The organism is Massilia aerilata (genome assembly GCF_042656905.1).
In the GTDB taxonomy this organism is placed as follows: domain Bacteria; phylum Pseudomonadota; class Gammaproteobacteria; order Burkholderiales; family Burkholderiaceae_D; genus Telluria; species Telluria aerilata.
This window is the reverse complement of the sequence record NZ_JBHSMZ010000007.1, coordinates 55120-97778: the sequence shown is the minus strand read 5'-3', so window position 1 is coordinate 97778 and position 42659 is coordinate 55120. Positions and strand designations below refer to the sequence as shown.

At 67.3% G+C, this 42659-nt stretch carries 29 protein-coding genes, 3 tRNA genes and 1 pseudogene; 8 read left to right on the top strand and 25 right to left on the bottom strand.

Going from position 1 to position 42659, the window contains the following annotated elements; all coding sequences use genetic code 11:
- From ACFPO9_RS12585 to ACFPO9_RS12570, 4 genes and pseudogenes are all read right to left on the bottom strand, one after another.
- Window positions 1-67 (bottom strand): annotated as a pseudogene (locus ACFPO9_RS12585) (GTP-binding protein); the annotation flags it as partial.
- An 84-nt stretch (window positions 68-151) separates the two neighbouring features.
- Window positions 152-226: transfer RNA gene (locus ACFPO9_RS12580), tRNA-Thr, on the bottom strand.
- Between the two features lie 11 nt (window positions 227-237).
- Window positions 238-311, bottom strand: a tRNA-Gly gene (locus tag ACFPO9_RS12575).
- A 54-nt stretch (window positions 312-365) separates the two neighbouring features.
- A tRNA-Tyr gene (locus ACFPO9_RS12570) sits at window positions 366-450 on the bottom strand.
- A gap of 206 nt (window positions 451-656) precedes the next feature.
- On the opposite strand from ACFPO9_RS12570, the gene ACFPO9_RS12565 reads away from it, so the two are divergent.
- Window positions 657-3917: an EAL domain-containing protein gene (locus ACFPO9_RS12565; protein ID WP_379771230.1), complete on the top strand. Its 3261-nt coding sequence runs from the start codon at window positions 657-659 to the stop codon at window positions 3915-3917.
- On the opposite strand, the gene ACFPO9_RS12560 is transcribed toward ACFPO9_RS12565, so the two are convergent.
- The 4 genes from ACFPO9_RS12560 to ACFPO9_RS12545 form a co-directional block, all read right to left on the bottom strand.
- Window positions 3883-5472: an HDOD domain-containing protein gene (locus ACFPO9_RS12560; protein ID WP_379771228.1), complete on the bottom strand. Its 1590-nt coding sequence runs from the start codon at window positions 5470-5472 to the stop codon at window positions 3883-3885. The two genes, ACFPO9_RS12565 and ACFPO9_RS12560, sit on opposite strands and share 35 nt — an antisense overlap.
- Entirely contained in the window at window positions 5469-7094 is a 1626-nt protein-coding gene (locus tag ACFPO9_RS12555) for a tetratricopeptide repeat protein (RefSeq protein ID WP_379771227.1), read from the bottom strand. The genes ACFPO9_RS12560 and ACFPO9_RS12555 overlap by 4 nt, the downstream gene beginning before the upstream one ends.
- A 172-nt stretch (window positions 7095-7266) precedes the next feature.
- Window positions 7267-8235 (bottom strand): J domain-containing protein, encoded by a 969-nt coding sequence (locus tag ACFPO9_RS12550; protein WP_379771225.1) that lies wholly within the window; start codon window positions 8233-8235, stop codon window positions 7267-7269.
- Between the two features lie 65 nt (window positions 8236-8300).
- Window positions 8301-9449 (bottom strand): class I SAM-dependent methyltransferase, encoded by a 1149-nt coding sequence (locus ACFPO9_RS12545; RefSeq protein ID WP_379771223.1) that lies wholly within the window; start codon window positions 9447-9449, stop codon window positions 8301-8303.
- Window positions 9450-9479: 30 nt separating this feature from the next.
- On the opposite strand from ACFPO9_RS12545, the gene ACFPO9_RS12540 reads away from it, so the two are divergent.
- Genes ACFPO9_RS12540 through ACFPO9_RS12525 form a run of 4 tightly spaced genes read left to right on the top strand, consistent with a single transcriptional unit; the run spans window position 9480 to window position 12097 of the window.
- On the top strand, window positions 9480-10277 hold the full coding sequence (locus tag ACFPO9_RS12540; RefSeq protein WP_379771221.1) for an SDR family oxidoreductase: 798 nt from the start codon (window positions 9480-9482) through the stop codon (window positions 10275-10277).
- 11 nt (window positions 10278-10288) lie between these two features.
- A complete protein-coding gene (locus ACFPO9_RS12535) occupies window positions 10289-10687 on the top strand; it encodes a dihydroneopterin aldolase (RefSeq protein WP_379771218.1) in 399 nt (132 codons plus the stop codon).
- Window positions 10684-11589: a tRNA 2-thiocytidine(32) synthetase TtcA gene (gene ttcA, locus ACFPO9_RS12530; protein ID WP_379771216.1), complete on the top strand. Its 906-nt coding sequence runs from the start codon at window positions 10684-10686 to the stop codon at window positions 11587-11589. Before ACFPO9_RS12535 ends, ttcA begins: the two co-directional genes overlap by 4 nt.
- A gap of 13 nt (window positions 11590-11602) precedes the next feature.
- Window positions 11603-12097: a SixA phosphatase family protein gene (locus ACFPO9_RS12525; RefSeq protein ID WP_379771214.1), complete on the top strand. Its 495-nt coding sequence runs from the start codon at window positions 11603-11605 to the stop codon at window positions 12095-12097.
- Here the strand turns inward: ACFPO9_RS12525 and ACFPO9_RS12520 are convergent.
- The 4 genes from ACFPO9_RS12520 to ACFPO9_RS12505 all read right to left on the bottom strand — a co-directional run bounded on the left by ACFPO9_RS12520 (window position 12075) and on the right by ACFPO9_RS12505 (window position 13747).
- Window positions 12075-12413, bottom strand: a complete 339-nt coding sequence (locus tag ACFPO9_RS12520; RefSeq protein WP_379771212.1) for a hypothetical protein — start codon at window positions 12411-12413, stop codon at window positions 12075-12077. The genes ACFPO9_RS12525 and ACFPO9_RS12520 overlap by 23 nt on opposite strands.
- 135 nt (window positions 12414-12548) lie before the next feature.
- Complete coding sequence (locus ACFPO9_RS12515) at window positions 12549-12953, bottom strand: VOC family protein (protein ID WP_379771210.1); 405 nt, start codon at window positions 12951-12953, stop codon at window positions 12549-12551.
- Window positions 12950-13270 carry a hypothetical protein gene (locus tag ACFPO9_RS12510; protein ID WP_379771209.1) on the bottom strand — a complete coding sequence of 107 codons (321 nt, stop codon included), beginning with the start codon at window positions 13268-13270 and terminating at the stop codon, window positions 12950-12952. The genes ACFPO9_RS12515 and ACFPO9_RS12510 overlap by 4 nt, the downstream gene beginning before the upstream one ends.
- A gap of 15 nt (window positions 13271-13285) precedes the next feature.
- A complete protein-coding gene (locus ACFPO9_RS12505; protein ID WP_379771207.1) occupies window positions 13286-13747 on the bottom strand; it encodes a YciI family protein in 462 nt (153 codons plus the stop codon).
- Window positions 13748-13893: 146 nt separating this feature from the next.
- On the opposite strand from ACFPO9_RS12505, the gene ACFPO9_RS12500 reads away from it, so the two are divergent.
- Entirely contained in the window at window positions 13894-15180 is a 1287-nt protein-coding gene (locus ACFPO9_RS12500) for a sugar MFS transporter (RefSeq protein ID WP_379771205.1), read from the top strand.
- Here the strand turns inward: ACFPO9_RS12500 and ACFPO9_RS12495 are convergent, their stop codons facing one another.
- The 12 genes from ACFPO9_RS12495 to ACFPO9_RS12440 form a co-directional block, all read right to left on the bottom strand.
- A complete protein-coding gene (locus ACFPO9_RS12495; RefSeq protein WP_379771203.1) occupies window positions 15181-16074 on the bottom strand; it encodes a glycosyltransferase family protein in 894 nt (297 codons plus the stop codon).
- 84 nt (window positions 16075-16158) lie between these two features.
- On the bottom strand, window positions 16159-17919 hold the full coding sequence (locus tag ACFPO9_RS12490; RefSeq protein WP_379771200.1) for a M14 family metallopeptidase: 1761 nt from the start codon (window positions 17917-17919) through the stop codon (window positions 16159-16161).
- 151 nt (window positions 17920-18070) lie between these two features.
- Window positions 18071-19639 carry a S41 family peptidase gene (locus tag ACFPO9_RS12485; protein ID WP_379771198.1) on the bottom strand — a complete coding sequence of 523 codons (1569 nt, stop codon included), beginning with the start codon at window positions 19637-19639 and terminating at the stop codon, window positions 18071-18073.
- A 78-nt stretch (window positions 19640-19717) separates the two neighbouring features.
- Complete coding sequence (locus ACFPO9_RS12480) at window positions 19718-20704, bottom strand: questin oxidase family protein (RefSeq protein ID WP_379771196.1); 987 nt, start codon at window positions 20702-20704, stop codon at window positions 19718-19720.
- Between the two features lie 5 nt (window positions 20705-20709).
- Window positions 20710-22125 (bottom strand): GH1 family beta-glucosidase, encoded by a 1416-nt coding sequence (locus tag ACFPO9_RS12475; protein WP_379771194.1) that lies wholly within the window; start codon window positions 22123-22125, stop codon window positions 20710-20712.
- 6 nt (window positions 22126-22131) lie between these two features.
- Window positions 22132-25299 carry a discoidin domain-containing protein gene (locus ACFPO9_RS12470; RefSeq protein WP_379771191.1) on the bottom strand — a complete coding sequence of 1056 codons (3168 nt, stop codon included), beginning with the start codon at window positions 25297-25299 and terminating at the stop codon, window positions 22132-22134.
- Window positions 25299-26129 (bottom strand): carbohydrate ABC transporter permease, encoded by an 831-nt coding sequence (locus tag ACFPO9_RS12465; protein ID WP_379771189.1) that lies wholly within the window; start codon window positions 26127-26129, stop codon window positions 25299-25301. Before ACFPO9_RS12465 ends, ACFPO9_RS12470 begins: the two co-directional genes overlap by 1 nt.
- The gene (locus ACFPO9_RS12460) at window positions 26126-27004 is read right to left on the bottom strand and encodes a carbohydrate ABC transporter permease (protein ID WP_379771186.1); all 879 of its coding nucleotides are present in this window, start codon (window positions 27002-27004) and stop codon (window positions 26126-26128) included. The genes ACFPO9_RS12465 and ACFPO9_RS12460 overlap by 4 nt, the downstream gene beginning before the upstream one ends.
- Complete coding sequence (locus ACFPO9_RS12455) at window positions 27001-28293, bottom strand: sugar ABC transporter substrate-binding protein (RefSeq protein ID WP_379771184.1); 1293 nt, start codon at window positions 28291-28293, stop codon at window positions 27001-27003. The genes ACFPO9_RS12460 and ACFPO9_RS12455 overlap by 4 nt, the downstream gene beginning before the upstream one ends.
- Entirely contained in the window at window positions 28290-29729 is a 1440-nt protein-coding gene (locus ACFPO9_RS12450) for a glucoamylase family protein (protein ID WP_379771181.1), read from the bottom strand. The genes ACFPO9_RS12455 and ACFPO9_RS12450 overlap by 4 nt, the downstream gene beginning before the upstream one ends.
- Window positions 29730-29806: 77 nt before the next feature.
- The gene (locus ACFPO9_RS12445) at window positions 29807-32674 is read right to left on the bottom strand and encodes a TonB-dependent receptor (RefSeq protein WP_379771178.1); all 2868 of its coding nucleotides are present in this window, start codon (window positions 32672-32674) and stop codon (window positions 29807-29809) included.
- A gap of 48 nt (window positions 32675-32722) precedes the next feature.
- Window positions 32723-33733 carry a LacI family DNA-binding transcriptional regulator gene (locus ACFPO9_RS12440; RefSeq protein ID WP_379771175.1) on the bottom strand — a complete coding sequence of 337 codons (1011 nt, stop codon included), beginning with the start codon at window positions 33731-33733 and terminating at the stop codon, window positions 32723-32725.
- A 191-nt stretch (window positions 33734-33924) separates the two neighbouring features.
- Between ACFPO9_RS12440 and ACFPO9_RS12435 the strand changes: the two genes are divergently transcribed.
- Window positions 33925-37725, top strand: coding sequence for a GH36-type glycosyl hydrolase domain-containing protein (locus tag ACFPO9_RS12435; protein WP_379771173.1), 3801 nt, complete (start codon window positions 33925-33927; stop codon window positions 37723-37725).
- Between the two features lie 13 nt (window positions 37726-37738).
- Complete coding sequence (locus ACFPO9_RS12430; protein WP_379771171.1) at window positions 37739-38824, top strand: ABC transporter ATP-binding protein; 1086 nt, start codon at window positions 37739-37741, stop codon at window positions 38822-38824.
- A gap of 118 nt (window positions 38825-38942) precedes the next feature.
- Here the strand turns inward: ACFPO9_RS12430 and ACFPO9_RS12425 are convergent, their stop codons facing one another.
- Window positions 38943-42500, bottom strand: coding sequence for an indolepyruvate ferredoxin oxidoreductase family protein (locus ACFPO9_RS12425; RefSeq protein WP_379771168.1), 3558 nt, complete (start codon window positions 42498-42500; stop codon window positions 38943-38945).
- Window positions 42501-42659 lie beyond the last annotated feature (159 nt).

Here is a 42659-nt window from a genome sequence, read left to right as displayed (position 1 = left end):
GGTCAACGTGACCAATGGTGCCGACGTTGACGTGCGGCTTGGTCCGTTCGAATTTACCTTTTGCCATTCTTGACTCCTAAGATCCTAACGATTTTTTGAAAATACCAGGCACGCCTGACGGTCGGGTACTGCTGACTGCCGTTTTGAATTCTGGTGCCCTTGACGTGGATTGAACACGTGGCCTCTCCCTTACCAAGGGAGTGCTCTACCACTGAGCTACAAGGGCTGATTTGAAACTGGAGCGGGTGAAGGGAATCGAACCCTCGTCATAAGCTTGGAAGGCTTCAGCTCTACCATTGAGCTACACCCGCACGAGGTACTTCTCAACTCAACTGCTTTCGATTCACAACACGATCAACGCTTTTTGGTGGTGGGGGCTGGATTCGAACCAGCGTACTCAGAGAGGGCAGATTTACAGTCTGCTGCCTTTAACCACTCGGCCACCCCACCGCGAAGAACCGCAGAGTATGAAGCACGGACAAACTTCTGTCAACTACCGTTTCATCAGAACTGATCTGACTCACATAGTGTCGTTGCTTCGGGGCGTGATTGTAGCGACCCGACCGCAACTCCGCAAGGGCTGTTTGTAGAAAGTTCATCTCAAGCGCCCCGTATCGACGGAAGCCGCTAGACTGCTCCCAAACACGGGGTCGAGCATGGTCCGCATTCCACCGCGCGGTACGGCACGTTGGCACTGGTCGCAGCTGCTGCTGGCGAGTCTGTTCGTCGTCGGCATTTATGTGGCCATGCACTTCATCAGCGACGCCCTCGACCTGCCTCCCGGCTATGCCACCCCGGTCTTCCTGCCGGCCGGCGCCGGCTTCGCGCTGGCGGTCACGACCGGCTGGCGCATCCTCCCCGCGATCGCCCTCGGCTCCGCGCTGCTGCACCTGCCCGGCGCCTGGCTCGGCCCCGACGCCACCCCCTCCGCGGGCGCCGTGATCCTGGCCGTCACCACCGCCGGCTCGGTGCTCCAGGCCTGGCTCGGCGCCAGGTGGTTCCGGCGCCTGGCGCGGTCGGCGCTGGATTCGGCGCGCGACGTCGGCCGCTTCCTGCTGCTGGCGCCCCTGATGTCCCTGATCAACGCCAGCATGAGCGTGTCCACCCTGTACTGGCTGGGCCTGGTGCCGCAAGTGGAAGTGTGGCCCAACTGGGTCAACTGGTGGGCCGGCGACACCATCGGCGTGCTGCTGGCGGCGCCGCTGGTATGGATCATCTGCGGACGCCCGCGCCCGCTGTGGCGCAGCCGCGCCCTGCCGGTCGCCCTGCCCCTGATGCTGGCGGCGGCCGCCGTGGTGGCGGTCTACGAACAGGCCGTCAAGTGGGAAACCGAACAGCACCTGCAGCCCTACCGGCTCAAGGCCCAGCAGGTGGCGGACAACCTGCAGGCCGAGCTGAACGAGCACGAACGCTTCGTCGGCACCTTTGCCAGCAGCCTGGGCGCGGAAGACAAATACATGCCGCGCGACAAGTTCCTGCGCATCGCCAGGGGCTATGTCGATGGCCGGCGCGACATTGTCGGGCTCAACTGGATGGTGCCGGTGAGCGGCGCCGAGCGCAGCGCCTTCGAGGCCTGGGTACGCGCCGAGGTCGACAAGGACTTCGCCGGCGTGCGCGAACTGGGTCCCGACCGCAAGGCGCGGCCGGCCGCCGAGCGCGCGCTCTACCTGCCGATGCTCTATACCTGGCCGCCCGCCAACAGCTTCATGCGCGGCATCGACTTCATGACGGCGCCGGGGCGGGCCGAGACCACCCGGCGCGCATGGCTCAGCACCCGGGCGGTGGCCTCGCCGCCGCTGCAGCTGGTCACGACCGGCAACACCGGGATCTTGCTGCTGCATACGGCCGGCGAGCCCGGCCGGGCGCCGGCCGGCATGCTGGCCCTGGTGCTGGACGCGCATGCCTTCGTCGAGCAGGCCGTCAGACGGAGCGGCTTCGGCGGCTTTGCCTACAGCCTGGCCGACGTCAGCGACGGCAAGCCGCATGCGCTGGTGGGCGACTTCCTGCGCCCCGGCCAGCGCGCCGATTACCGGGTAGGACTGTCCTACGGCGGGCGCGCCTATGCGCTGCGGTTTTCGCCGACGCCCGCCTACATGGAACAGCAGCGCGGCCTGGTCAGCTGGACCGTGCTGACGTCCGGCCTGCTGCTGACCGCGCTGCTGGGCGCCCTGATGCTGCTGACCAGCGGCGAACGCGCCGCGGTCGAAGCCAAGGTGGCCGACCGCACCGCGCGCCTGCGCGACCGCGAGGCGCGCCTGCAGGCCATCCTCGACAATGCGGGCGACGCCATCGTCACCGTCGACGCCGGCGGCGTGGTGGTGTCGGCCAACCCGGCCACGGCGGCGCTGTTCGGCTACCCGCTGCCCCACCTGCAGGGCCTGGACTTCACCACCCTGGTGCCGGGCGCCGCCGGCGAAGACGGCGCCGGGCTGCTGCGGCGCCTGGACGGCGCGCCGTCCGACGAACGCGAGCTGAACGGCATCGACGCGCGCAGCGAACCCTTCCCGCTGGCGGTGTCGGTCTCGCAGGTCAAGCTGCCGGGCGAGCGGATGTATGTCTGCATCCTGCGCGACCTGACCGAGCAGCACCGCTCGCAGGCCGACATCCACCGCCTGGCCCACCACGACCCGCTCACCGGCCTCGAGAACCGCGCCGCGCTCGGCATGCGGCTGGCGCAGCAGCTGGCCCTGGCGCGCCGCGCGAACGCGCCGCTGGCGGTGCTGTTCATCGACCTCGACCACTTCAAGAAGATCAACGATTCGCTCGGCCACCAGGCCGGCGACCAGCTGCTGGTGGGCGCCAGCGCGCGCATGAAGGACCTGCTGCGCGACGCCGACACCCTGGCGCGCCTGGGTGGCGACGAATTCATCATCGTGCTGGCCGGCCCGCTCACGCCGGACAGCGTGACGGCGGTGGCGGTGCGCCTGGTCGAATCGCTGCAGCAGCCGTATTACCTGGGCGGCATCACCGCGCACAGCGGCGCCAGCGTGGGCGTGGCCCTGTTCCCGGACGACGGCGAGGATGCCGACACCCTGGTGCGCCACGCCGACATGGCGATGTACGCCGCCAAGCGCGAAGGCCGCGGCAATTTCCAGTTCTTCTCGCCGGCCATGAACGCCGCCACCCACGAGCACCTGATGCTGGAAAACCGGATGTGGGCGGCGCTCGAGCAGGGCGGCTTCGAAGTCCATCTGCAGGCCCAGGTCGAACTCGACACCGGGCGCGTGATCGGCGCCGAGGCGCTGCTGCGCTGGCACGATCCGGAACTGGGCGACATCGAGCCGAGCCGCTTCATTCCGATTGCCGAGGAATCGGGCCTGATCCTGCCGCTCGGCGACTGGGTGCTGGCGCGCGCCATGGCCCTGCTGGCGGAATGGCAGCACGAGGGACTCGGTGGATTGCGCCTGGCGGTCAACCTGTCGGCGCGCCAGTTCGGCGGCGGCGCCCTGCTCGCCCGCCTCGACCAGCTGCTGGACCAGCACCCGATCGACCCCTCGCTGCTGGAACTGGAGATCACGGAGACGGCCGCCATGCGCGACCCCGAAAACACCCGCGCCCTGCTGCGCCAGCTGCGCGCGCGCGGCTTCAAGCTGGCGATCGACGACTTCGGCACCGGCTATTCCTCGCTGGCCTACCTCAAATTGTTTGCGATCGACCGCATCAAGATCGACCGCGGCTTCGTCAAGGACATCGAGCACGACCCGAACGACGCCGCGATCGTCGGCGCGACCATCGGGCTGGCGCATTCGCTCGGTTTATCGGTGGTGGCGGAAGGGGTCGAGACCCAGTACCAGCGGAGCTTCCTGCGCGACAAGCACAGCGACGAAGCCCAGGGCTATCTGTTCGGGCGGCCGATGCCGGCGCGCGAGTTCGGCGACTTCGTCAGGGCGCAAGCGCAGCCAGTACCTGGCTCTTGAGCGCCTTGATCAGCGAAGTCTCGTCCGGCGGCACGCCTTCCGGCGCGGTCTGGATGCGGTCGGCATAGAACAGGCCGAGCTGGGCCTGGCCCACCACCAGCGGCAGCACGATGAAACTCTTCGCGTCCGGCAGCAGCTGGCGGTGCCAGGCTGGGAGCAGGTCGCGGATCTTCGGGCTGGCGGCGTCCGAGATCATCAGGTCGGCATTGTTCGCCATCGCCAGGAAGAACAGGTCGCGCCGGTCCGCCGTTGCGGCGGCGTTGTTGCCCGCCGCGGCAGGGAAGGTGAAGCCGGCCTGGGTCGCCGCCTTGTCCGCGCCGAAGGAGACACGGGCGCGGTACTGGCCGCTTTTGACATCCTTCAGGACCATGGTGGCGAAGCGGAAGCCCATCGCCGTGTGGAGCGTTTCGAGCACGGCCAGCACCACGTCGTTGACCTTGTGGCCGCCGGCGGCGCGCATCTGCGTCACGTCCTGCACGCCGGCCAGCAGCAGCTCGCGCGCATTCTTCGGCTTGCCGCTCGGGTAGTTGCCCTGCTCTTCCTCGCCCGCGCCCAGGGTCGCCAGCAGCAGCACGTTGGGCAGGCCGTCGCCGTCGCTTTCCTGCGGGCGCGGCACCGGCTCCAGGTTCATGCTCTGCAGCAGGCCGGTCATCTCCTGCGCCACCGCCGCGAACAACTCGTCCAGCTGCTTGCCGTCGATGTTCAGGGCATGGCCGTAACGCGCCAGCAGGGCCTGCGCCTCCGGGTTGCCGGCCGGGTCGCCGTCCTTCGCCAGCAGGCTCGCCACGTCGAGGCTGAAGGATGCCACCTGGCGCATCCATTCACCGCGGTTGAGCGCCACCTTCAGCGTGCCTTCCGGCAGCGGGCGCTGGGCGCGCATGATCACGTCCGGGATCTTCCATTCGCCCAGCACGGCCTCGGACAGCGCGTCGTAGCTGCAGCCGATGATCATCTGCGCCGCCTGCGCGAGCTTGTGCTTTCCCGAACCGGCCAGGGCCTTGATCTCGCGATAGCGCTCGTGCTCGTGGGAGGCCACCAGCAGCGGGCCCAGGTTCTTGAACAGCGCCCCGATCGAAGCTTCCTCGGCGCCCTGGTAAAAGCTGTGGCGGGCCATCTCGCGCCCGACCAGGCTGGCGCACAGCGAGGCTTCCAGCTCGACCCGCACGCTCCACGCATGCTCGCTGCTGGCCAGCGCATCCACCAGCAGCATCGCCAGCGCGGTGGTCTTGACGTTGTCGAAGCCGAGCAGGGAGATCGCCCGTGAAATCGTGGTGACGGCGGTGCCGGATGCGGTGCGGTACTTGACGGTGTTCGCCAGGCGCAGGATGCGCTGGGTGAGGGCGACGTCGGACAGCACGTAATAGGCCAGCGCATGGGTGCCTTCATCGTCCGAGGACGCCATCTGCACCACCCGCGCGACCGAACTGCCGAGCGCGAACATGTCTTCCTCGCCGCCGACTTTTTTTAACAGCGCGGCGCGGACTCGGCGGTGGTCCGGCACACCGGCATCGGGAATATCGTCCGTCGCCAAAGGCGAAAGGGGTACAGCGTTCATTTGCGTCGTGGCGCCTTGTTGTATTTCTTCAGCACCTGCTGGTGCAGGCCGGCCAGCGCCGGCAGCTTGGGGTTGACCGGATCGAGGCGGCGCACGCCGGCGATATAGGCGATGGCCTGCTGGCCCATTCTCTCGTCCCAGCCGCCATTGTCCAGGCACTTCAGGACCGCCAGCGCCGCGTTGAACACCACCTGCGGGTTGTCGGGCAGCTTGGCCACCGCTTCCTGCATCAGCGCCACCGCGCCCTTGAAGTCGCCCTCTTTCGCCCTGGCGGCGCCGCTGGCCACCAGGTCCACCACCTGCTGGCGGCTTTCCCTGGCCAGCTGCTGGGCCAGGTCGCCATGGCCGGTCTTTTCGAACACCGCCATCGCGCGGCCCATCGCGGCGCCGTTCTGGGCGTTGCGCATCACCTCGCGCATCACCTCGGCGGCGCCCTCTTCCATGTTGTTCTCGATCGCCACCCGCGCCAGCTCCAGCTTCAGGTCGGGCGCCACCCCCGGCGCATCCTTGCTGGCGGCCAGCGCCGCGATCAGGGATTCGTTCAGGCGCGCTTCGTTGCCGGTGTATTCGTGCACCATGCTGGAAGCGATCGCGCTGCACAGCGCCGCGCCCTTCTGGAAGGCCATCGACTTGTCGAGGTCGCGGATCACGGCCGCCGCCTGCACCGGGTCGCCCTTGCGCACCAGGGTCTGTACCAGGCGCACGTGGTCCTGCGGATCCTTGAATTCCGAGTACTTGGCCTTGCTGACCACCTGCTTCAGCACCTTTTCCGCCGTGTCGTGGTCGCCGGCCTCGAGCGCGGTCTCGCCCAGCTTGCGCAAGCGCCGCACCGCGTGCGGCGACACCGCCACCGCCTCGCCCAGCACCGCCTGGGCACGGTCCAGCGCGCCTGCCGCCTCGTGGGTGCGGGCCAGCCAGTCATAGGCGTCGACGAAGTTCTTGTTGCTGTCGACCAGGTCCTCGAGCAGCTCCTGCGCCTCACTGAAGCGCTCGCGCAGGAACAGGGTCTTGGCCAGGCCCAGGCGCGCCCAGGCAATCGCCTTGGCCTCGATCAGGCGCCGGTAGATCGGCTCGGCCTGCTCGGGTTGCCCCAGGAACACGTGCAGCTCGGCGCGCAGGCGCAGGAAATCGATCGCGTGGCGCGGATACTTTTCCTCGCCTTCGAGGCAGAGGTCGATGGCCTCGCGCTGGTTGCCCGACTCCATCAGCTCGTACACGGGCAGGAACACACTGCGTTTGTCCAGCGCGCGGGCGATGCGCTCGAGCAGGCGGTCGGCGGTGAAGGGTTTCAGGATGTAATCGGTGGGGCCGAGCTCGGCGGCACTGACGACCTTGCCGTAGTCGCCCTCGGCCGTCACCATGAAGAACATGGTCGCCAGCGGCATCAGCTTGTGGTGGCGCACGTCCTCCAGAAGCTGCTGGCCGTCCTGGCCGCCTTCCAGCGCGTATTCGCACAGCACCAGGTCGTAGTGCTTGAGGCCCAGGTGCTTGACCGCCTGGTTGGAGCTGCCGGCATGGTCAACCTTGCTCAAGCCGCACATTGTCAGCATGTTATGGATCGTCGCCCGCATCCCGGCATGCGGCTCGATGATCAGGGCATTGAGCCCGTCTAGTTCGTTCATATCCCGGTGTTTTCCGATCTGCCTTCGTTGGGCGTGGGCTCGCGGACTGCATGGGCCCGCGGGGCTGTCCGAGTATATTACGTCCAGGGAACAAAATACTTAAATCCGCACCAGAGACGGCGCATGAACTGTCTCAGAAAACCACACTTTATCAAGGTGGCAAGGGATGGGATTACTGCGCCGCGGCCTGGCGCACGGGGCGGCGGCCGCCGCCGGCACACTCGGCACGGGTGCCGCCGACCACGATGTTCTGGTAGCGCACCTCGTATTTGCCGGCCGAGAGCTTGTCGACCAGGAACCTGGCGCGCCCCAGTACATAGGCGTGGCGCACGTTCGAGCGGCGATCCAGGTCGTAGACCTTGACCAGCACCGGCGAGGGATTGTTGCTGTTGTCGACCAGGATCTGCATTTCCTCGCCCTGGTTGCCGACCGGGAAGCTGTCGATGTAGCCGGACTGGGCCGGCCATGGGTCGCCGTTCGGCGAGACCTGGCTCTGCAGGTCGGTATCGCAGTCGGGCGCGCGCGCCGGCACCACCAGCTGGGTCACGGCCAGGGCCTTGATGTCGGGCGGGGCGTCGCTCTGGCCGGCCGGACGGGCCCAGCCGTCGTTGCTGGTGTCGGCGCCGAGCGGATCGGGCGGGGAATTCGGGGTCGCGCCATTGCCGGCGCCGCTGCTCGTGGCGGGCGTCTTGCCGGCCCAGGCCAGCGCGGCCGGCAGCACCTTGGGCGGATCGACCAGCAGGATGGTCAGCACCACGCCGCCGGCAAAGAAGGCCAGCATCCCGCCCCACCAGCGCGGCGCCAGCAGGAAGCGCCAGCGCGACGGCGCCTCGACCTGGCGCGGCTCCCATTGGGCCTCGCCGCGCGGGCGCTGGCCCTCCTCGCCATGGCTGCCTTCCAGCCACTCGACTTCCCACTCTTCGGAGGCGATCCAGTCGTCGTGCTCCTTGCGGCGCAGCGGATCGGAGAGGATGTTGTAGGCGGTATTGACGATCGCCATGATGCGGGCGGCGCGTTCGTCGCCCGGATTCTTGTCGGGATGATACTTCTGGCTCAGCGCCTTGTAGGCCGCACGAATGACTTCCTGAGGCGCGTGACGCGACACCTTCAGATTGTCATAGTGTGTGTGGATTTTGGCCATAAGGTCGGAGCATAGTGACGGTACAGCATAGCCGGGTTTATATCCGGCGCGCAAGTTGTCAGATTTTAAAGCCGGTGGCTACGGTCCGCACGCACAATTGCAGGGTCGGCCTCCACACCTTTCCCGACCAGCAGGACCTTGAAGAGTTCCCCCATTTCGGCCGGCGACACCAATTTTTGAACAGCCTTTGATTGCGGCAGGTAGCGCAGCGCGTCCTCGGGGTCGGTGCGCAGCAGCAGTTCGCCGATGCCGGCCGCCAGCAGGAAGGAGGCCTGGCTCATATACGCGAGCACGTCCAGGCCGGCGTCCTGCGCGGCCAGCGCCATGGCGGTGAAGTCGACGTGGGCGGTGATGTCCTGCAGGCCAGGTAAATAAAAGGGATCCGGGTGCGCGTGGTGGCGGTAGTGGCACATCAGGGTGCCGCTGCTGCGCTCGTCGAAATAATATTCGCGGGCCGGGAAGCCGTAGTCGAACAGCAGCGCCGCGCCCTTCCCGTTCTTGAACATTTCGGCCAGCGAGCGCATGAAGCCGCAGGCCACCGGGTGCACCTCGGTCAGGTAGCCGTCCTGCAGCTGGGAGGCGTCCGGAATCTGGCGCTCGACCTGTTCCAGCAGCGCGGCGTCGATCTCACCCGGGATCAGGGTAAAAGCGCCGGCGGCGATGGTGACGTACTGGCGGGTCCAGCCGGCGCCCTCCTTCATGACCAGCTCGACCGGCATGGCGTCCAGCACCTCGTTGGCCAGCACCGCGCCGTGGAAACCATCGGGCATGCCGTTCAGCCAGCGCACCTGGGGGAAATCCTTCAGCGCCTCCTGCTGGCGCGCGCGCAGCTCGCCCGACAGTTCGATGATGGTATAGCTGTCGACCTGCACGCCGAGTTCGGCCAGCGTGGTCAGCACGTCGCGCGCCAGCTTGCCGGTGCCGGCGCCGAATTCGATGATATTGGGGCCGCTTTGGGCCATAATAGCGGCGCTTGCCCGCGCCAGCGTGGCGCCGAACAGCGCGCTGATCTCGGGCGCGGTGGTAAAGTCGCCGTCCCTGCCAAGCTTGGCCGCACCGCCGCTGTAATAACCCAGGTTGGGCGCGTACAGCGCGAGTTCCATGAAACGCGAAAACGGGATGGCGCCGCCTCGTTCGGCGATCTCGGCAGCAATCAGGCGCTGCAAGGCCTGGGACGCGGCCAGCGCGTCGCTATTCGGTACGGGTAGGGACATCCGGCCATTGTAGGACATATCAAGCAGAACATGACAGACACCGCTTCCAAGGATCTTCCCGCACACGCCGGCCGTGCCCGCGTGGCCCTGGTGACGGGCGCCGGGCGTCGCATCGGGCGCGAAATCGCGCTCGGCATGGCCCGCGCCGGCTGGGACATCGCCGTCCACTACCGCGCCTCGCAAGCCGAGGCCGAGGAGGCCGTGCACGCGATCCGCGCGCTCGGCCGGCGCGCCGTGGCCCTGCACGCCGACCTGGCCGACGAACATGCCGTGCGCGCCTTGCCGCGTGAAACAGTCCACCTGCTGGGCGGCCTGGATTGCATCGTCAACAACGCTTCGTTGTTCGAATACGACAAGCCTGCAGACTTCTCGCCCAGCCTGCTGGCGGCCCATATGCAGTGCAATCTGGCCGCACCCCTGCTGCTGGCGCAGGAACTGCACGCCCTGGTACCGGAAGGCGGCCAGGCGGTGGTGGTCAACCTGCTCGACCAGAAACTGTACAATCTCAACCCGGATTTTTTGTCGTACACGCTGTCCAAATCGGCTCTGTTGACGGCGACGACGATGCTGGCCCAGGCCCTGGCGCCGAAGCTGCGCGTGGTCGGCGTCGCTCCCGGCATCACGATGGTGTCCGGCGACCAGACCGAGGACGGCTTCGCGCAGGCCCATGCCGTCACGCCGCTGGGGCGCTCGTCGACCCCGCAGGACATCGTCGACGCCGTCTGCTACGCGGCGAATGCACGCGCCCTGACCGGCGCCACCCTGCTGGTCGACGGCGGCCAGCACCTGGTGCCGCTCCAGCGCGATGTGATGTTTTTAACTAAATAAAAGGTTTCACTATGTTGTCCGCCCTGTCCCACCCGCAGCTGCGCGATTGCCGTCGCCTGTTCCTGCGCAATTACGAAGTCATGATCAACATCGGCGTGCATGACTTCGAGAAGAAGGGCGAGCAACGCGTCCTGATCAATGTCGAGCTGTACATCCCGCTGGCCATGTCGACGCCGAAGGAAGACCAGCTGCACGAAGTGGTCGACTACGACTTCATGCGCGAAACCATCGCCAAACGCATCGCCCAGGGCCACGTGCACCTGCAGGAAACCCTGTGCGACGACGTGGTCCAGGCCATGCTGGCCCACCCGCGCGTGCGCGCCGCCGGCGTGTCGACGATGAAACCGGACGTCTATCCCGACTGCGAAGGCGTCGGCGTCGAAGTATTCCAGATCAAGGATCAAGCATGAGTGCAGTGTTGGAAGTGGCCGACAAGCAGGCCGAGAAGCAAGCCTACGAAAACAACAAGCTCCATAAACGCCTGTGCCGCCAGGTCGGCCAGGCCATCGGCGATTTCAACATGATCGAGGATGGCGACAAGATCATGGTCTGCCTGTCCGGCGGCAAGGACAGCTACGCCCTGCTCGACATCCTGATGACGCTGCGCGAGCGTGCGCCGGTCAAGTTCGAACTGGTCGCCGTCAACCTCGACCAGAAACAGCCGAACTTCCCGGCCGAGGTGCTGCCGGCCTACCTGGACAAACTGGGCGTGCCGTACCACATCGAGAACCAGGACACCTACAGCATCGTCAAGCGCCTGATCCCCGAAGGCAAGACCACCTGCTCGCTGTGCTCGCGCCTGCGGCGCGGCATCCTGTACCGCGTGGCCGATGAGCTCGGCTGCAACAAGATCGCCCTCGGCCACCACCGCGACGACATCCTCGAGACCTTCTTCCTGAACATGTTCTTCGGCGCGAAGATCAAGGGCATGCCGGCCAAGCTGGTCTCCGACGATGGCAAGCACATGGTGATCCGCCCGCTGGCCTACGTGAAGGAAGCGGATACGGAACGCTATGCGGAAGTCAAAGGCTTCCCGATCATCCCGTGCGACCTGTGCGGGTCCCAGGAAAACCTGCAGCGCAAGCAGATCAAGGCCATGCTGCGCGACTGGGAAAAGAAGCATCCGGGCCGCGTCGAGAACATCTTCTCGTCCCTGAGCACGGTCGTGCCCTCGCACCTGATGGACAGGGACATGTTCGGCTTCGTTGACCTCAAGACCGACGGCATCGCCAACCCGAACGGCGACATCGCCTTCGACGAAGAACCGTGCTCGACGCCTTCCGCCGGCACCATTCCGCTGCAGCCTGTTTAAAAGGAAGCCATCGATGACCACGTTCCGCCGCCTGCTGTGCGCCGCGCTTGCCGCCCTCTCCCTGCTGCCGGGCCTGGCGGCGGCGGAACCGAGCGCCATCTACCTGGTGCGCCACGGCGAGAAGCTGGCGGGACCGGATCCGGAACTGAGCCCGCGCGGGCAGGAGCGCGCCCGCCACGTCGCGGCGATCCTGCACCGCGCCGGCATCACGGCCATCTTCAGCACCAAGACGCTGCGCACCCAGCAGACCGCGGCGCCGCTGGCTCGGCGGACCGGTTTGAACGTGCAACTCTACGATGCGCTGGCGCCCCTGGCGCTGGTCGAGAAGGTGCGCGGCTTGAGCGGCGCCGTGGTGGTGGTCGGGCATTCGAATACCCTGCCCGAGCTGGTGAAACTGTTCGGCGGCGCGCCGGGAACGGAGATTGCCGACGATGAGTTCGACCGGCTGTACCAGCTGCTGCCGGAGGCGGATGGGAAGGTGCGGACTATTCTGCTGGGGACGCCTTAGGCATTGTCAGCGCTCGATCGACCAGTTCTCCATCGCTGAGCGGGTCGAGGCAGTCGAGCAGCAGCCATCTGGCCTGGATTGGGTGCGGGCAGGCGGTGCAGAAAGCGTCGATGATCGATTCGAATGCTTCGTCCGACAAGGCATCCTGTTTTGGCGGCTTGATGCTGTCCAGAAGCTGAAGCAGTTTTTTCCTGTCTAGTTCCGCTTCCTTTGGGCGCACGCCTCGGGCATCGCGACGGATGGTCTTGAGCGATGTCAAATCTGCTTTGACTGTTTGCGTTCCATGCGGAGCGGACAATGCGGTGATAGTGATCATGGCTATTCAAGGACCTGCAAGGGGCGGACCAGTCGGCTCGCCTGCGGCAAACCTGAGCGGTGCCGTTGCAATTTTACTATGGTTCATGAAATACCCCGGGACGATTGAAAATGCCGCCATTGCCGCTGCGTCCCTTCATCGATTCCCTTTGCCCTGCCCGAGCTCTTCGGCCAGCCCGATCAGGATGCCTTCCGGGCCGTGGATGTAGCAGAGCCGATAGGTGTTGCCGTATTGGCTCACCTTGCCGACCAGTTCCGCGCCATGTTTTTCGAGACGGGCCAGCGTATCGTCGATGTCTTCCACGGCAAACATCACGCGCAGGTAACCGAGGGCGTTCACCGGGCTGCGGCGGTGATCGGCAACCACGGCCGGCGCCAGGAAACGGGACAGTTCGAGCCGGCTGTGACCGTCCGGCGTGCGCAGCATGGCGATTTCGACGCGCATATCCTGCAATCCGGTGACGCTGTCGGCCCAATCGCCTTCGATCGGCGCGCGGCCTTCGAGCTCAAGGCCGATGTTGTCCATGCGCTTGACCGTCATTTCTTCTCCTTGTCTGCTGGCAATACCCTGCCCGTAGCGACGACTTGACGCCCTTCCACGACATCGAAGACAGCCCCTGGCACAAGCGCCGAGTAATCCACGCCCTCGTACATCAAGGCGACCGTTGCGACTGCGGTTTCCCCGGGCGGTGGAGCGGGGATATCAGCATGAATGAACACGACGCCAAGCATCTGCCCCGGTTCGACAACGAAGTGCGGACGATAGCCGCCTGTCGTGAGAGCGGCCGGCCTCGCTCGGCCACCTGCTGCCGTCGGCTTGAAATGTACCTCGACTTGAATGCGTGGAGCGGTATTCATGGCCGGCTGAAAGAATCAATGCGGCTTCTCGATCTTCGCGTGCATGTCGTTCACCGCCATCAGCGCCGCCGACCCATAGAACTTGTGATACTCCGCAACCATCTCGCCATTGACGATCACCGGGTCGGTCGCCACGAACTTCTTCGCCTCCTCGATATCCGGGGTGTTGAACACGAAGATCCCGCGCCGGCCCTCGACGCCATCGAGCGGCCCGGCCAGCACCAGCTTCTTCTCGCCCGCCAGCCGCTTGATGTTGGCGAAATGCCCCTCGAACATCTTCTTGCGCGCCTCCTTGTCGGTCATCTTGTTCGGCCCGGTCTTCAGGATGACCAGAACATACGGGCGCATGCCCATGTCGTCGGCGCCCAGCGATTTCGCCAGCACGGCATCGTATTGCACGGCCGGCTTGTCCTGCGCGGCCACGGGTCCCAGGGCACCGAGCAGGGCGGCGGCAACAAACAAGCGCTTGAATAGCATGGATGTCATCCTCTCATGATCAAGTTGTCAGGCTAGCATGACGCCCACGTAAAGGAAACCTGTAGCTTTCATACGCCAATGCAGGTTTTTGACCGAAAGCCATGTAATATTCCTACCTGCTGCATCAACCCACCTGGACTATTCTCATGCAAATCGGCCACCCTGCCGGCGCTGCCCAGACCGGCACCGCTCCCGCCAATCCGAATGTCGCCAGCCTGCGCGTCTTCGTGTTCGCCCTGTTCTTCATCTTCGGCGGCATCACCAGCCTGAACGACGTCATCATTCCAAAGCTGAAGGACCTGTTCACCCTCAGCTATGCCCAGGCGATGCTGGTGCAGTCGGCCTTCTTCGCCGCCTATTTCATCGTGTCGCTGCCGGCGGCCAGCATCGTGCGCCGCATCGGCTACATGCGCACCGCCGTGGTCGGCCTGCTGACCATGACGGCGGGCTGCCTGCTGTTCATCCCGGCGGCCTCGTCGAGCCTGTTCGGCGCCTTCCTGCTGGCCCTGTTCGTGCTGGCGGCCGGCATCACCATCGTGCAGGTGGTGGCCAATCCGCTGATCTCGATGCTGGGCGCGCCGCAGACGGCCAGCAGCCGCCTGACCTTCGCCCAGGCCTTCAATTCGCTCGGCACCACCGTCTTCCCGTATGTGGGCGCGATCCTGATCCTCGGTTCGCTGGCCAAGGTCGACCAGGCCACGCTGGACGCGATCCAGCTGGCGGCTTACCGCGCGGCCGAAAGCCAGGTCGTGGTCAACACCTACATCGGCCTGGCGATCGCGCTGGCCATCGTCGCGGCCATGGTCTGGGCCAACCGCACCAAGCTGGTCGAGCACACCAGCCCGGAAGGCAGCATCCTGAACGCCTTCGGCCTGCTGCAGCGCCCGCGCTTTGCCTTCGGCACGCTGTGCATTTTCCTGTACGTCGGCGCGGAAGTGGCGGTCGGTTCGATCATCGTCAACTACCTGATGCAGCTCGACGTGCTGGGCCTGGGACCGGAAGCCGCCGGCAAGCACGTGCCCCTGTACTGGGGCGGCGCGATGGTCGGCCGCTTCCTGGGCGCCTATGTGCTGCGGATCTGCTCGCCGGGCAAGGTGCTGGCGGTGGCCGGCGGCCTGGCCGCCCTGCTGCTGCTGATTTCGGCCAACACGACCGGCGTCGTCTCGGGCTGGTCGCTGCTGGCCATCGGCCTGGTCAATTCCATCATGTTCCCGACCATTTTTACCCTGGCCTCGGAAGGCCTGGGCGAGCGCACCGCCGAAGGCTCGGGCCTGATCTGCATGGCCATCGTCGGCGGCGCCATCGTGCCCCTGATTACCGGCTTCGCGGCCGACATGGCCGGCCTGCGCCTGTCGCTGGCCGTGCCCGCCGTCTGCTACCTGCTGATCCTGGTGTTCGGCTGGTACGCGCGCCGTCCGCTGCAGAACTGCTGATCACGGACTCACATCGGTCCCGGCCGGGCGTGCGCCTGGCTGGGCCGCACGCCCCGGATTGGCGGCGCGCAGCGCCCTGGCATTGACCCGGGCCCGCTCCTCGTCGCGCAGCCAGCCCCATTTGTTGAAGTAGCGCGCGCCCGACACCAGCCGATGCCACAGCATCGTCCAGTCGCGGTACGAACTGCCTTCCTCGTGCACCACCGCCACATGCGGCACGAACACCGTGCGTGCGATGCGGCCCACCCGGCGCGACAGGTCGACATCCTCGAAATACTGGAAAAAGCGCTCGTCGAACAGGCCGACGCGCTGTACCGCCTCGATCCGCATCAGCAGGAAGCAGCCGGACAGCGCCGGCACGTCCATCACCCGCGTATAGCCGCTGCCGTGCAGCTCGTAGCGCGCCAGCCGGCCGCTGGAGCGGTGCAGCAGCGGGAAGAAGCGGCGCACCAGCAGTTCGAGCGGATGCGGCAGCAGCTTGCACAGCGGCCGCAGGCGCCCGTCCGGATAGTGCACGCGCGGCGCCAGCAGGCCGACGTCGGGATGCTGCTCCATGTACGCGAGCAGCCTGCCGATGCCGTCGAGCGGGATCTGGATTTCCGGCTGCAGGATGAAGTGGTAGGCGCTGCCGGCGGCGATGGCCTCGCGCAGCGCCAGGTTGTGGGCGCGGGCGTGGCCGGGATTCCGGCGCTGGTGGCGGTAGTGGGCGCCGAAGCGCCCGGCCAGCGCGCGCAGCGAATCGACCGGGCCCTGCTCGATCAGATAGACCAGCAGGCCGGGCCTGCCGGTGGTGACGCCGGCCAGCAGGCGCTCGACCTGTTCAGGCCGCTGCCGGCGGCAGACGATGGCGCAGCTGGCCGGCGGATGCTTGCTGGTTTTATGCCGCTCGTCCATACAGGATCAGAGCGGCGTTGCGGTCAGCCGTTGCAGCTGAATCGTTGAGCTTTGCGCGAGATCAGCAAATAAGCAGCAGGAAGCTTACAGCGCGGTATCGGTGCGCATCACCGGATACAGGTTCAGGCGCTCGTCCCAGGACGCATGGCGGCGCGCGAAGAATTCCAGGCGCGCATGCGGGTTCTTGGCGAAGGCTTCGTCGGTGTCGACGCGGCGGCGGAATTCCGCGGCCAGCGCCGGGTCTTTCGCCATCTGCTCGCGGGCGACGTCTTCGGCCACGTACTCCTCCATGTATTCCTTGCGCTCGAAGGCGTTGTTGAACTCGCCCCAGGCCAGCAGCGAATCCGGCGCCTGCGGCTCGAAGATCGCCATCACCAGGCGCGCCTTGGGCTGGGCGATGGGCACGAACAGCGCGCCCTTGCCCAGCATGCGCGGCTCCTGGCGCCAGGAACCCTCGACCTTCAGGCGCTGGTGCGACTCGAAGGACACCGGCGCAAACGATGCCTTCTCGGCACGGAAGGTCTCGACCTTCGCATCCGGCACCGCCTTGTCCAGTTTGCGATAGACGATGCCGTGCTGGGTCAGCTTGGTGGCGACCATCTGCGCGAACGCCGCCGGCACCACGTAGCCGGCGCCGGGCGCCTGCACCCGCAGGTCTTCGACGATTTCTTCGCGCAGCGGCACGTGCCAGACCTGCGGCTTGCTCTCGTCGTAGTGGGTCATCATCATGCCGGAGACGTCGGACATGCTGCGGGTGTAGGCATAACCATTGAAGTCGACCATCGTCGTCTTGTCGGTGGTTTTATAGGTCAGCGCCACCGGCTGGCCGGCGATCTGGCTGGCGCGGGCGTCGGCGCTGGCCGCCGCCTGCTGCCATTCCTTGCCGTGCGCCGCCACCTGGTTCAGCACCGAGACGATGGCGTTATGGGTGATGCGCACGCGGGTCGGGTAATCCTTCCACGAATGGGTCTCGACCAGCATGGCCATGCGGTTGCGCAGCTGGAAATAGCCGGTCGAGAAGCGCGGGTCGGAGACGCTGTCGACGAAGCCCGAGGCCGGGTTGTCGTTTTCCTTGAAGGACATGTAGTAGGACTGCGGCGAGGAGCCCTCCTTGGTGATGTCCTGGATGACATTGCTGCGCAGCGCCAGGCCGGCCTTGCGGAATGCCGGATCGCCCGAATTCACCGGCTCGACCTGGATCGAGACGTCGTGCTGGAACATGGCGCCGTCGGTCACGTGGAGGTCGACATAGGTCAGCGGATCCCAGGCGTTGACCAGGGCCAGCATGGCCTGCATCTCGGGCGCGTCGGCCTTCACGTAGTCGCGGTTCAGGTTGAAGTTCTGGGCGGTGGTGCGCCAGCCCATCTCGACCGGGCCGCGCTGGTTCGGGCGATTCCATTTGGCGAAGCGCTCATGGCCGTCGACGTTGAACACCGGAACGAAGAGCAGCACCTGCTTGTCCAGCGCGCCCTGGGCGATGCGCCCTTCGAGCATCTCGCGCAGGGCCAGGAAGCCGGCGTCCTTGCCGTCGATCTCGCCGGCGTGGATGCCGCCCTGGATCAGGGTCACCGGCAGCTTCTTCTTGCTCGCGGCTGCCGGCGTGAAGGCGCCGGTACGGGTCACGGCCAGCGCCAGCATCGGCCGGCCTTCCGGTGTGGCGCCGAACTGGAAGCACTTCACTTGCTTCGGATACGCCTGCTGGAAGGCGCTGCAGAGCTTGATGACTTCGTCGTAGCGGCCGGTGGCCGTGAAGCCCGACCGTTCCGAGACGGTGACCAGGTCGGGGGCGGCATGGGCCAAGGGAACGGCGGCCAGCATGGCCAGCAGTAACGCAGAACGAATCATCTAGTGCTCCGGCAGAGTTGGGGAAAATACTATCCGGAAATTATAGACCGTAACACGTCATTCCCTCCAGGTTGTACGCGTTTCGATAGCGCTTGCAAACTTGGATCCCCGCCTTCGCGGGGACGACGGGATGGCGGCGGGAATGACGGTATCAGCGGCGTTTCGAGAGAACCGCAATCTCCTTCACCTCCGGCCGCACCAGCGTCATCCGCGCCGCACTGGCGCGGGGCGCTGCCGGGCAGGTGTTGGTGGCGCGGTAGCTCAGCGCTGCGGCCAGCAGGTTCTCGGCCGGGTCGCCGAGGGCGTGGTCGAGGTCGTCGGCGACGGTGCAGGTCGGCGCGAAGCCGTCCGCGAAGTCGCCGAAGCCCTTCGCGTTCACACCCTGGAACTCGATCGAGAAATAGGTCGTGCCGCAATTGTCGACCGGGGTGAAGCCGTAGGGCTTGCCGCAGGTCTGGCCGCCGATGACGTCCACTTCGACGTCCACGCCGCGCAGGCCGTTGATCACGGCTTCGCTGGCCGAGCAGGTGCCGGCGGTGGTCAGCACGGTCACGCGCTTCAGGCCCAGCCAGGGCAGCGCCATGCCGGGCGTGGCCGGGTTCGGCGAACTGAAGCCATAGGCCGTGCTGAGGAAGGGAATCGGCGCGTCCGCCGGCAACTTGTTGTTGTAGTTCAGGCGCTCGAAGGTCTTGCCGGCCGCGCTGGGGCCCGCGACCATGTAGGCCAGTTCGCTGGCGATGTACAGCAGGCCGCCGCCGTTGTAGCGCATGTCCAGCACCAGGTCGTTCACGCCCTGGCTCTTGAACAGGTTGAACGAATCGATCAGCTGCTTCTCGGCCACCGCGTTGTGGTCGTCGAAGGTCAGGTAGCCGACCTTGCCGGTCGGGGTGTCGAGCACCTTGGTGTTCTTCACGGAAGCGGCGGCGACGACTTGCGAGACCATGCTCACGTCGAAGCGGCTGCCGGCGCGCTGGACCGTCAGGCGGTGCGACTCGCCCGCGTTGTCCGGGAACAGGCCGGCGTTGATCGCGGCCACGCCGCTGGTGCTGGTGGTATTGATGAAGTCGGTGCCGTCGACGGCCACCAGCATGTCGCCGCGCTGCAGGCCGGCAGCCGCCGCCGGCGAACCCGGTTCGACGATGGAGGCGAGCCAGGTGCGCGGCGCGGTGGCGCTGTTGCGCGACCAGGTCAGGCCGTAGCCGACTTCCTCGCCGGCGGTGGTCAGCGCATCCCACTCGGCCGTCGTGTAGGTGAAGTGGAAGCGGTCCTTGGGCTTGCCGGCCGCGGTCAGGGCCGGCGTCTTCAGCGCGGCAAAATAGTCCAGCGTGTTGCTGAAATCGGCCATCCGCAGCGTGGCCGGGATCTCGTCGTACCAGAGATAGTTACGGTCGGCCCAGCCGCGCAGGAAGCGCATCTCGTCCTGCAGCGTGCCCTGGCGGTCCGGGAAAGCGAAGCCTTGCGCATCCAGGCCCGTGCGCGGCGTGGCGCACAGGTTCGCGTAGCTCTGGTAGTCGGCCGGAATCGGGTCCGCCGGGGTGGTCGGGGTGGTCGGGGTGGTCGGCGGCGTCGGGTCCGATGGCACGGTCGGCGTCGTCGGCGGCGTGTCGGCCACCGGCGGGCTGGCTACGGATGCGCCGCCTCCACCGCCACCGCAAGCGGACAACAGGAAAAGGGCCGCGAGGGCCGTGGCAGCAAGCCGGGGTGCATAAGACGAGGTCATGCGCCCGATTATAGACGCGCTTGCCTCGCCGATTGCAACCAACTGTAACAGTTGGGTCGCCGCGACAAGGGGTATGTTCTACACGTCAAGTTTCAGCTTGCGCGTTGCGATCCGCAGATAGCCCGGATCGCCGTATTCGCGGTATTCGCACAGCGCGGAATGGCAGAGCTTGATGACGTGGTCGTCGCTGGACAGGATGGCGCGCGCCGCGATGTCCTGCTCGCCGAGCGCCCCCACCTGCTCCTCCGCCTTCTTCCTGCCCGCCGGCAAGATGACGACGGTCAGCCAGGCCGCCAGCGCCGCCTGCCACAGATAGCGCCGCGCCAGCGCCTTGTCGTTGGCGTAGGGCTGGACGATGCGGAAGGCGTGGCAGCCGGTGACGATGTGCAGCAGGGTGAAATCCTCGCGTCCGGCATAGGCCTTCAAGGCGAAGCGCGCGATCTCGTGCAAGGCCGGCGCCGCGGCCGGCTGCACCGGCGGGCCGCCCAGCGCCGGGTCCCAGGCGATCTCGATCATCCTGTCGATGATGATGCCCGGCTTGAACACGTGATCCACCACCTTGCTGCGCAGGCGCGCCGCGATCTGCTCGAGCGTGCCTTCGCCCGGATCCAGCGGCAGCGGCAGGGCCGCGTATTCGCTGGCCCAGTAGGCCAACGACAGGGCGATCTCGTCCTCGAGCCCGCCCTCGATGGCATAGGCCAGGCGGATCAAGGCGTGGAAGGCGGACGCCGCCAGGCCCGGCATCAGCACCGGCACCCAGTCGTGCAGCACGGCGTCGACGCCGGCTTCGCGGATGCGGTCGCGGAAAAAAGCGACGAAGCGCGGATAGTCGCCGCTGCTGCCCAGGTAGTCGTGCGGATCGAGCTCGCTGGCGGACGCCGCGGCGGGCAGCAGCTTGCCCGCATAGCCGTCGGCGAAGCGGCGCATCGCCCCGGCGTCCGCGCCCAGGCGGTCGAGCGCCAGCAGCGCCATCGGCAGGTGATTCGCCAGGCGGTTGCCGTACAGCGGTCCGTGGCTGAGCGACTGCAGCAGCAGCGCACGGCAGGCGTCGGACATCGTGCTCATACCGCTTATTTATACGCCTCTTCGGTCCACATTGCAGGCCCGTTCCAGACCGCCGGACGCGCCGGCACGCTCTCGAGCACCTTGCCGTTGCTGGCGATGAGCTCCCGATAGTAATAGGCGCTGTCCTTCAAGGTCCGCTCCTGGGTCGCGAAGTTCACGTGCACCAGGCCGAAGCGCTTCGAGAAGCCGTGCGCCCATTCCAGGTTGTCCAGCAGCGACCAGGCGCAGTAGCCGCGCATGTCGACCCCGGCTTCGATGGCGTCGTGGATCGCGCGCAGGTGCTTCTGGTAGTAGTCGACGCGCAGCGGATCGTTGATGCGCCCGCCCTCGGCCACCGGCGGATCGAAGAAGGCGGCGCCGTTCTCGGTGATGTAGAGCGGCGGGTTGCCGTAGCGTTGGGCGACCCAGGTCAGGGTGTCGGTCAGGCCGCGCGCGTACACTTCCCAGCCGGTCTCGGTATAGGTGGCGGAGGTCTGGCGCAGCGGCGTCGCGCGCACCGGATAGGCTAGCGCATCGTCCTTGTTGACGCTGCGGGTGTAGTAATTCACGCCGACGAAGTCGATAGGCTGCTTGATCAGCTCGAAGTCCTCGGCCGGCCACTCGGGCCAGGCTTCGCCGTATACGTCCTTGATCTTTTCCGGATAGCGGCCCAGGAACACCGGGTCGAGGTATTGCGCGTTCATGTAGGCGTGGGCGCGCGCGGCGGCGTCGACGTCGGCCGGGCTGTTCGTGGCCGGGTATTTCGGCTCGATGTTCACGACGATGCCGATGTCGTGCTTGCCGCCCATCTCGCGGTAGGCTTTCACCGCGGCGCCATGCGCGCGCAATAGGTTGTGCGAGGCGATCGGCGCCTCGAAGCGGTTGCGGTGGCCCGGCGCCAGGGTGCCGTGCAAATAGCCGCCGTCCGCTACCACCCAGGGTTCGTTCAGCGTCGCCCAGGATGTCACGCGGTCGTCCAGCTTGCCGTACATGACGCGCGCATAGTCGGCGAACCAGTCGGCGATGTCGCGGTTCAGCCAGCCGCCCTGGTTGTCCAGCGCTTCCGGCAGGTCCCAGTGGAACAGGGTCACCATCGGCTTGATGCCGTTCGCCAGCAGGCGGTCGACCAGGCGGTCGTAGAAGTCCAGGCCGGCCTGGTTGACCGCGCCGCGGCCCTGCGGCAGCACGCGGCCCCAGTTGATGCTGAAGCGGTAGGCCTGCAGGCCGATCTGCTTCATCAGCTCGACGTCCTGTTCCCAGCGGCGGTAGTGGTCGCAGGCGATGTCGCCGGTGTCGCCGTCGCGGATGTTGCCGGGGGTGTGGACGAAGCGCTGCCAGATGCTGGGGCCGGCGCCGTCGGCCAGCGGCGAGCCTTCGATCTGGTAGGCCGAGGTCGAGGCGCCCCACAGGAAGCCGTCGGGGAAGCGGATGGTCTGGGTCATGGTGTCTTATTTTGTCGGTTGGTTGTTCGGTTCGATCGCGGCATCTATCCTGACCGTGGCCGGCAGCGTGCGGATGCGCAGTTCCTTGTTCTTCCACTGTGCCGGCTTGCCGTTGACGGTGCTGCGGCCGCGGTCCCAGCCGGCGCCCGGTTCGCGCAGCACGATGCCGCCCGGCGGCAGGCCGGATCCGGCTTCGAGGTCGAGGGTGACGCTTGCGCCGTCCTGTTTCATGGCGTAGCTGAGCGGGCCGTAGGGCGTACGCAGCCGATGGACGGCGATGCCCTCGCCCGCCAGCCAGCGCACCGGGATGCCGTCGGCGATCACCAGCGCGCGGTCGGTATCGCGCTCGTACGCGAACAGGTCGAGCGCCGAGCGGATGTAGTCGGACGAGATCCAGCCGTGCGGCATGTCGCCGACGAAGCGCGGCTCGCGCGGCAGGCGCCCCACCACTTCGGCCCAGCCGTTCCAGGCTTCCGGGCGGCGGTCGCGCATGAAGAAGTCCAGCAGTGCATGCGCGCGATCGCGCCAGCCCAGGCGCACGAAGGCGGCCACGTTGCGCAGCTCGTAGGGCGTGTAGTCCTTCCACGCCTTGTCGCCGTCGCGGCGTTCCACGAATTCGCGCCAGTAGCGCTCGAAGGTAGCGTGCAGCAGATCCTGCGGCAGGCGCTGCTGCAGGCGGCCGGGCGAGAGCGCGATGGTGGTCGAGGTGGCGTCGAAGTCGCCGAGGTCGGCGGCGCCGGCCAGGTAGTCGATGTGATGGACTTGCGCCGTCGCGCGCAGCGATGCCAGCAGCTCGCGTTCGAATTCGCCGCCCTGTTTCCTCAGCCTGGCGGCGTCCTCCTTCTTGCCGAGCGCGCCCGCCAGCATGGCGGCATCCCGGTAGCCGCGCAGGCCCCAGAAATCGTCCCAGTAGGCGTGCATGGGCTTGGCGGAGTATCCCTCGTGGCTGATCGAGGGCGGCAGCAGGCCGAACATGTGCTTCCGTTCCGGCGTGCGCTTGCGCGGGCCGCGCTCGGACTGGCGCTGCTGCTCCATGTACTTTGCCGCGCCGGCCACGCCCGGCCACAGCGCCTGCAGCAGCGCGCGGTCGTGGGTGTAGCGCCACAGCTCGGCGGCCATGAAGATGAATTCGCCCTGGCTGTCGTTTTCCGGCACCGGATCGGCGCCGCGGCGGTCCACGCAGCAGGGAATCTTCCCGTTCGCGAACTGGTAGGGCGCGAACCAGCGCGCGTAATCCTTCGCCACCTGGTCCTTGCCCAGCCTGAGCATCCCCTCGGACATCATGGCGCCGTCGCGGATCCACGAGCGCGCATACGAGCGGGTGCCCGGCTGCAGCGCGGGACCGGAACGCGTCATCAGCATGTGCGCCAGCGAGGAGCGCAGGGTGTCGACCAGGCGCTGGCCCTGGGGCGGCACCTGCAGGATGACTTCGTTCAGCCGCTTGCGCCAGAGGGCCGCGGTTTCTTCCTGGGCGGCCTGGGCCCAGTCCCTGGTGATGCCTTGTGCGGGCGCCTCGCCGCTCAGCGGCGTCAGCAAGGCGACTTCCGCGCTGGCGTGCGGCGCCAGCGTCACGTCGTAGGCCAGCGCGCCGGAAGCGAAGCCGAAGCTGTCCTCGACGCTGCGCCGGGCGCGCCAGCCCTCGCCCGCCAGGCGGGAAGGAATCGCGTCCGCATCGAAGGAGGACACGCCGGCGGCATCCGGTTTGTTCAGCGCGAACACGCTGGTCTTTTTACCGTCGTTGCCGTCGACCTCGAAACGGCCGTCGCGCCAGGCGATCGCGCCGATCTTGCTCACGCCCGGCGGCGTATTCAGGAACTGCATCGGCGGGTTGACCTGGAAGGGGCGCAGCGCGAGCACCAGGCGCAGGGTCTTCGTCTCGCCGCTGTCGTTGCGCAGCTGGTAGCGCGAGACCAGCTGCGCCTGGTCCGGCGTGCCGTGGGCGAAGGCGGTGGTGCGCAGCTGCCAGCCATCCGCCTGCCAGGTGACGCTGGGGATGGGCAGGTAGCCGTCCTGCAGCGACTGGCTGACCCTGACGTCGGCCCAGCTGCGCAGCCTGCCCTGCTCCAGCACGAAGGGTTCGACCGTGAAACCGGCGCGCGCCACTTCCAGGGCGCCGTCCTCGGACAGCAGGCCGGTTTCGACACCGCCTTCCACGCCCAGCACGGTCCAGTAACTCTGCTCGCCCGACATGCCGCGCGGGTAGCGGCCGCGCGGGGCCTCCCTGGCCAGCGCCTGGAAGAAGGCGTTCGCGGTGGCGCCGAAATCCAGCGGCTTGATATCGACCCGCTCCAGGGCGTAACGTGCGCCGGGCCCCCCATGCATGGCGATGCGCAGGTAGCGGGTGTCGCTTTCGGTCAGCAGGATGGGATCGCGGCCGCCGTCGCCGTCGTCTACCCGCCGCAGCGTGCGCCAATGGCTGCCGTCGTCGGAGAACTGGATCTCGTAGCGGCTGGCGTGCGCGTCCGGCGCCCAGTGCAGCACCAGACCGCCGAATTCGCGTGCGCGGCCAAAGTCGAGGTCCAGGTATTGCTCGCCGGCCGCCGTGCTGGCCCAGGCGCCGCCGCCATCCAGCAGGCCCGGCGCCGGCCGGCCCGACGATGCCGACAGCTTGGCGTCCGGCAGCGGCCCTGCCGGCGGCAACTGGCGGATCGTCAAATCGTCGATCTCGATGCGGCCATGACCGCCCTCGCGGCCGCTGCTGACCACGAATTCCAGGTGCTCGGTATGGCGCAGGCTATGGTCCTTGCCCGGCCCCCAGGCAAACGCGATATGGCGCCTCTTGAAGGTATATTTGCGCCACTCCTTGGCGATCGTGAAATTCGGCCGGCTGACCCACCAGACGTTTTCGCCGCTGCCGTCGACCAGCTTCAATTCAAAATTGATCACGGGGGCGTCGGCGCGCATCCAGAACGAGATCTCGTAATCGCCCTCGAAATCCAGCGGCAGCGCACGGCGCGCAGCGACGTAGCCGGCGCTGGCGCCGAGGTCGAAGTCCATGCGCAAGGCCAGTCCGGCGTGGCCGGGCGCCTGGCTCAGGGTCCCCTTCACGCCATCCGACACCACGGTCTTCCAGTCTTTGACGCGTTCGAAATCGTCGAGCGTCCGCTCCTGCGCCGCCGCCGCGGCCGACAGCGCCAGCAGCGCCGCCGCGCATGCGATCCTTGTGCACTGCATTACTTCACGCTTCCCATCGTCAGCCCCTGCAGGTAATAGCGCTGCAAACCGAGAAAGACCAGCAGCACCGGCACGATGGTCAGCACCGAGCCGGCCATCATCATCTCGTTGTCCTGCACGTGCTCGCTCGACAGCGAGGCGAGCGCCACCGGCAGCGTATATAAATCCTTGTCGGTCAGGACGATCAGCGGCCACATGAAATCGTTCCAGCTGCCCAGGAAGCTGAACAGCGCCAGCGTGACCAGGATCGGCCCGAGCAGCGGCAGCACGATCGAACGGAAGATGCGCAGCTCGCCGGCGCCGTCCAGGCGCGCCGCCTCCAGCAGCGCATCGGGGATGGTCAGCGCGTACTGGCGCACCAGGAAGATGCTGAAGATGCTGGCCGCCGACGGAATCAGCACGCCGACGAAGCTGTTCACGAGCCCCATCTGCTTGAGCATCAGAAACAGCGGCAGCATCGCCACCTGGCCCGGGATCACCAGCGCGCCGAGCAGCATGCGGAACAGTTTTTCGCGTCCGCGAAAATGCAGCTTGGCGAAGGCATAGCCGGCGCCGACGTTGAAGGCCAACGACAGCAGCGTCGCGCCAGCCGCCAGCAGCAGGCTGTTGAGGAAGTAGCGGCCGATGCCGGCGTCCGCGAACAGGCTGCGGTAGTTGGCCAGGGTCGGCTGCCGCGGCAGCAGCGGCGGCGGGAAGTGGCTGGCTTCGCCCGGCGCCATGAAGGACACCGCCAGCATCCACAGCAGCGGGAACACCGCCGCGATGCCGCCCGCCACCAGCAGCGCATTGATGCTGCCGCGCGCGGACCATGTATTGGAGCGCAGGCTCATTCTTCCAGTCCCCTTCCGGCAAAGCGCAGCTGCAGCAGCGTCACGCCGAACATCAGCACGAACAGCACGAAGGCCACCGCGGTCGCGCGGCCCAGGTTCCACCATTTGAAGCCCTGCTCGTACATGAAGTACAGCACGCTGACCGTGCTTTGCAGCGGCCCGCCCTGGGTCATCACATAGGGCTCGGCAAACAGCTGGAAGTAGCCGGTCATGGTCAGCAGGCTCACCATGAACATGGTCGGCGCCAGCGCCGGCAGGGTGATATGGCGCAGCATGGCGAAGCGCCGCGCGCCGTCCAGCTCCGCCGCCTCGTACAAGTCGCCCGGGATGCATTGCAGGCCGGCCAGGAAGATGATCATGTTGTAGCCGAAGTTCTTCCAGACCGCGAACAGGATAATCGCCGGCATCGCGAAATGCGGGTCGCCCAGCCAGTCCAGCGGCTGCAGGCCCAGGCTGTCCAGCACATAGTTGATGACGCCGTAGCGCGTGTGGTACAGGTAGCGCCAGATCACGGCCACCGCCACCATCGAGGTCACCACCGGCGCGAAGAACACGGTGCGGAACATCGGCTTGAACCAGGCCAGCCTGGAATTGATCAGCAGCGCCGCGCCCAGCGAAGCGGCGATCGACAGCGGCACGCCCGCCGCCACGAAGATGAAGGTGTTGGCCAGCGCCTTCCAGAACAGCGGGGTGCGCAGCAGCTGCAGGTAGTTGTCGAGGCCGACGAAGCGCAGGTTCTTCAGGCTGGCCAGCGCGTACAGGTCGAAGTCCGTCAGGCTGAGGGCCAGCGCGGCGCACACCGGCAGGAAGAAGAACAGCAGGATCACGGCCAGGGCGGGGCCGGCCAGCAGCCAGGCGGCGCGCGGCGTATTCATGGCTTGCCTCCCTCCTGGCGCGCCAGCATCCAGCGGCGTTTTTCCAGGATGCGGTCGGCGCGCGCATCGAGCTCGGCCACGGCCTGGTCGACAGTCAACTGGCCGGCCACCAGCGCCTCGGTCACCAGGCGCATCTCGGTGGCGATGCGTTCCCATTCCGGCACCTTGGGCGGCGACTTGGCGCGCTCGAGCTGGTCGCGGAAGGCCGCCGCATACGGGTCGTGCGCCAGGCGGTCATCGGCCCAGGCGCTGCGGCGCGGCGGCAGGTTGCCGGTCATCGCATAAAAGCGCAGCTGCACCGCCGGCTGCGACAGGTATTCGATCACTTCCCAGGCTTCTTCCTTGTGCTTCGAATGCTCGAAGACCACCAGGCTGGCGCCGCCGGCGCTCGAGGCGCCCGGCCCGTTCGGTCCCGGCAGCGGTGCGGTCATCCAGCTGTCCTGCTTATCGGCCGGCAGCCGGCGTTTGAATTCGCCGATGTTCCATGGGCCGGTGATGTAGAAGGAAAAGTAGCCTTTGCCGAATTCGTCCCAGACGTTGGAGATCTGGGTATTCGAGACGGGCGGCGCCCAGCCCTGGCGGAAGATGTCGATATAAAACTGCAGTGTGCGGCGGAAGGCCGGGCTGCGGAAATTGCCGTAGCGGTCGCCGTCGCGCAGCAGCGGCGTGTCCTGCTGCAGCGCGAGCGCCAGCAGCGGTTCGAATTCGTTCAGCGGCAGCAGCACGCCATAGGTATCCGGGCTGCGGCGCTTGAGGGCGGCCAGCACCCGCGTCCAGGCCTGCCAATCGCGCGGGGCCTGGTCGAAGCCGGCCCTGGCCAGCAAATCGCGGCGGTAGAAGAGTACGCGGGTATCGACGTACCAGGGGATGCCGTACACCTTGTCGCCGATGCGGTTCGAGGCCCAGATGCCGTCGAAGTAGTCGGATGCCGGCACCGTATTGAAGCGTGCGGCGCGGTCCTGCAGCGGCGCCAGCGCGCCCAGCGCGGCAAACTGCGCGATCCAGGTGTTCCCGAGCTGGCACAGGTCCGGCGTGACGTCGCCTGCAAAGGAGGTCAGCAGCTTTTCCTGGGCCGCCGTCCACGGCAGCTGCTGGACATCGACGCGGATGCCCGGGTGGCTGCGCTCGAAGTCGGCCAGCAGTTCGCGCACCACTTCGCCCTCGCGGCCCATGGCCCAGAATCGGAGTGTAACCACTCCTTTTTCGGAGGGTGCGCAGGCGGCCAGCAGCACGGCGATCGACGCCGCCGCAACCGCCAGCCATCCGCGCAGGTAGGTCACACGCTTCACTTGCCCTGCTTCCCTTCCAGCCAGCCGCCCGTGAAGCCGGCCTTCAGCAGGCCGGCGCGGATGGTGGGATTGGTGCGCATGACGCGCCACACGCTGTCGTCGCGGTAGTTGGCGATCATGCCGACGATCGGTCCCTGGTCGATGCCGAGGTAATCGGTGTCGACCCAGCCGAAGCCCGGCACGCGGCGCCCGTGCTTGATCTTGACGTCGAAGTCGAAGGTCGGATTGAAGGCGTCGAGGAAGCCGTATTTGCCGTAGAGTTCCTTGCCGTACTGGCTGCGCATGTGGGCGATGGCGGGAATCGCGATCTCCGGCGCGAAGGCGATCGAGGCCGCGGCCCCGGTCGGCGCCATGGTGCAGTCGTCGTAGTGGCCCATGCCGCGCCCGGCGTAGCTGATGAACTTGCGCTTCTTGCCGTGATCGTCGATGACCACGTCTTCCGGGCCGTCGCTGGCGGTCACGCCCCACATGGTCGCGCCGTAGCCCTTGCAGGCTTCCGGGTTGGCGACCGCGTAAGCCTGCTGCGCATAGCTGGCGCGGCGGCTGTTCTCGAAATAGTCGATGCCGCGCTTGCGCATGTAGTCGTCCTGGATGCCGCGGAAGTCGATCCACAGGTGCGAATACTGGTGGCCGAACTGCGGCGGGAAGGCCAGGTGCTCCTGGCCGTAGACCTTGCCCCAGCTGCGGTCGTAGGTGCTGGTCCAGTCCTTCCAGGCGGACGCCGGCAGCGGGTGGGTCGGCGAGCCGAGGGCCAGCACGTAGACCAGCATCGCCTCGTTGTAGCCCTTCCAGTCGTAGCCGCTCATGCCGGTCTTCGGGTCCCAGGCCAGGGCTACCGCATTCGGCCTGCTGGATGCGGCCCAGGTCCAGTCCACGCGCTGGTAGATCTCGTCGGCCAGGCGGCGGATCTCGGCTTCCTGCGCGTCGGCGCCGGTGAAATACGATTGCGCGTGCAGCACGCCGCCCAGCAGCAGCGCGGTGTCGACCGTCGACAACTCGCAGTTCGAGCTGCGCGCGCCGGTCTTCATGTCGAGGAAGTGGTAGAAGAAGCCTTTATGGCCCGACATGCCCTGCTCGGCCGGACCCTGCGGCGCGTTGCGGAAGAAGCGCAGCGTCGTGAGGGTGCGCTCGGCTGCCTGGGCGCGCGTGATGTAGCCGCGGTCGGCGCCGATCGTGTAGGCCGTCAGACCGAAGCCGACCGCCGCGATGCTGCCGAAGGACGGCGTCGGCCAGCGGTCGGGCACGATGCCGTTGGCGGGGTTGGCGGTGTCCCAGAAAAAGCGGAAAGTGCGCTCGGACAGGTCGTCCAGCAGCGCGGCGTTCGCGGCGTACAAGGCAGGGACCTGGGGCGCCGGCGCCGCGGTCTGGGCGGCGGCGTTCGCAGCCAGCGCCAGGGTGCCGGCCGCCAGCGCCAGCCTGGTGAAACGATGAAGCATGTCTGAATCCTCGGCAGAAGAGACAAAAAACGGCGGGCGGCCGCACGGAGGGGGTTGTGCAGCCGCCGCCGGAAAGCTCAGAACGCGTAGCGCGCGGTGAACTTCACGGTGCGCATCGGGCCGCTCACGCCGCCCGGCACGCCCAGGTTCTTGTTGTCGCCGCCCAGGTAGTTCTGCGGGTTGCCCGGACCGCCGCCCCATTCGTCGTAGCCGCCGTAGTTGATCGTGTTGAACAGGTTCAGCACGTCCATGCGCAGCGAGACCTGGCCGAAGCCGACCGGGACATCCTTGGCCAGCGCCAGGTCGACCTGGCGGAACGGGCCGCCGTCGCCGCGCCGCGAGACGCACTTGTCCCAACCGGCCGAGCAGTCGGTAATCCGGAACGGCAGGCCGGAGCCGTAGGTCAGCTTGGCGGAGCTCATGATCCCCCACGGCAGCAGGCGGTCGCTCAGGCCGGCCACCACCAGGCGGTGCTTCTCGACGTTCTTCGACGGATTCCAGCCGGCCGAGGTTTTGCCGTAGGTCCAGTTGAAGATGTCGTTGGTCCACTCCTTGTTGGTGGTCTCGCCTTGCGAATAGGTGTAGGTGGCGGAGAGCCCCCAGCCGCTGCCCTTGGTGAAGGGCTTGTCGCCTTTCAGGTACAGCGATTCGGTCCTGGCCTGGCTGATGAAGTCGCCCAGGATCAGGGTGCCGAAGCCCGGCACCGAGCCCCACAGCGGATCGATCGGGCTCTGCGTCCCCCAGCCGCCCTTCGGATCGCGGTTGCCGCCGTACCAGTTGAACTGGTCGTGGCTGCGCGAGTTGATGTAGCCGATCTCGGTGTTCCACTGGCCCACCGCCTGGCGCAGGCCCAGGCTGAACTGGTCGGTGTAGGGCTGCTTCATGTTATTCCGGATCATCCAGATCTCGCCGCCGGCCTGGGCGTTGTGCTGCAGCTCGTCGAGCGCCTGGTTGGCCATGGTGCGGTCGTAGGCGCGCCCAAGGCCGCCGAAGATGACGGTGCTCTGGTCGCCGTTCAGGTCATACGAGAAGCCCACGCGCGGCTGGAAGGCGCGCTTGAACGGGCTGCGGTCGCCGGTGGCGTAGTAATCGCGGATGTTGACGCCGCCCTTGGCGAGCGACTGCGCATAGGTCTGGCCTGCCGGCGCGCCGTCGCGCGGATCCTGCTTGTCGAAGATGGCGATGCGGTCCAGCGGGGTCACGTAGCCGTTGTTCAGCATGTTGGTCTCGTAGTCCCAGCGCACACCGAGGTTCAGTTCCAGCTTGCTGTTGACGCGCCAGTCGTCCTGCAGGTACAGGCCGTACTGGTTGTCGCCGTAGCTCACGCCCACCGGCGCCAGCGCCGGATCGAGCTGGATCACGGTGGTGGTGCCGGTCTTGTTGTCGATCAGCTCGCGGCGCACGTCGACGCTGCGCGGCGTGCCGAACAGGTCGAAGTCGACCCGCTTCATCTTGAGGCCGCCCTTGATCGTGTGGCCGGCCAGGCCGGTCCAGGTCAGGTCGTCCTGGAACGACCAGCCGCTCTGCTTGCGGTCCTGGGCGTCCGGCGAGCCGCCGGTGAACAGCACGTCCACCGTGTTCTGCGGCTCGTTGCTGGGCGAGACCACGTATTTCACGTAGGGCGTGCCCAGCTTGGCGTGCGGGTTCCAGCGGAACTGCTCGTAACCCAGGCGCGCCTCGTTGCGGAAGTCGCCGTGGCTCCATTCGTGCTTCAGGTCGAAGCGGGTCTCGTCGTTCTTGCGGTCCTTCTCGTTGCCCGGCACCGACAGCTTGAAGTCTTCCGGCACCAGGTCGCTCTCGCGGCGGATGCGGGTGCTGAGTTCGACGCGGTTGTCGTCGTCGATCTGGGCGTCGACCTTGGCCAGCAGCAGGTCTTCCTTGAACTTCGAGGTCGCCGCGCCGGCCATCTTCAGCAGATCCGGCACGATGCCGGCGTTCGGCAGCAGGTCCTGGCGCTGCGCCACCACCTGGCGCGGCTGGTCGATGTGCTTGCCCTCGTAGGCCAGGAAGAAGTGGGCCACGTCCTTCTTGATCGGGCCGCCCAGGGTGGCGCCGTACTGCGCCTGGGTATAGCTCGGGCGGTCGACGCCGGCATCGCGGTTCTTCTGCTGGAAGGGATCGTAGGCGGTCCAGTTGGCGCCGGTGCGGTCGACGAACACGTCGCCGTGGAACTCGTTGGTGCCGGACTTGGTGACCGCCGTGATCGCGGCCGACGAGACCTGGTCGAACTCGGCCTTGTAGTTCTGCGTGATCACCTTGTACTCGGCCACCGCCGACTGCGGGAAGGGATTGCCGCGCGAGGCATCCAGGCCACTCATGCCGCCACGCAGGATGTAGTTCTTCTGGCCGACGCCGTCGATGAAGACGTTGACGTTGTCCTGGTTCTGGGCGCCGCTTTGCAGGGTGCCGTAGCCGGTCTTCTGCTCGACGTCGAAACGCACGCCCGGCGCCAGGTCGGCAAAGGCCAGGAAGTTGCGGTTCACCTGCGGCAGGTTCTCGATCTGGGCGCGCGACACGCTGGTGCCGACCTCGGAGGTGCGCACGTCGCGGCGCTGGGCCGAGCCGCGGATCACCACCTGGCGCACCTCGCCGCCGGCCTGCCCGGCCCCGGCGACGGCCAGGTCGAGCGCCGCGGTCTGGCCGATGCTCAGGGTGACCGGCTCGGAACGCTGGCCGCCCACCTGGATCGTGTACGAGCCCGGCGCCAGGCCAGGCAGCACATAGCTGCCGTCGGCGGCGGTGGTGGTGCGGTAGCTGTAGCCGGTGGCGGTGTTGGTTGCCACGATCTGGGTCGCCGCCGGCGCGGCTGCCCCGCCCTGCGTGATCTGGCCCTTGATGGTGGCCGTGCTCACCTGCGCGTGGGCAGTGCCGGCCGCCAGCACCGCGGCCGCCGACAGGCCCAGTAGCGCCCGGCGCAGTTCGCGTACGCCTGTTTTCATTCTCATGTCTGTCTCCTTTTGGTTTTTATGGACTACGTGTGCGATGAGGATCGGTCAGGTTCTCCCGCCACACGAGCGGCGTACCACCAGCTCGGTCTGCAGGACATGGTTCGAAAGCTTGGTGCTCTCCGGGTTCTCGACCTGGAAGGCGAGGGTCTCGAGCGCGCGGCTGCCCATTTCGGAGATGCGGATGCGGACCGTGGTGAGCGGCGGCGTGACGAAGCGCGCGGTCGGGATGTCGTCGAAGCCAACCACGGCGATGTCGCGCGGCACGCGCAGGCCGGCTTCGTTGAGGGCGAACATGCAGCCGATCGCCATCATGTCGTTGGCCGCGAACACGGCGTCCGGCAGGCGCTTGAGCGACTGCAGCTGGTGCCCGGCGCGGTAGCCCGACTCCTCGCTGAAGTCGCCGGCCAGCACCGCGAGTTGGTTCGGATCGTGGTCCGGCACCAGGCGCTCGAGGGTTTCGCGAAAACCGCGCAGGCGCTCGGCCGATTCGAAGTTGTTGGCGGGGCCGGTCACCATCAGGATGCGGCGGTGCCCGGTCTCGACCAGGTGCTGCACCATCGCCGCGGCGCCGCCGTAGTTGTCGATGCTGAGCGAGGAGCAGTGGTGGCCGGCGTCGTGGGTGTTCAGCAGGACGATCGGCAAGGTGTCCGGCAGGTTGGCCGCCAGGAAGCCGGCGTCGACGTGGGGCGACATCACGATCAGGCCGTCGACGCGGCCGCTCATCGCGCGCAGCGCCGCCCCCGCCTCCTCGGCGTCGCCGTGCGAGCTCGAGACCAGCAGGTGCAGGCCGCGGCGCCGCGCCGCCAGGTCGATCCCGCGGATCAGCTCCGAGAAGAATTCGCCGTACAGGTCGGGCAGCACCACGCCGATGGTGTTGGTGCGGCTGGTCGACAGGCTGCGCGCGCCGCTGTGCGGCACGTAGCGCAGGGCCCGCGCCGTTTCCAGCACCAGCTTGCGGGTTTCTTCGGTGATGCTGGTGCTGCCGTTGAGCGCGCGCGACACGGATGCCACCGACACCTTGGCTGCCTTTGCAACATCCTTGATGGTTACGGCCATAGCTGAATTGAGGTCAAGTAAACGGTTACATTTTTATACTCTACCGTATTATTTTTGTTTTTGGATAATTTTTCTGTGCATGTTCACAGAGGGAGACACTGCTGCGGCGCAGCACGCAAAGCTGTTGGAAAGGCAAGGAATCTGTGTAGAATGGAGCGGATGTAACCGTTTACAATTTACATCTTCTACCCATGACTTCGACGATCTCCAGCCCCGCCGCCGGCGCCAGCCTGCTGTCCAACGGCCGCTTCACCACTCTCGTCACGCCTGCCGGCACCGGCTACGCCGAGTTCGCGGGCACTGCCCTCAGCCGCTGGCAGGGCGACCCGGTGGAAGACGCGGACGGCAGCTTCATCTATTTGCGCGACCTCGACAGCGGCGAATTCTGGTCGGTCGGCATGCGCCCGCTGGCGCTGTCCGGCACCGCGTTCGCGCATGGTTCCGACGACGGCCTGGCCTGGATCGCCTGCACCCGCAACGGCATCGAGGCCAGGCTGGAGATCGCGGTGGACCCCGCCGCCGACTGCGAACTGCGCACGCTCGCGCTGCGCAACCTCGGCGCCGGCGCCCGCCGCATCGAAGTCACGAGTTATCTGGAAGTCGTGCTGAATGCGCGCGCCGCCGAAGCCTCGCACCCGGCCTTCTCCAAGCTGTTCGTGCAGACCGAGATGGATGCCGCCAGCGGCGCCCTGCTGGCGCGCCGCCGTCCGCGCGGCGCCGACGAAACGGCCGCGCTGTGGCTGGTGCAGGCGGTGCAGGGCGGCGTGGATCTGCAGTTCGAGACCGACCGCAAGCGCTTCATCGGCCGCGGCGGCAGCCTGGCCGCGCCAGTGGCCTTGACTGGCAGCGCCGCGCTGTCCGGCACCGCCGGCAATGTGCTGGACCCGGCCTTCGCCCTGCGCCGCAGCGTCATGCTCGATGCCGGCGCCGGCGCGCAGCTGCACTATGTATTGGGCGTGGCGCCGGACCGCGCCGGCGCCCTGGCCCTGGCCGGCCGCGCCGGCGAAACCACCGGCGTGGCCCGGGCGGCAGCGGCGCGCCGCCGCCAGCTGATGCAGGAGGCCGGCGTGGACGCGCAGCAGGCCAGGGCCGCCGAGGAGCTGGGCGCCGCCCTGCTGTACGGCGAACCGGCGCTGCGCGCGCCCGACGTGATCCAGCGCCGCGTGAACGGCGGCGCGGCGGTCTTGTCCGGCTACCGCCTGCCTGCCGCGCACGCACTGTGCGTGGTCTACGCCAACGGCGCCGGCGACGCCACCGTGACGGCGCTGCTGGCGGCGGCGCGCTGGTGGCAGGCGCGGTCCCTGCCGCTGCACCTGGCCGTGATCGGCGCCTGCGAGGACTGGGCCGGCGACATCGAGGATGGCGGCTACGTCACCCTGCTCGACCCGGGCCGCGTGCCGCGCGCGGACCTCGACCGCATCGACTGCCTGGCGCGCGCGGTGCTGTCCGGCGGCCTGCCGCGCTTCACGGCAGCTGCTGTACCGGCGCCGCTCGCCCGCCCGCACGGCGGCGCCGGTGCGCGCGCCGAACGCGAGGCCCTGCGCTTCTTCAACGGCAACGGCGGCTTCTCGAAGGACGGCAAGGAATACATCGTGCGCCTCGACTGGGACGGCAAGCAGCTGGTGCGCCCGCCCCTGCCCTGGACCAATGTGATCGCCAACGAGCAGGTCGGCGTGATCGTCAGCGAAACCGGCGCCGGCTACACCTGGAGCCGCAACAGCCGCGAACACCGGCTCACGCCCTGGTTCAACGATCCGGTCTGCGACCCGCACGGCGAAGCGCTGTACCTGCGCGACGAAGACGGCGGCGCCTGCTGGTCGCCGCTGCCCGGCCCGATGCCGGCCGGCGCCGACTACGAAGCCGCCCACGGCTTCGGCTACACCACCTTCCGCCATGCCAGCCATGGCCTGGAACAGGAAAGCACGGTGTTCGTGCCGCGCAACGACCCGCTCAAGATCGTGCGCATCCGCCTGCACAACCGCGGCCAGCAGGCGCGCACCGTTTCCCTGTTCTCCTACCAGCAGCTGGTCCTGGGCGGCACTCCGGCCGACAGCGGCCGCCACGTCGTCACCGAATGCGAGGACGGCGTGCTGCTCGCCACCAACCGCATGGCCGGTCCCTTCGCCGACGGCGTCACCTTCGCGACCCTGCTTGCGCCGCAGGCGGACCAGACCTCCTTCAGCGCCGACCGCGCCGCCTTCCTCGGCGCCCACGGCAGCGCGGCGGCGCCGGCGGCGCTCACCCGGCCCGCGCTGGACGGCCGCTGCGGCGCCGGCCTCGATCCGTGCGCGGCCTTCCAGGCCCGCCTCACGATTGCGCCCGGCGCCAGCGTCGAATGCGCGGTGCTGCTGGGCGAGACCACCCAGCGCGAGGCCGCGCTGGCGCTGGCGCGGCGCTACCGGGAAGCCGGCAGCATCGAGGCCGCGCTGAACGAGACCCGCGAATTCTGGCGCCGCGCCACCGGCGCGGTGGAGGTCTCGACCCCGCTGCCGGCGCTCGACCTGATGATGGGCGGCTGGCTGGTCTACCAGAACCTGTCCTGCCGCATCTGGGGCCGCTCGGCCTTCTACCAGTCCGGCGGCGCCTACGGCTACCGCGACCAGCTGCAGGATTCGAGCGGCATGGTCTACACGATGCCGCAGCTGACCCGGCGCCAGATCCGCCTGCACGCCGCCCACCAGTTCGTCGAAGGCGACGTGCTGCACTGGTGGCACCCGGCGCCGCTGGAAAAGGGCCTGCGCACGCGCTTTGCCGACGATTTGTTGTGGCTACCCTATATCACCGCCTTCTACATCAACAGCACCGGCGACTGGAGCGTGCTGGACGAAGTCGAGGGCTTCCTGACGGCGCCGCTGCTGGAAGACGGCGAGGACGAGGTCTTCCTCCAGCCGGAACAGGCCGGCGTCTCGGCCGACGTCTACGGGCACTGCTGCCGCGCGCTCGACCGCTCGCTCACCAGCGGCGCGCACGGCCTGCCGCTGATGGGCACCGGCGACTGGAACGACGGCATGAACCGCGTCGGCCGCGAAGGCCGCGGCGAGAGCGTGTGGATGGGCTTCTTCCTGGTGCGGATCATCGACGACTTCCTGCCGATGTGCGAAAAGCGCGGCGACAGCGCCCGCATTGCCCGCTACGGCGCCTACCGCGACCAGCTGGTGCAGGCCTTGAACGGCGCCGGCTGGGATGGCGAGTGGTACCGCCGCGCCTATTACGACAACGGCGTGGTGATGGGCTCGCGCGACAGCGACGAGTGCAAGATCGACGCCCTGGCCCAGGCCTGGTCGGTGATCTCGGGCGCCGCCCCGGCGGACCGCGCGGCGCAGGCGCTGGACGCGATGGAGCAGCACCTGGTCTCGGATGAGGACAAGCTGCTGCGTCTGTTGACCCCGCCGTTCCAGGACACCCCGCAGGACCCGGGCTACATCAAGGGCTACGTGGCGGGCGTGCGCGAGAACGGCGGCCAGTACACCCACGCGGCCTGCTGGGCGGTGCGTGCGCTGGCCGAGGCCGGGCGCAATGAACGCGCGGCCAAGGTGCTGGAAATGCTCAGCCCCGTGAGCCACTCGTCCACGCCGGAAGACGTGGCCGTCTACCAGGTCGAGCCTTACGTGATCGCCGCCGACATCTACGGCGCCGACCCGCACGTGGGCCGCGGCGGCTGGACCTGGTACACCGGCTCGGCCGGCTGGATGTACCGCGTGGCGCTGGAATCGGTGCTCGGCTTCACCCTGCAGGGCGGCGACACGCTCCGCATGAAGCCGGTGATCCCGTCGTCCTGGCCCGGCTTCACGATCTGCTACCGCCTGCCGGACGGCGCCACGGTCTACGAGATCAGCGTGGTCAACGCGCCGATTAACAGCAGCGTCGGCGGCGACGCGGCGCTGTCCTCGGCCACGCTGGACGGCCAGGCCGTGCCGCTGCAGGATGGCGCGGCCCTGGTGCCGCTGCGCACCGACCGCGGTCGCCACCGCGTCGAGATCGTCCTGCGCTGAGAGGCCGGCGCAGATGGCGAACCTCGACCTGGCAGGCGTCCGCAAATCCTTCGGCGCCAACACGATCCTGCACGGGATCGATCTCGCGATCGAGGACGGCGAATTCATCGTCTTCGTCGGCCCCTCCGGCTGCGGCAAGTCGACGCTGCTGCGCGCGATCTGCGGCCTCGACGAGGTCGACAGCGGCGACATCCACATCGGCGGGCGGCGCATGAACGGCGTGCCGCCGGCCGAGCGCGGCCTGGCGATGGTGTTCCAGAGCTATGCCCTGTATCCGCACATGACGGTGCGCGAGAACATGGCCTTCGCGCTGACCCTCGCGAACCGTCCGCAGGCGGACATCGACGCCGCCGTCATGAAGGCGGCGCAGGCGCTGCGCATCGAGCCGCTGCTGGGGCGCCGCCCGAAGGAGCTGTCCGGCGGCCAGCGCCAGCGCGTGGCGATCGGCCGCGCGATCGTGCGCCAGCCCTCGGTCTTCCTGTTCGACGAACCGCTGTCGAACCTGGACGCCGCGTTGCGGGTGCAGATGCGCATCGAGCTGGCCAGGCTGCACCGCGACCTGGCCACCACCATGATCTACGTGACCCACGACCAGGTCGAGGCGATGACCCTGGCCGACCGCATCGTGGTCTTCAACGGCGGCCGCATCGAACAGGTCGGCCCGCCGCTGCAGCTGTATCACGAGCCGGACAACCTGTTCGTGGCGGGCTTCCTGGGCGCCCCGGCCATGAATTTCTTGAGCGGCGAAGTGCGCGACAGCGACGGCCGGCAGGCGGCGATCGCGCTGGCCGGCGGGCGGGCTTTGCTGCAGGTGGTCCTGGCGTCGGCGCCGGCGCGCGGGCAGAAGGTGACGGTCGGGATCAGGCCGGAGCATTTATTGGCCGATACTGCGGGCGGCATTCCGGCCACGGTGTTCGCGGTCGAGCACCTGGGGGATGGGGCTTATCTGTATGCGACGGTGGCCGGGAGCGGGGAGCAGGTGATCATGCGGGCCGATCCGGAGATGACGTGGAGCGCGGGGCAGGTACTGGCGCTGGGCGCGGTGCCGGGGCGCATTCACGTGTTTGGGGAGGATGGGCAGCGCTTGAAACCCGCCTGACCGTCGTCCCCGCGAAGGCGGGGACCCAAGTTTTGTTTGCGTTACGACTGCTCATCCAAACTTGGATTCCCGCCTTCGCGGGAATGACGGTTTTTAGTGCGGTGGTGCGCTAAGTCGATCAGGCAGCGCGAGACACGACACCACCCGTATGGAAAGCCGCCACCAACTCAGCCTCCTTCCGCTTCGCCGCCGCCAGGTGACGCTCTTTCACATGCCCATACCCGCGAATCTCTTCCGGGATACTCGCAATCGCCACCGCCTGCGCCAGATTCTCGCTGCTCAGCTTCGGCAGTAGCGCTTCCACAGTGCGGCGATATTCACCGATCAGCGCACGCTCCATCTTGCGCTCCTCGGTATAGCCGAACACGTCGAGCGCCGTGCCGCGCAGGCCTTTCAATTTGGCCAGCACGCCGAAGGCCTTCATCATCCACGGACCGAATTCCTGCTTGACCAGGTGGCCATCCTTGTCCTTCTTGGCCAGCAGCGGCGGCGCCAGGTGGAATTTCAGTTTGACGTCGCCTTCGAACATGCCGTCGATCTTCTGCATGAACGCCGGGTCGGTGTACAGGCGCGCGACTTCGTACTCGTCCTTGTAGGCCATCAGCTTGTGCAGGTAGCGCGCCACGGCTTCCGTCATGCGGGTGCCCTTGCCGAGTTTTTCCTCGGCGGCGCGGACCTGGTCCACGAAGGCCTTGTACTGCTGCGCATAGGCCACGTTCTGGTAAGCGGTCAGCAGCTCGACGCGGCGCTTGACCAGCTCGTCCAGGGTCTGGGTGCGCTTGAACTCGATCACCTTGGCCGGGGTGGTCAGCTTCGTCACCGAGCCCAGGTCGTGGGCGGCGGTGCGGCCCCAGTTGAAGGCGGCCTTGTTGAACGGGATAGCCACGCCATTCAGTTCGATCGCCTTCATGATCGAGGCTTCCTGCAGCGGCACCTGCCCTTTCTGGAAAGCGTAGCCGAGCATGAACATATTGGTGGCGATGGCGTCGCCCATCAGCGCGGTGGCGATCTGGCCGGCGTCGACGAAATCGACATTGTCCGCGCCGCAGGCCTGCACGATCGCGCCCTTCGAGCCTTCAGCCGGGAACTGCCAGTCCGGGTTCTTGATGAAGGCGGCAGTCGTCGCGCCGCTGTTGTTGACGAAGGCGCGGGTGCGGCCTTCGCCCATGCGCGACAGGGCGTCGCGGCTGGCGGTGACGATCTGGTCGCAGCCGATCACCAGGTCGGCGCTGCCGGTGCCGACGCGGGTCGAGTGCAGGTCGGCCTGTTTATCCGCCAGGCGCACGTGCGACATCACCGGGCCGCCCTTCTGGGCCAGGCCGCTCATGTCCAGCACCAGCGCGCCCTTGCCTTCCACGTGGGCGGCGACAGCCAGGATCTGGCCGACGGTCACCACGCCGGTGCCGCCGATGCCGGTCACCAGGATGCCGAAGGGTTCAAGCGTTGCCGGAATCGGCGGCGCAGGCAGGACCGGCGGCGTGGCCTCGGACGAAGCCGCCTTCTTGGGCTTTTTGAGGCCGCCGCCTTCGACGGTAACAAAACTCGGGCAGAACCCGGTCACGCAGGAGAAATCCTTGTTGCACGAGGACTGGTTGATCTGGCGCTTGCGGCCCAGTTCCGTCTCCAGCGGTTCGACCGACAGGCAGTTCGACTGCTTCGAGCAGTCGCCGCAGCCTTCGCAGACGGCTTCGTTGATCACGGCGCGCTTGGCCGGGTCGGGGAACTCGCCCTTCTTGCGGCGGCGGCGCTTTTCGGATGCGCAGGTCTGGTCGTAGATCATGGCCGACACGCCCGGCAGTTCGCGCAATTCCTTCTGCACGTCCATCAGTTCCGCGCGGTGGCGCACGGTGACGCCTTCGGCCCAGGGATAATCGTCCGGGTATTTTTCCGGCTCGTCGGTGACGACGATGATGGGCGTGACGCCTTCCGCAGCCAGCTGGCGGCTGATCTTGGCCGGGTCCAGCGGACCGTCGTGGGTCTGGCCGCCGGTCATCGCGACCGCATCGTTGTAGAGAATCTTGTAGGTGATGTTGACCTTGGCCGCGACCGAGGCGCGGATCGCCAGCACGCCCGAGTGGAAATAGGTGCCGTCGCCGAGGTTGGCGAACACGTGCTTTTCATCGGTGAACGGGGCCTGGCCGATCCAGGTCGTGCCCTCCGCCCCCATCTGGGTGAAGGTCGTGGTTTCGCGGTCCATCCACAGCACCATGTAGTGGCAGCCGATGCCGGCCAGGGCGCGCGAACCGTCCGGCACCTTGGTCGAGCTGTTGTGCGGGCAGCCGGAGCAGAAGAAGGGAATGCGGTCGGTTTCCGGATTGGCTTTCACCGGGATCGCCTTCAGCACGGCTTCCTTGGCTTCCAGGTAGGCGATGCGTTCCCGCACGCGCTGCGCGACCGGATGGCCGGCGCAGTAGTGCCCGATGCGCGAAGCGATGGCGCGCGCGATCTGGGCCGGGTTCAGCTCATAGGTGCCGGGAAGCAGCCAGTCGCCCTGGCCGTTGCGCGTCTCGATGCTCCATTCGCCGCGGTCGTCGAACTTGCCGACCACGCGCGGACGCTCGCCGTCCGGCAGGTTGTACAGCGCTTCCTTCAGCGCGTATTCCAGCACCTGGCGCTTCTCTTCGACGACGATGATCTCGTCCAGGCCTTGCGCGAACTCGTGCACGCCAATCGAGTCCAATGGCCAGGTCATGCCGACCTTGTACACGCGCAGGCCGATGTCGGCGGCCGCCTGTTCGTCGATGCCGAGGTCGGCCAGGGCCTGGCGGGTGTCCAGGTAGCTTTTACCCGCGGTGATGATGCCGATCTTCGGCTTCGGGCTGTCCCAGATGATGTTGTTCAGCTTGTTGGCGCGCGCATAGGCCAGGGCCGCGTACCACTTGAAATTGTTCATCCGCACTTCCTGGTCCAGCACGGCGTCCGGCCAGCGGATGTTCAGGCCGCCCGGCGGCATGTCGAAGTCGGTCGGGATGACGGGCTGGACGCGGTCCGGGTCGAGGTCGACCACGGCGCCGGATTCGATGATGTCGGTGACGCATTTCATCGACACCCACAGGCCGCTGTAGCGGCTCATCGCCCAGGCGTGCAGGCCGTAGTCGATGTATTCCTGGACCGACGAGGGGAACAGCACCGGCATGCCGACATGGTGCAGGATGTGGTCGGACTGGTGCGCCGTCGAAGAAGATTTGGCCGCGTGGTCGTCACCGGCCAGCACCAGCACGCCGCCGTGCCTGGAAGAGCCGGCGTTGTTGCCGTGTTTGAACACATCGCCGCAGCGGTCCACGCCCGGGCCCTTGCCGTACCACATGGCGAACACGCCGTCGTACTTGGCGTTTTCGAACAGATTGGTCTGCTGGGTGCCCCAGACGGCAGTGGCGGCCAGGTCTTCGTTCATGCCCGGATGGAAGTGAACATTGTGCGCCTGCAGGTGCTTTTTCGCCTTCATGGCGGTCTGGTCGACGGCGGTGACGGGCGAGCCGCGGTAGCCGGTGATGTAGCCGGCGGTGTTCAGGCCGGCAGCGACGTCGCGCTCGTGCTGCAGCATCGGCAGGCGGATCAGGGCCTGGGTGCCGGTCATGAAGGCGCGGCCACGCTGCAGCGTCCATTTGTCGTCGAGGGTGATGTCGTGCGACGGCTGTGCCGGCTCCAGCTGGCTGCGGTCCAGGGGTGCGTTCATTGTGTCTCCAGTATTGTCTTTGGTAGGGTGGGCACCCGGTGCCCACGTACAAGGTTTGCGTTGCGCCGACGCTTTGCGTGGGCTCGGAGAGCCCACCCTACGTTCTGCCGCCAGTATATGCGCGAGCCCCCGCCATAAAATTTCAAAGGATTCCCCCGC

What these genes read in the sequence shown, in the direction of transcription:
- ACFPO9_RS12525 (WP_379771214.1), top strand. Translation starts at nt 11,603, where the DNA reads ATGACCACGTTCCGCCGCCTGCTGTGCGCCGCGCTTGCCGCCCTCTCC.
- ACFPO9_RS12540 (WP_379771221.1), top strand. Translation starts at nt 9,480, where the DNA reads ATGACAGACACCGCTTCCAAGGATCTTCCCGCACACGCCGGCCGTGCC.
- ACFPO9_RS12510 (WP_379771209.1), bottom strand. Translation starts at nt 13,270, where the DNA reads ATGAATACCGCTCCACGCATTCAAGTCGAGGTACATTTCAAGCCGACG.
- ACFPO9_RS12460 (WP_379771186.1), bottom strand. Translation starts at nt 27,004, where the DNA reads ATGAATACGCCGCGCGCCGCCTGGCTGCTGGCCGGCCCCGCCCTGGCC.
- ACFPO9_RS12505 (WP_379771207.1), bottom strand. Translation starts at nt 13,747, where the DNA reads ATGCTATTCAAGCGCTTGTTTGTTGCCGCCGCCCTGCTCGGTGCCCTG.
- ACFPO9_RS12535 (WP_379771218.1), top strand. Translation starts at nt 10,289, where the DNA reads ATGTTGTCCGCCCTGTCCCACCCGCAGCTGCGCGATTGCCGTCGCCTG.
- ACFPO9_RS12520 (WP_379771212.1), bottom strand. Translation starts at nt 12,413, where the DNA reads ATGATCACTATCACCGCATTGTCCGCTCCGCATGGAACGCAAACAGTC.
- ACFPO9_RS12485 (WP_379771198.1), bottom strand. Translation starts at nt 19,639, where the DNA reads ATGACCTCGTCTTATGCACCCCGGCTTGCTGCCACGGCCCTCGCGGCC.
- ACFPO9_RS12465 (WP_379771189.1), bottom strand. Translation starts at nt 26,129, where the DNA reads ATGAGCCTGCGCTCCAATACATGGTCCGCGCGCGGCAGCATCAATGCG.
- ACFPO9_RS12500 (WP_379771205.1), top strand. Translation starts at nt 13,894, where the DNA reads ATGCAAATCGGCCACCCTGCCGGCGCTGCCCAGACCGGCACCGCTCCC.
- ACFPO9_RS12560 (WP_379771228.1), bottom strand. Translation starts at nt 5,472, where the DNA reads ATGAACGCTGTACCCCTTTCGCCTTTGGCGACGGACGATATTCCCGAT.
- ACFPO9_RS12565 (WP_379771230.1), top strand. Translation starts at nt 657, where the DNA reads ATGGTCCGCATTCCACCGCGCGGTACGGCACGTTGGCACTGGTCGCAG.
- ACFPO9_RS12480 (WP_379771196.1), bottom strand. Translation starts at nt 20,704, where the DNA reads ATGAGCACGATGTCCGACGCCTGCCGTGCGCTGCTGCTGCAGTCGCTC.
- ttcA (WP_379771216.1), top strand. Translation starts at nt 10,684, where the DNA reads ATGAGTGCAGTGTTGGAAGTGGCCGACAAGCAGGCCGAGAAGCAAGCC.
- ACFPO9_RS12475 (WP_379771194.1), bottom strand. Translation starts at nt 22,125, where the DNA reads ATGACCCAGACCATCCGCTTCCCCGACGGCTTCCTGTGGGGCGCCTCG.
- ACFPO9_RS12550 (WP_379771225.1), bottom strand. Translation starts at nt 8,235, where the DNA reads ATGGCCAAAATCCACACACACTATGACAATCTGAAGGTGTCGCGTCAC.
- ACFPO9_RS12470 (WP_379771191.1), bottom strand. Translation starts at nt 25,299, where the DNA reads ATGCAGTGCACAAGGATCGCATGCGCGGCGGCGCTGCTGGCGCTGTCG.
- ACFPO9_RS12555 (WP_379771227.1), bottom strand. Translation starts at nt 7,094, where the DNA reads ATGAACGAACTAGACGGGCTCAATGCCCTGATCATCGAGCCGCATGCC.
- ACFPO9_RS12430 (WP_379771171.1), top strand. Translation starts at nt 37,739, where the DNA reads ATGGCGAACCTCGACCTGGCAGGCGTCCGCAAATCCTTCGGCGCCAAC.
- ACFPO9_RS12515 (WP_379771210.1), bottom strand. Translation starts at nt 12,953, where the DNA reads ATGACGGTCAAGCGCATGGACAACATCGGCCTTGAGCTCGAAGGCCGC.
- ACFPO9_RS12490 (WP_379771200.1), bottom strand. Translation starts at nt 17,919, where the DNA reads ATGATTCGTTCTGCGTTACTGCTGGCCATGCTGGCCGCCGTTCCCTTG.
- ACFPO9_RS12440 (WP_379771175.1), bottom strand. Translation starts at nt 33,733, where the DNA reads ATGGCCGTAACCATCAAGGATGTTGCAAAGGCAGCCAAGGTGTCGGTG.
- ACFPO9_RS12425 (WP_379771168.1), bottom strand. Translation starts at nt 42,500, where the DNA reads ATGAACGCACCCCTGGACCGCAGCCAGCTGGAGCCGGCACAGCCGTCG.
- ACFPO9_RS12435 (WP_379771173.1), top strand. Translation starts at nt 33,925, where the DNA reads ATGACTTCGACGATCTCCAGCCCCGCCGCCGGCGCCAGCCTGCTGTCC.
- ACFPO9_RS12545 (WP_379771223.1), bottom strand. Translation starts at nt 9,449, where the DNA reads ATGTCCCTACCCGTACCGAATAGCGACGCGCTGGCCGCGTCCCAGGCC.
- ACFPO9_RS12445 (WP_379771178.1), bottom strand. Translation starts at nt 32,674, where the DNA reads ATGAGAATGAAAACAGGCGTACGCGAACTGCGCCGGGCGCTACTGGGC.
- ACFPO9_RS12495 (WP_379771203.1), bottom strand. Translation starts at nt 16,074, where the DNA reads ATGGACGAGCGGCATAAAACCAGCAAGCATCCGCCGGCCAGCTGCGCC.
- ACFPO9_RS12450 (WP_379771181.1), bottom strand. Translation starts at nt 29,729, where the DNA reads ATGCTTCATCGTTTCACCAGGCTGGCGCTGGCGGCCGGCACCCTGGCG.